The sequence below is a fragment of the Paenarthrobacter sp. NPDC090517 genome (assembly GCF_044769165.1).
Classification (GTDB): Bacteria; Actinomycetota; Actinomycetes; order Actinomycetales; family Micrococcaceae; genus Arthrobacter.
This window is the reverse complement of the sequence record NZ_JBIVXN010000001.1, coordinates 919,247-975,457: the sequence shown is the minus strand read 5'-3', so window position 1 is coordinate 975,457 and position 56,211 is coordinate 919,247. Positions and strand designations below refer to the sequence as shown.

Annotated in this window: 59 protein-coding genes and 1 tRNA gene (2 of these 60 only partly in view); 39 read left to right on the top strand and 21 right to left on the bottom strand. The window is 61.4% G+C overall.

Annotated elements, in window-relative coordinates:
- The 6 genes from ACIQTW_RS04515 to ACIQTW_RS04490 form a co-directional block, all read left to right on the top strand.
- Positions 1-859 carry the 3' portion of a glycerol-3-phosphate dehydrogenase/oxidase gene (locus ACIQTW_RS04515; RefSeq protein ID WP_402934174.1) on the top strand. Its footprint begins 896 nt before the window's first position, so the window shows 859 of its 1,755 coding nt (coding positions 897-1,755); its start codon lies off the left edge, out of view; the stop codon is at positions 857-859.
- 47 nt (positions 860-906) lie between these two features.
- Positions 907-1,395: a PTS sugar transporter subunit IIA gene (locus ACIQTW_RS04510; protein WP_309073172.1), complete on the top strand. Its 489-nt coding sequence runs from the start codon at positions 907-909 to the stop codon at positions 1,393-1,395.
- A gap of 112 nt (positions 1,396-1,507) precedes the next feature.
- The gene (locus ACIQTW_RS04505) at positions 1,508-2,365 is read left to right on the top strand and encodes an SURF1 family protein (protein ID WP_402934171.1); all 858 of its coding nucleotides are present in this window, start codon (positions 1,508-1,510) and stop codon (positions 2,363-2,365) included.
- The gene (locus tag ACIQTW_RS04500) at positions 2,362-2,862 is read left to right on the top strand and encodes a DUF3817 domain-containing protein (protein WP_017200326.1); all 501 of its coding nucleotides are present in this window, start codon (positions 2,362-2,364) and stop codon (positions 2,860-2,862) included. The genes ACIQTW_RS04505 and ACIQTW_RS04500 overlap by 4 nt, the downstream gene beginning before the upstream one ends.
- Positions 2,863-2,969: 107 nt before the next feature.
- Complete coding sequence (gene guaA / locus ACIQTW_RS04495; protein ID WP_017200327.1) at positions 2,970-4,559, top strand: glutamine-hydrolyzing GMP synthase; 1,590 nt, start codon at positions 2,970-2,972, stop codon at positions 4,557-4,559.
- Positions 4,560-4,735: 176 nt separating this feature from the next.
- Positions 4,736-8,917, top strand: coding sequence for an AAA family ATPase (locus tag ACIQTW_RS04490; protein WP_402934168.1), 4,182 nt, complete (start codon positions 4,736-4,738; stop codon positions 8,915-8,917).
- 25 nt (positions 8,918-8,942) lie between these two features.
- On the opposite strand, the gene ACIQTW_RS04485 is transcribed toward ACIQTW_RS04490, so the two are convergent.
- The 3 genes from ACIQTW_RS04485 to ACIQTW_RS04475 form a co-directional block, all read right to left on the bottom strand.
- Positions 8,943-9,749: a Flp pilus assembly protein CpaB gene (locus tag ACIQTW_RS04485; RefSeq protein ID WP_402934165.1), complete on the bottom strand. Its 807-nt coding sequence runs from the start codon at positions 9,747-9,749 to the stop codon at positions 8,943-8,945.
- Positions 9,750-9,813: 64 nt separating this feature from the next.
- A complete protein-coding gene (locus ACIQTW_RS04480) occupies positions 9,814-10,083 on the bottom strand; it encodes an FmdB family zinc ribbon protein (RefSeq protein ID WP_402934162.1) in 270 nt (89 codons plus the stop codon).
- 185 nt (positions 10,084-10,268) lie between these two features.
- Positions 10,269-10,868: a 5-formyltetrahydrofolate cyclo-ligase gene (locus ACIQTW_RS04475; RefSeq protein ID WP_402934160.1), complete on the bottom strand. Its 600-nt coding sequence runs from the start codon at positions 10,866-10,868 to the stop codon at positions 10,269-10,271.
- A 127-nt stretch (positions 10,869-10,995) separates the two neighbouring features.
- Between ACIQTW_RS04475 and galU the strand changes: the two genes are divergently transcribed.
- The 6 genes from galU to ACIQTW_RS04445 all read left to right on the top strand — a co-directional run bounded on the left by galU (position 10,996) and on the right by ACIQTW_RS04445 (position 14,796).
- On the top strand, positions 10,996-11,901 hold the full coding sequence (galU, locus tag ACIQTW_RS04470) for a UTP--glucose-1-phosphate uridylyltransferase GalU (protein WP_402934157.1): 906 nt from the start codon (positions 10,996-10,998) through the stop codon (positions 11,899-11,901).
- 11 nt (positions 11,902-11,912) lie between these two features.
- Positions 11,913-12,524 (top strand): GNAT family N-acetyltransferase, encoded by a 612-nt coding sequence (locus ACIQTW_RS04465; protein ID WP_402936232.1) that lies wholly within the window; start codon positions 11,913-11,915, stop codon positions 12,522-12,524.
- A 145-nt stretch (positions 12,525-12,669) separates the two neighbouring features.
- Complete coding sequence (locus ACIQTW_RS04460; RefSeq protein WP_402936230.1) at positions 12,670-13,560, top strand: hypothetical protein; 891 nt, start codon at positions 12,670-12,672, stop codon at positions 13,558-13,560.
- A 6-nt stretch (positions 13,561-13,566) separates the two neighbouring features.
- Positions 13,567-14,379, top strand: coding sequence for an SDR family oxidoreductase (locus tag ACIQTW_RS04455; RefSeq protein WP_402934154.1), 813 nt, complete (start codon positions 13,567-13,569; stop codon positions 14,377-14,379).
- A 36-nt stretch (positions 14,380-14,415) separates the two neighbouring features.
- Positions 14,416-14,488, top strand: a tRNA-Ala gene (locus ACIQTW_RS04450).
- Positions 14,452-14,796, top strand: coding sequence for a DUF1905 domain-containing protein (locus ACIQTW_RS04445; protein ID WP_402936228.1), 345 nt, complete (start codon positions 14,452-14,454; stop codon positions 14,794-14,796). The genes ACIQTW_RS04450 and ACIQTW_RS04445 overlap by 37 nt, the downstream gene beginning before the upstream one ends.
- A 34-nt stretch (positions 14,797-14,830) precedes the next feature.
- Here ACIQTW_RS04445 and ACIQTW_RS04440 read toward each other — a convergent pair whose 3' ends face one another.
- From ACIQTW_RS04440 to ACIQTW_RS04430, 3 genes are all read right to left on the bottom strand, one after another.
- Entirely contained in the window at positions 14,831-15,298 is a 468-nt protein-coding gene (locus tag ACIQTW_RS04440) for a hypothetical protein (RefSeq protein ID WP_402934151.1), read from the bottom strand.
- A 96-nt stretch (positions 15,299-15,394) separates the two neighbouring features.
- Positions 15,395-15,766 carry an Hpt domain-containing protein gene (locus tag ACIQTW_RS04435; protein ID WP_402934148.1) on the bottom strand — a complete coding sequence of 124 codons (372 nt, stop codon included), beginning with the start codon at positions 15,764-15,766 and terminating at the stop codon, positions 15,395-15,397.
- 35 nt (positions 15,767-15,801) lie between these two features.
- Positions 15,802-15,933: a hypothetical protein gene (locus ACIQTW_RS04430; protein WP_402934145.1), complete on the bottom strand. Its 132-nt coding sequence runs from the start codon at positions 15,931-15,933 to the stop codon at positions 15,802-15,804.
- Between the two features lie 342 nt (positions 15,934-16,275).
- On the opposite strand from ACIQTW_RS04430, the gene arr reads away from it, so the two are divergent.
- Positions 16,276-16,686, top strand: coding sequence for an NAD(+)--rifampin ADP-ribosyltransferase (gene arr, locus ACIQTW_RS04425; RefSeq protein WP_402934142.1), 411 nt, complete (start codon positions 16,276-16,278; stop codon positions 16,684-16,686).
- A gap of 50 nt (positions 16,687-16,736) precedes the next feature.
- On the opposite strand, the gene ACIQTW_RS04420 is transcribed toward arr, so the two are convergent.
- Positions 16,737-17,264: a hypothetical protein gene (locus ACIQTW_RS04420; RefSeq protein ID WP_402934139.1), complete on the bottom strand. Its 528-nt coding sequence runs from the start codon at positions 17,262-17,264 to the stop codon at positions 16,737-16,739.
- Positions 17,261-17,608: a PadR family transcriptional regulator gene (locus ACIQTW_RS04415; protein ID WP_402934136.1), complete on the bottom strand. Its 348-nt coding sequence runs from the start codon at positions 17,606-17,608 to the stop codon at positions 17,261-17,263. The genes ACIQTW_RS04420 and ACIQTW_RS04415 overlap by 4 nt, the downstream gene beginning before the upstream one ends.
- 195 nt (positions 17,609-17,803) lie before the next feature.
- On the opposite strand from ACIQTW_RS04415, the gene ACIQTW_RS04410 reads away from it, so the two are divergent.
- The 6 genes from ACIQTW_RS04410 to ACIQTW_RS04385 all read left to right on the top strand — a co-directional run bounded on the left by ACIQTW_RS04410 (position 17,804) and on the right by ACIQTW_RS04385 (position 22,000).
- Positions 17,804-18,340 carry a PadR family transcriptional regulator gene (locus ACIQTW_RS04410; RefSeq protein WP_309073161.1) on the top strand — a complete coding sequence of 179 codons (537 nt, stop codon included), beginning with the start codon at positions 17,804-17,806 and terminating at the stop codon, positions 18,338-18,340.
- 4 nt (positions 18,341-18,344) lie between these two features.
- Positions 18,345-20,048 (top strand): ABC1 kinase family protein, encoded by a 1,704-nt coding sequence (locus ACIQTW_RS04405; protein WP_402934133.1) that lies wholly within the window; start codon positions 18,345-18,347, stop codon positions 20,046-20,048.
- 29 nt (positions 20,049-20,077) lie between these two features.
- Positions 20,078-20,599, top strand: a complete 522-nt coding sequence (locus ACIQTW_RS04400) for a universal stress protein (RefSeq protein WP_402934130.1) — start codon at positions 20,078-20,080, stop codon at positions 20,597-20,599.
- Positions 20,586-21,029, top strand: a complete 444-nt coding sequence (locus tag ACIQTW_RS04395; protein ID WP_402934128.1) for a fluoride efflux transporter FluC — start codon at positions 20,586-20,588, stop codon at positions 21,027-21,029. Before ACIQTW_RS04400 ends, ACIQTW_RS04395 begins: the two co-directional genes overlap by 14 nt.
- A complete protein-coding gene (locus ACIQTW_RS04390; RefSeq protein ID WP_402934125.1) occupies positions 21,026-21,397 on the top strand; it encodes a fluoride efflux transporter FluC in 372 nt (123 codons plus the stop codon). Before ACIQTW_RS04395 ends, ACIQTW_RS04390 begins: the two co-directional genes overlap by 4 nt.
- Before the next feature lie 72 nt (positions 21,398-21,469).
- Positions 21,470-22,000, top strand: coding sequence for a ferritin (locus ACIQTW_RS04385; protein WP_091468845.1), 531 nt, complete (start codon positions 21,470-21,472; stop codon positions 21,998-22,000).
- Positions 22,001-22,040: 40 nt separating this feature from the next.
- On the opposite strand, the gene zapE is transcribed toward ACIQTW_RS04385, so the two are convergent.
- From zapE to ACIQTW_RS04365, 4 genes are read right to left on the bottom strand one after another with little or no spacing between them, the layout of a single operon-like run.
- A complete protein-coding gene (gene zapE / locus ACIQTW_RS04380; RefSeq protein ID WP_402934121.1) occupies positions 22,041-23,144 on the bottom strand; it encodes a cell division protein ZapE in 1,104 nt (367 codons plus the stop codon).
- Positions 23,145-23,185: 41 nt separating this feature from the next.
- Positions 23,186-24,181 (bottom strand): magnesium/cobalt transporter CorA, encoded by a 996-nt coding sequence (gene corA / locus ACIQTW_RS04375; RefSeq protein WP_091468841.1) that lies wholly within the window; start codon positions 24,179-24,181, stop codon positions 23,186-23,188.
- 10 nt (positions 24,182-24,191) lie between these two features.
- Positions 24,192-24,617 carry a DUF1761 domain-containing protein gene (locus ACIQTW_RS04370; RefSeq protein WP_402934117.1) on the bottom strand — a complete coding sequence of 142 codons (426 nt, stop codon included), beginning with the start codon at positions 24,615-24,617 and terminating at the stop codon, positions 24,192-24,194.
- A gap of 19 nt (positions 24,618-24,636) precedes the next feature.
- On the bottom strand, positions 24,637-25,152 hold the full coding sequence (locus tag ACIQTW_RS04365) for an Lrp/AsnC family transcriptional regulator (protein WP_402934114.1): 516 nt from the start codon (positions 25,150-25,152) through the stop codon (positions 24,637-24,639).
- Between the two features lie 174 nt (positions 25,153-25,326).
- On the opposite strand from ACIQTW_RS04365, the gene ACIQTW_RS04360 reads away from it, so the two are divergent.
- Positions 25,327-26,562 carry an MFS transporter gene (locus tag ACIQTW_RS04360; RefSeq protein WP_402934111.1) on the top strand — a complete coding sequence of 412 codons (1,236 nt, stop codon included), beginning with the start codon at positions 25,327-25,329 and terminating at the stop codon, positions 26,560-26,562.
- A 10-nt stretch (positions 26,563-26,572) separates the two neighbouring features.
- Here ACIQTW_RS04360 and ACIQTW_RS04355 read toward each other — a convergent pair whose 3' ends face one another.
- From ACIQTW_RS04355 to ACIQTW_RS04345, 3 genes are read right to left on the bottom strand one after another with little or no spacing between them, the layout of a single operon-like run.
- Positions 26,573-27,079: an Lrp/AsnC family transcriptional regulator gene (locus ACIQTW_RS04355; protein WP_026539896.1), complete on the bottom strand. Its 507-nt coding sequence runs from the start codon at positions 27,077-27,079 to the stop codon at positions 26,573-26,575.
- 54 nt (positions 27,080-27,133) lie between these two features.
- Entirely contained in the window at positions 27,134-27,775 is a 642-nt protein-coding gene (locus tag ACIQTW_RS04350; RefSeq protein WP_091468831.1) for a TMEM175 family protein, read from the bottom strand.
- Positions 27,776-27,806: 31 nt separating this feature from the next.
- Positions 27,807-29,036 carry an MFS transporter gene (locus ACIQTW_RS04345; protein ID WP_402934106.1) on the bottom strand — a complete coding sequence of 410 codons (1,230 nt, stop codon included), beginning with the start codon at positions 29,034-29,036 and terminating at the stop codon, positions 27,807-27,809.
- 100 nt (positions 29,037-29,136) lie between these two features.
- Here ACIQTW_RS04345 and ACIQTW_RS04340 point away from each other — a divergent pair, with 100 nt between their 5' ends.
- Positions 29,137-30,111 (top strand): LysR family transcriptional regulator, encoded by a 975-nt coding sequence (locus tag ACIQTW_RS04340; protein WP_402934103.1) that lies wholly within the window; start codon positions 29,137-29,139, stop codon positions 30,109-30,111.
- Here ACIQTW_RS04340 and ACIQTW_RS04335 read toward each other — a convergent pair.
- Entirely contained in the window at positions 30,086-31,117 is a 1,032-nt protein-coding gene (locus ACIQTW_RS04335; RefSeq protein ID WP_402934101.1) for a nitronate monooxygenase, read from the bottom strand. The two genes, ACIQTW_RS04340 and ACIQTW_RS04335, sit on opposite strands and share 26 nt — an antisense overlap.
- Positions 31,118-31,158: 41 nt before the next feature.
- Here ACIQTW_RS04335 and ACIQTW_RS04330 point away from each other — a divergent pair, with 41 nt between their 5' ends.
- Positions 31,159-32,094: an N-acetylglucosamine kinase gene (locus tag ACIQTW_RS04330; RefSeq protein ID WP_402934098.1), complete on the top strand. Its 936-nt coding sequence runs from the start codon at positions 31,159-31,161 to the stop codon at positions 32,092-32,094.
- Between the two features lie 11 nt (positions 32,095-32,105).
- Here ACIQTW_RS04330 and ACIQTW_RS04325 read toward each other — a convergent pair whose 3' ends face one another.
- On the bottom strand, positions 32,106-33,137 hold the full coding sequence (locus ACIQTW_RS04325) for a pirin family protein (protein WP_402934095.1): 1,032 nt from the start codon (positions 33,135-33,137) through the stop codon (positions 32,106-32,108).
- A gap of 50 nt (positions 33,138-33,187) precedes the next feature.
- Between ACIQTW_RS04325 and ACIQTW_RS04320 the strand changes: the two genes are divergently transcribed.
- From ACIQTW_RS04320 to ACIQTW_RS04280, 9 genes are all read left to right on the top strand, one after another.
- Positions 33,188-34,984, top strand: a complete 1,797-nt coding sequence (locus tag ACIQTW_RS04320; protein ID WP_402934092.1) for a beta-galactosidase family protein — start codon at positions 33,188-33,190, stop codon at positions 34,982-34,984.
- A 31-nt stretch (positions 34,985-35,015) separates the two neighbouring features.
- Positions 35,016-35,468 carry an NUDIX hydrolase gene (locus ACIQTW_RS04315; RefSeq protein ID WP_402934089.1) on the top strand — a complete coding sequence of 151 codons (453 nt, stop codon included), beginning with the start codon at positions 35,016-35,018 and terminating at the stop codon, positions 35,466-35,468.
- Positions 35,469-35,717: 249 nt separating this feature from the next.
- Positions 35,718-36,920: a ribosome small subunit-dependent GTPase A gene (gene rsgA / locus ACIQTW_RS04310; RefSeq protein WP_402934086.1), complete on the top strand. Its 1,203-nt coding sequence runs from the start codon at positions 35,718-35,720 to the stop codon at positions 36,918-36,920.
- Between the two features lie 154 nt (positions 36,921-37,074).
- Positions 37,075-38,169 carry an ABC transporter ATP-binding protein gene (locus ACIQTW_RS04305; protein WP_402934083.1) on the top strand — a complete coding sequence of 365 codons (1,095 nt, stop codon included), beginning with the start codon at positions 37,075-37,077 and terminating at the stop codon, positions 38,167-38,169.
- The gene (locus ACIQTW_RS04300; protein WP_402934080.1) at positions 38,169-38,909 is read left to right on the top strand and encodes an ABC transporter permease; all 741 of its coding nucleotides are present in this window, start codon (positions 38,169-38,171) and stop codon (positions 38,907-38,909) included. Before ACIQTW_RS04305 ends, ACIQTW_RS04300 begins: the two co-directional genes overlap by 1 nt.
- Positions 38,906-39,649: an ABC transporter permease gene (locus ACIQTW_RS04295; RefSeq protein WP_402934077.1), complete on the top strand. Its 744-nt coding sequence runs from the start codon at positions 38,906-38,908 to the stop codon at positions 39,647-39,649. The genes ACIQTW_RS04300 and ACIQTW_RS04295 overlap by 4 nt, the downstream gene beginning before the upstream one ends.
- Positions 39,646-40,602 carry an ABC transporter substrate-binding protein gene (locus ACIQTW_RS04290; protein WP_402934074.1) on the top strand — a complete coding sequence of 319 codons (957 nt, stop codon included), beginning with the start codon at positions 39,646-39,648 and terminating at the stop codon, positions 40,600-40,602. Before ACIQTW_RS04295 ends, ACIQTW_RS04290 begins: the two co-directional genes overlap by 4 nt.
- A gap of 120 nt (positions 40,603-40,722) precedes the next feature.
- A complete protein-coding gene (locus ACIQTW_RS04285) occupies positions 40,723-41,943 on the top strand; it encodes a pyridoxal phosphate-dependent aminotransferase (RefSeq protein ID WP_017200378.1) in 1,221 nt (406 codons plus the stop codon).
- 53 nt (positions 41,944-41,996) lie between these two features.
- Positions 41,997-42,851: a polyphosphate kinase 2 family protein gene (locus ACIQTW_RS04280; RefSeq protein WP_402934070.1), complete on the top strand. Its 855-nt coding sequence runs from the start codon at positions 41,997-41,999 to the stop codon at positions 42,849-42,851.
- A 19-nt stretch (positions 42,852-42,870) separates the two neighbouring features.
- Here the strand turns inward: ACIQTW_RS04280 and ACIQTW_RS04275 are convergent, their stop codons facing one another.
- Complete coding sequence (locus ACIQTW_RS04275; RefSeq protein WP_402934067.1) at positions 42,871-43,122, bottom strand: exodeoxyribonuclease VII small subunit; 252 nt, start codon at positions 43,120-43,122, stop codon at positions 42,871-42,873.
- Between the two features lie 40 nt (positions 43,123-43,162).
- Positions 43,163-44,440, bottom strand: coding sequence for an exodeoxyribonuclease VII large subunit (gene xseA, locus ACIQTW_RS04270; protein WP_402934064.1), 1,278 nt, complete (start codon positions 44,438-44,440; stop codon positions 43,163-43,165).
- A 183-nt stretch (positions 44,441-44,623) separates the two neighbouring features.
- Between xseA and ACIQTW_RS04265 the strand changes: the two genes are divergently transcribed.
- The gene (locus ACIQTW_RS04265) at positions 44,624-45,487 is read left to right on the top strand and encodes a hypothetical protein (RefSeq protein ID WP_402934061.1); all 864 of its coding nucleotides are present in this window, start codon (positions 44,624-44,626) and stop codon (positions 45,485-45,487) included.
- Positions 45,488-45,537: 50 nt separating this feature from the next.
- Positions 45,538-46,623 carry a 4-hydroxy-3-methylbut-2-enyl diphosphate reductase gene (locus tag ACIQTW_RS04260; RefSeq protein ID WP_402934058.1) on the top strand — a complete coding sequence of 362 codons (1,086 nt, stop codon included), beginning with the start codon at positions 45,538-45,540 and terminating at the stop codon, positions 46,621-46,623.
- Between the two features lie 89 nt (positions 46,624-46,712).
- Here the strand turns inward: ACIQTW_RS04260 and rmuC are convergent, their stop codons facing one another.
- Positions 46,713-47,987 carry a DNA recombination protein RmuC gene (rmuC, locus tag ACIQTW_RS04255; protein ID WP_402934055.1) on the bottom strand — a complete coding sequence of 425 codons (1,275 nt, stop codon included), beginning with the start codon at positions 47,985-47,987 and terminating at the stop codon, positions 46,713-46,715.
- Between the two features lie 111 nt (positions 47,988-48,098).
- On the opposite strand from rmuC, the gene ychF reads away from it, so the two are divergent.
- The 5 genes from ychF (at position 48,099) to ACIQTW_RS04230 (ending at position 54,879) form a co-directional block, all read left to right on the top strand.
- The gene (ychF, locus tag ACIQTW_RS04250; protein ID WP_026005753.1) at positions 48,099-49,184 is read left to right on the top strand and encodes a redox-regulated ATPase YchF; all 1,086 of its coding nucleotides are present in this window, start codon (positions 48,099-48,101) and stop codon (positions 49,182-49,184) included.
- Positions 49,185-49,488: 304 nt separating this feature from the next.
- Positions 49,489-51,171, top strand: a complete 1,683-nt coding sequence (locus tag ACIQTW_RS04245) for an ABC transporter substrate-binding protein (protein ID WP_402934051.1) — start codon at positions 49,489-49,491, stop codon at positions 51,169-51,171.
- Between the two features lie 124 nt (positions 51,172-51,295).
- The gene (locus ACIQTW_RS04240; RefSeq protein ID WP_402934048.1) at positions 51,296-52,225 is read left to right on the top strand and encodes an ABC transporter permease; all 930 of its coding nucleotides are present in this window, start codon (positions 51,296-51,298) and stop codon (positions 52,223-52,225) included.
- Complete coding sequence (locus ACIQTW_RS04235) at positions 52,215-53,159, top strand: ABC transporter permease (protein ID WP_017200387.1); 945 nt, start codon at positions 52,215-52,217, stop codon at positions 53,157-53,159. The genes ACIQTW_RS04240 and ACIQTW_RS04235 overlap by 11 nt, the downstream gene beginning before the upstream one ends.
- Positions 53,160-53,169: 10 nt before the next feature.
- Complete coding sequence (locus ACIQTW_RS04230; protein ID WP_402934044.1) at positions 53,170-54,879, top strand: dipeptide ABC transporter ATP-binding protein; 1,710 nt, start codon at positions 53,170-53,172, stop codon at positions 54,877-54,879.
- Between the two features lie 152 nt (positions 54,880-55,031).
- Here the strand turns inward: ACIQTW_RS04230 and ACIQTW_RS04225 are convergent, their stop codons facing one another.
- Positions 55,032-56,027 (bottom strand): SGNH/GDSL hydrolase family protein, encoded by a 996-nt coding sequence (locus ACIQTW_RS04225; protein WP_402936226.1) that lies wholly within the window; start codon positions 56,025-56,027, stop codon positions 55,032-55,034.
- A 160-nt stretch (positions 56,028-56,187) separates the two neighbouring features.
- Here ACIQTW_RS04225 and typA point away from each other — a divergent pair, with 160 nt between their 5' ends.
- On the top strand, positions 56,188-56,211 hold the start of the coding sequence (gene typA / locus ACIQTW_RS04220; protein WP_089595701.1) for a translational GTPase TypA. It continues 1,893 nt past the right edge of the window; only the first 24 of its 1,917 coding nucleotides appear in the window; the start codon lies at positions 56,188-56,190; its stop codon lies off the right edge, out of view.

Genomic DNA, 56,211 nt, shown 5'->3' with positions numbered 1-56,211 from the left:
GCTTTTTGTGATCCCTTGGGGCAGGCACTGGATCATCGGCACAACAGATACCGATTGGACGTTGGACAAGGCACACCCGGCGGCTTCCAGCAAGGACATCGATTATGTGCTGGAACATGTCAACAAGGTTCTCAAACGTCCCCTGACCCGCGAGGACGTGGAAGGTGTGTACGCAGGCCTCCGCCCCCTGCTCGCAGGGGACAACGACTCCACTGCAAAGCTGTCCCGGGAGCATGTAGTGGCGCACCCTGTGCCCGGACTCGTGGTGGTGGCCGGCGGCAAGTACACAACATACCGTGTCATGGCCAAAGACGCAGTAGACGAGGCAACCAGGGCCATGGACGAACGTGTTCCATCCAGCTGCACTGAAACAATTCCACTCCTGGGCGCCGAGGGATTCAAAGCAGCATGGAACCGGCGCGGCAAGTCCGCCGAGCAGGCCGGTGTGCATGTGGCACGCGTGGAGCATCTGCTCAACCGTTTCGGATCCATGACGCCTGAAGTCCTCGAGATCATCGCGGGACGGCCGGAACTGGGAGAGCCGCTTCCGGGAGCGGATGACTACCTGGCCGCCGAAGTTGTCTACGCAACAACCCACGAGGGCGCACGCCACGTTGACGACGTTCTGACCCGCCGCACCCGGATCTCCATCGAAGCATGGGACCGGGGTGTGTCTGCTGCGCCCGTAGTAGCTAAGCTGATGGGAGAAATCCTTGGCTGGAGCGAGACCCAGCGCGAGAGCGAAATCAAGCACTACCTGGCGCGCGTGGAAGCTGAACGACTTAGTCAGCAGCAACCCGATGACGAATCGGCGGATGCCGCGCGCATGGGAGTGGATGACATCGTTCCCCTTCGCTGACCAGCTCAAGGAATTGAGGCCGGGAGGCCACATGGAGGGAACACAACTTGGCTGAACCACTTGACCGTTACGACGCGGAACTGACCACCCCGGATACGGTCATCCTTGAACTCGTCGCCAAAGACAAGATCGATGCCGCAGCCCAACTGGCTCACAGGCTCCACGCAGCAGGCAGGATCTCCAATCTTGAGGGCTTCCTGGAGCAAGTGCATTCGCGCGAGCACCAGCTTGCCACCGGGCTTCCGGGTGGCATCGGTCTGCCGCATGCCCGAAGCGAATTCGTGGACAGGATCTCCATTGCGGTAGGCGTGACCAAGTTTGGGCATGCCCTGGACTTCGGTGCCACTGACGGTCCGGCAACGTTGGTTCTCCTTATCGCTACGCCGGCCAGTTCCTTCTCCGACCACCTGGAGGTTCTTGCCACGCTGGCGCGTTCCCTCTCCAAGGAGTCATTCCGGGAATCCCTGCGCCGGGCACACGATACCGAGGTCATCTCCGAACTCATCAACTCCAGCCTGGTGTTCTTCGACCACTAAAGATTGGGGCAGGCCCTTTCGTGTCGACTTCGTCGCCACGTAGGGACCCTGCTGCCCCACTCTAGCCAACCTCGTTTCGTTGTTCTACAGCCGGACGAAGTACGGTTAAGGGGTGTTGAAAACCGCGTTGAAACCCCGCTGGATCGCAGGACTGGTCTTTGCGCTTCTGTTGTCCGGGGTATTTGTGCTGCTCAGCCAATGGCAGCTCAGCCGGTCCGCCCAGCACGAGCCCCCTGCGCCGTCCAGCATCGAAGAAGTGAAACCGCTGGTGGACGTCCTCCAGCCGGGCCAGTTCTTCCCCGGCTCGGTCTCGGACCAGATGGTCACCGCCACAGGAACATACGATCCCGGCAAGCAGGTCCTCGTTGAAGGCCGGCTTTACAACAACCAAAAAGGCTTCTGGATCGTCTCAGCCTTTGCCGTCAACAACGCTCCCACAATCAAGGGCGCTGGCGCCTCGCCCCAGACCTGGATCCCGGTGGCCCGCGGCTGGGTGGCGGACGCCGCCCAAGCCAGCCCGCCGCCGTCGGGAACCATCACCTTGACCGGTCGCCTCATCCCATCCGAGGCGCCCCTTCCAAACGTCGACGCCGGTCCAGGCCGGGCGTCTGCAGTCTCAACGGCGGAGCTCATCAACAAGTGGGAAGTCTCCAGCTACCAAGGTTTCATCGCCGCAACTTCGGAAGTCTCAGGCGGAGTGGCCATTCCCCTTGACGGTGACGTCAAAGCACTCAATATCCCGCCGCAGCCCCCTGCAGAGCAAGTCAACTGGCTGAACCTCTTCTACGCAGTGGAATGGGTTGTCTTCGCCGGATTCTCGATCTTCATTTGGTGGCGCCTGGTGAAGGACGACTACCGGCGGGACCTCGAAGAGGATGACGACGAAGATGACGACTTCGACGAAGTGGGCCATCCAGAGGCAACCACAGAACCTACAAGCCCAGAGCCAGAACAAAAGGTGCAGCAATGATCGAGCCAAAACCGGCTATCCAACCCGAACAATCCGGACCCAAGCCCAAGAAGCGTCGCTTCGGCGGCACGGAGGCACAAATCCGTTCGGCGTTGAAGTTCTACAAAGTCATGGCTTACCTCACAGGCGCCATGCTGCTCCTGCTGTGCGCCGAGTTGATTGCCCGCTATGGCTTTGGTGTCTCGCTCTTCGCGGGCGGCACGAATGCAGTTACCGGCCAGCCGTTTGGCTTTGGCTTTGCTGAATCCGAACCCAAGGGCGTCATTGGGGGCTTCAACATCTCCACCTCCGTGCTGATCGTTCACGGTTGGATGTACGTGGTGTATCTGGTTTCAAACTTCCGTCTGTGGTCGCTCATGCGCTGGCCTTTCTCCAAAATGGTCCTTTTGGCGCTCGGCGGCGTGATCCCGCTGCTGTCCTTCATTGTGGAGAAGAAATTCCACGCCCAGGTGGAAGCGGAACTCGCAGCCAACCCGCAGGCGTCCAAGCGCTACTAGGACTCCACGGCGTCCCGGTGTGAGATGCCTAACGGCAAGGCCTGTTTTCGGCCTGGGCCGCCCTTGCCAACGTGCACCGGGGCGGCCCGGCAAAGTAGTCTTGTCTGGTGACTACTCCCACCGCACCCCAAACTTCCCAGAAGCCGGTGCTGGTTGTTGACTACGGTGCCCAGTACGCGCAGCTGATTGCCCGCCGCGTCCGCGAAGCGAATGTGTATTCGGAAATCGTTCCGCATACCTTCACCACCGAGCAGCTTCTGGCCAAGAACCCGGCAGCCATCATTCTCTCCGGAGGGCCTTCCAGCGTCTACGCCGAGGGCGCCCCGTTCGTGGGTGCTGACCTCTTCGAGGCCGGCGTTCCCGTTTTCGGCATCTGCTACGGCTTCCAAGCCATGGCCAATGCCCTGGGCGGTAAGGTGGCCCAAACCGGTTTGCGGGAGTACGGTGCCACCGAAGCACTGCTGGTAGGTGACGCACGCTCCATCCTCGACGGAGTCCCGTCGTCCCAGAACACCTGGATGAGCCACGGCGACTCCGTTCACGAAGCCCCCGAGGGCTTCGAGGTGCTGGCGACTACGGCCGGAGCCCCGGTGGCTGCCTTCGCCAACGATGAGAAGCGCCTTTACGGTGTGCAGTGGCACCCGGAAGTGAAGCACTCCGTCCTTGGACAGCACGTCCTGGAAAACTTCCTGTTCAAGGGTGCGGGCCTGAGCCCGAACTGGACGACGGGTAACATCCTCGAAGAGCAGGTGGACCGTATCCGCCAGCAGATCGGCGACTCGAAGGTTATCTGCGGCCTCTCCGGTGGTGTCGACTCTGCAGTAGCTGCCGCTCTCGTCCAGCGTGCTGTCGGCGACCAGTTGACCTGTGTATTCGTTGACCACGGCCTGCTGCGTGAAGGCGAAGCCGAGCAGGTTGAACGCGACTTCGTGGCAGCGACGGGTGTCAACCTGTACGTTGCGAACGAGCAGGAGCGCTTCCAGTCAGCATTGGCCGGTGTCAGTGATCCCGAGACCAAGCGCAAGATCATTGGCCGGGAGTTCATTCGCGCCTTCGAGGAAGCGGAACGGGCCATCATCGCGCAGGCTGCTGCCGAGGGTGAAAAGATCAAGTTCCTCGTCCAAGGCACGCTGTACCCGGACGTCGTCGAATCCGGCGGTGGCGAGGGTGCTGCCAACATCAAGAGCCACCACAACGTTGGTGGCCTTCCGGAGGACCTGCAGTTTGAGCTCGTCGAGCCACTGCGGGCCCTGTTCAAGGACGAAGTCCGCGCCGTTGGTGCCCAGCTTGGCCTCCCGCAGGAAATCGTCGGCCGCCAGCCCTTCCCCGGTCCCGGCTTGGGAATCCGCATTGTGGGTGAAGTAACCAAGGAACGTCTGGACCTGCTGCGCAAGGCTGATGCCATTGCCCGCGCTGAACTGACAGCTGCCGGTTTGGACAACGACGTGTGGCAGATGCCGGTGGTCCTCCTTGCTGATGTCCGCAGCGTTGGAGTTCAAGGAGACGGCCGGACCTACGGCCACCCGATCGTGCTGCGTCCGGTGTCTTCCGAGGACGCCATGACGGCAGACTGGTCGCGCTTGCCGTACGACCTGCTTGCCCGTATCTCCAACAGGATCACCAACGAGGTGGACGGCGTTAACCGCGTGGTACTGGACGTCACCAGCAAGCCACCGGGAACCATCGAGTGGGAATAGCATTCTGAGTGGCCGGCTTCCTCTGGGAGGCCGGCCACTGTGCTTGAGCCGGGCTACGTCATGCGGGACACGTCTTTGCCCCAAGAAATGCTGCCAGCTTTGAAATGACGGCGAATTTCACGTTGGAACAGCGTTGCGGAGCGGGCTGACCGAGGATTCCCGCTACCCTCGAAAGTATGCCGGTATGGTCCAAGGCGTCTAAAGCTAGTACAGAAAAGAAGGCAGAAGTCGTGTCAGTAGGTCTAGGCCAGGAAGAGGGCTCCGAAGAGCTCCGTAAATGGCTGTCTGGTCTCAAACCCGTCACCGGGGCAGATACGATGCTGCGTTTCGTCAAGACGCCTGAAGGCGCGATCGATCTCAGCAACGCGCACCCTTCCGGGTTGGCGCAATTGCTCGCCGGCCGCAGAACACGGCTGTCCACGCTCATCAGGGATCGCCAACAGTACTTGGTGGCGGCCAGGGCGGCCCGCAACATCCGGTCCAAGATCTTCGAGCTCAGCAACGACCGCGGCATCGAGGCCGGTTACTTGTCCGCCGGGACCGTGGTGTGGACCTCGGCCGTTGGTGGCAAGCCGCAGCGCGTCTCCGCGCCTGTGATGCTCACGTCCATCGTCCTTACGGTCAGGCCGGGCGAAGACGACTTCGAACTTCAGCTCACTGAACAAGCACGCATGAACCCCGCGTTGGTACGTCACCTGAAGACAGTCCATGGCATCGTCTTCGACGTCAACGCTGTGGCGCGCATGGCGTACAACACGGCCCGATTGGATCCCCAGCCGGTTCTGGACCGGTTGTCCACGCTCATTCAGCCTATCCACGGTGCTGAGGTGGAGTTCAACCTACTGGTCACTACTCTGGCCGACCTTTCGGGTAACTTGGATGATCCTTGGATCAACATGAACAACCCCACGGTTGCGGCCCTCTCGACTGCAGCCAATGGCGGCGACATTGAGCCGGAGCCTATTAAAGCGGGCAGGTTCCCCAGCTTGGATCTTCGGGATCCGGCCGACGAACTTCTTTTGCTCGACGCCGACACGGACCAGCAGTACGTTGTGGACGCCGTTCGCGCGGGAGATTCCCTGGTTGTCTCCACTCCACCTGGAAGTGGGCAGACGCAGACGGCAATTAACGCCATCGGTGCCTTGGTTAGCGAGGGCAAGTCCGTGTTGGTGGTAGGAGACAGGCAAGCAAGCCTCGCGGGTCTCTCCGCCCACCTTGAGTCACTGGGCCTCGAGTCGATGCTCTTCAAGCCTGGTAACGGGACCACTCCGCAACAACTCAAGGGCCAGTTGGTCCGGGCAATCATGCGCAACGAGAAAGCGCTTGAACCACAGCTTGGCAACCTTCACCAGACACTGATTGGCCACCGTCATGCCCTGATGGACCATGTTGCCTCGCTGCACAACGTCCGTGAGCGCTGGGGCTGCTCGCCCTATCAGGCGATGCAATCGCTCGCCGAGCTGACGTCCATCCATCCGGCCCCCTCCACTACGGTGCGCTTGAAGCGAAGCGTCTTGGACAACATCAAGGACCGTGAAGAGCTCGCCGGCCGCCTTCGTCGCGCTGCCGAACTAGGTAGCTTCAGCCGGTCCTCCACTTCAAGTCCTTGGTATGGTGCCCGTTTGGTTACCCGCAAGGAGACCGAGGAAGCACAGCAGCTCGCCCGCTTGGCCGAGGAGAAGCTCCCCGTCCTGCGGGATCGCATGAAGCAGGTTTCCGATCACGCCGAGATTCGCCTAGGCGAAACCTTTACCGAGTGGGGTGCCCAGCTTGAACTCCTGATCGCCGTCCGCGAGAGCCTGGATAAGTTCACACCGGACATCTTCGACCGTCCGGTGCACGACCTCATCTCTGCCACTGCCAGCTCCGCCTGGCGCCGTGAGCGCAATCTTGAGATGCCTTCCATGCAGCGCTCCCGCCTGCGCCGGGTCGCCAAGGAGTATGTACGCCCGGGCGTCCACATCGCTGACCTCCACAGCTCCTTGGTCCTCGTCCAGGAGCAGCGCGCCCTGTGGGCAGGCTACGCAACAACCCAACGACACCCGGCGGTGCCATCCGGCCTGGCCGATCTCGGAGCCCTCTACCGCGAACTCGATGCCGAGCTGCGCCGCCTTGGCGATGCGCTCAAGCACACGTCCGTTGGCGGTTCATTGCACGAGACGCCGTATCTACAACTGATGGAACGCCTCGAGCGACTCGTTGCGGATACGGCCACACTGGAAACCCTTCCTGAGCGAACACTCCTCATTGAGGAAATGCGGGAGCATGGGCTTGGCGAGCTGCTGGCGGACCTTGCCGCCCGGGAGGTCCCGGCTTCATCCGTAGCGGCCGAACTGGACCTTGCCTGGTGGCAGTCCGCTTTGGAAGCCATGATCAGTGGTGATGATTACCTCGCCATGTCCGACGGCGATTCGTTGCGACGCCTCGAAGCTGAATATCGGTTGGCCGACCAAGCACACATCGCCAGTGGCGCCGCCCGCCTTCGTTGGCAGCTGGCCGGGAAATGGCGTCAAGGCCTTCTTGAGCACCCGCGGCAAGCGGAGCTGCTCCGTGCCCTGTTGAAGGACGGTCGGGTGACGCTGCCCGCCTTGAGCGCCCAGGCGCCGGATCTTGTGCCGTTGTTGGTTCCTGTATGGTCCGTCAGCCCATATTTGCTCACGGGCGTTCTCCCGGCCGAGCAAAAGTTCGACGCCGTGGTGATCATCGACGCCGAGTCCACATCTCTGCAGGCGGTTCTTCCCGCGATCGCCCGAGCACGTCAGGTAGTTGCCTTCGGTGATGCGAAAATCGCCAATGCGCGTACTTTCAGCGTGGCCGTGGAACCTCCGGTTGCCGGGGTTGCCAGTCATGAGAACGTGGACAGTGCTTTCAAGGCGTTGGCCCGGGTCCTGCCCACCTGGCAATTGAACTGGGTCTACCGCGCGGTGGACGAGGACTTGATCCTTCAGTTGAGCAAGAACTACTACGACGGCGGTCTGCGGCGCTTGCCGGACGGCAATTCGGTCACTGGCCTGGATCGATCGATTCACGTGGAGTACATACCCGACGGTACGGGGCTGCCCGGAGCCGACCACGAGGGCGTTGAGTCCGTCACTGCAGAAGTGAACCGCGTGGTGGATCTTGTCTTCGAACACGCCAGGCTCCGGCCCCGCACCTCCTTGGCAGTGGTGACCGCGAGCTTGCGCCATGCTGCCAGGATCGGTGAGGCCATCAGGCTCCAATTGCCTAACCACCCGCTCTTGTCCAGCTTCTTCGGAGCGGGCCCCGAGTCTTTCCGGGTGGTGGACCTTGAGCGCGCCCAAGGGCTGGTGCGAGACCACGTGATCTTCTCGCTGGGCTATGGCCGCACTCCACACGGCCGTGCGCTCCACTCCTTCGGCCCTTTGTCCACCGAGGGCGGGCGAAACCGCTTCGCCCTGGCGATGACGCGGGCTCGACGCTCCATGCATGTCCTGACGTGCTTCCGGCCCGAGGATCTCGACCTTGATCGCCTGGCTCATGGCGCGGTGGACTTCTATGAACTGCTGGACCGGGAACTTTCCGGTAACAGTAACCTCGGAACACCTGCCTCCCGCGCTGTAGCCAGTGAGCAGGCGCTGGGTGAGGATCCGTTGGTGGCCGATCTTGGCGAACGCCTGCGTGCACGTGGAGCCCGGGTCTGGCATCTTTACGATGGCGTGCTGGATATCGCTGCGGCAGCGGACCCCGTTCACACCATAGGCCGGGAGGGTGCGGAAATCCCTACCCCCGTCGCCATCGAATCCGATGGCACCGAACGGTACCGGCGGATGAGTGTCCGTGAACGGAGCCGGTTACGGCCACAATTGCTGGAGCGTATGGGGTGGCGCTACATGTCGCTTTGGACCATCGAAGTCTTCACGGATCCTTCGTCCTGCGCGGATCGGATTGGTTCGTACCTGGGGCTTGAGAACCACATCGCCCAGTCGGCATCGGCCCACCATGGCTTCCTGCATTCGGATGGTGAACAATTGAACCCGGGCAATGAACAGCCAACGGTGGATCCAGGTTCTGCCGGCCATGCCAAGGGCGAATCTCAGACCGCGGCTGCTGAGGAACATGGCGTCGTCGAGACCAAAGACTATGCGGAGAACGGGAAAGAAGCACCACTGATGGATCAGGAAACAGGCGCAGAAGACCGCGCCACGCAGGACTCCGGCGAGCCAGTCAAGAATGCCACTGAAGCGGCTGCGGATATCAAGGCCACTGCAGCTAAGACAGCCTCCGACGGAATTCTTCCTACCAAAGCTGCAGAGGATGATCCCCGGCGGTGGGGCGATGAATCAGGCTACGACCATGAGCAGTGGCTGAAGGAACAGAAGCCCCCGCACTGGGGCTGAGTCCGCCCGGCAGCTGCCTTGGCCACTAGGGGCTGACCAACACGAAGAAAAGCTTGCCTTGCGTTGATGCGCCGGCAAGCTTTTCTGCTTGTTGGGGATCGGCTGCCACCACCACCAAGCCATCGGTTTCGCCCGTCCCTAACCATTCCCCTGGCTTGCCGCCTTGGGCCGATGTCCAGAGAACGGGCACCGGGCCTGCAAGAACCTGGCTTGGCCGTGACTCGTCATGGGAGCTAGCGGCCGTAAGCACTACTGTCACCAGCTGGCCGGGGGAGAGAAGCTGGATGGATGAGGGATCAGCCATCCGGAGGGGGACCGCTGCCGAGCCCACGGGTGCGCCCGTCAGGAGTCCAGGACCCAGCAGGCTGGCCTCTGAGGGTATCTGCCCTCTGCGGAGGGGCGAGGCAAGCTGGCGGCCAACAAGGGTGCCGACATTATCCACGGATCCGGTAATTGCGAGATCGGATGGCACTCCAACGCTGGTGAAATCAGATTCTGTGAGGCTGCTGCCTGTCGGCAGGTCGCGGGCTGCTACGACGACGCGCACGTGCTGCTCTGACGCAGGTGTAAGTTGCTGGACTGCGATGCCGGCAGCCACGCACAGCAGAAGGGCAACTGCCAGGCGGCGATTGCGTGAAATCCAGGATCCAAAGCCCACCCGCCGCCATCGGTGACCAACATGATCCCTGGGATGATGTCGGCTGAACGGTGATGTGTTTCCGGCTCGGGAATTGAGTGGTGGGGCCGGAAAGCGGTTCAGCGGCGGCCGTTCACCGGTGGCTGCTGAACGCTCGGCGCGGGCGAGGAGGGCTCTGCGGGATGTGGATGGCATCCTGCCACGTTAGCCAGCGTCCCCGGGCCACAGACAGTGGTCCGGTGCCCTATGTGGAAAACCTCTAGCTGGCTGCAGCTGCGGTTGCTGGTGCTGCTGCAGGAGCAGCCGGGGCGGCTTGTGAAGCTGGTGCGGCCGAAACCGTGCTGCCCTTGGCATCGCGGGAATCAGTCCGGTAGAACCCGGAGCCCTTGAAGACGACGCCGACGCTGTTGAACTTCTTGCGAAGCGCGCCCTTGCACTCGGGGCACTCCGTCAAGGAGTTGTCAGAAAAGGACTGGACGATGTCAAAGGCATGGTCACAGTCTTTGCAGGCGTATGCGTATGTGGGCACTGAGTTCCTCCTTTAGGACAAAGTTCAGGTCCTGTGCAACACCGGCGGAGAATTTCCGCCTTAGCAGTCGCAGGGCCTGAGTGCTAATTCTATCATCGGTCCCTGTGGGCTGTACCAGCCGATGTGCCGGACCTCACTTGCCGGGCCAGGAGCCGTCAGCCGGGCAGCAGCCACTAGGGCATCGCTCAGTCATGGAGTTGGACGACACCCGAGGGGGTCAGGACCTGACGCACCGGGCGATCAAACGCCTCGGCGGGAATGGCGCCTGAAGGCAACAAATCGTCGTCGTACACCACTGCGATGGTCGGCGGCCGCAGACCGGCCGCATCGAGGCCTTGGAGAAGTCGGTCATAGTAGCCGCCGCCTTGGCCAATGCGGTTTCCGCCCCGGTCCACTGCGGTGGCGGGCATGAAGATCCCTGCAGCTTTGGCGATCACCGAGCTTTCCAGGCGTTCACCCTCCGGTTCGTCTATGGGCGCAAAGGCGGACCTGACAAAGGCCGTGGAAGGTGTCCAGTACACCCAGCTCAGCAGTCGGCCAGGCTCGCACACAGGCAACAGCACTTGATGCCCGGCCTCGTGCAGTGACTTGATGAGGGGGATTGTGGGCGGTTCGAAGGCCACGCCGAGGTACACAGCGAAAGTAGCGGCGCCGTTGGGGGAGACCTGCGCTGCCCAGGCTGTCCCGTACAGGGCAAGCGACTCGCCTGCTGCTGCTATGTGCTCCGGAGTGAGAGTTCGCCTGTGTAGACGCCGACTGCTGCGGATGTCTTCCTTGGATGCCATATGTGTCCGATCTGAGGTTCTCCCTGCGCGCTAACGAGCAGAGGCTGTCCGCTCCCAGGACGAAAACTGCGTCCCGGCGCGGCGAGGGGTTTAGCCGATATTGTGTTCCTTCCGTTACATTAGTCCGGTGACTCTAGAAAACAACGCTGTCCGTAAGGCCGTCATCCCCGCAGCGGGCCTCGGCACCCGGTTCCTTCCCGCCACTAAGGCCATGCCGAAGGAAATGCTGCCCGTAGTAGACAAGCCGGCCATCCAGTATGTTGTCGAAGAAGCGGTCAAGGTGGGCCTGCACGACGTCCTGATGATCACGGGGCGCAGCAAGCGTGCACTGGAAGACCATTTTGACCGTGTGCCCGCTCTGGAAGCGACCCTGGCTGAAAAGGGCGATACAGCCAAGCTTGAGGCCATTCAATCCGCCACCAACCTCGGCGACATTCACTACGTCCGTCAGGGTGACCCGAACGGTCTGGGCCACGCAGTTCTCCGTGCAAAGCAGCACGTTGGCTACGAGCCCTTTGCCGTCTTGCTGGGCGATGACCTGATCGATGCCCGCGAAGACCTGCTGAGCGAAATGATCGCGGTTCAGCAGAAGACCGGCGGTTCCGTGGTTGCCCTCATCGAGGTGGAGCCTTCCAAGATCAGCTCCTACGGTTGCGCCGACGTTGAGGACAACGGCGAGGATGGCTACGTGCGCATCAAGCAGCTCGTCGAGAAGCCTTCTCCGGAAGAGGCCCCGTCCAACCTTGCCGTGATCGGGCGCTACGTGCTCCACCCGGCTGTGTTCGATGTCCTGGAGAAGACTGCACCCGGACGCGGCGGTGAGATTCAGCTGACAGACGCCCTGGAAGTTCTTGCTGCTGGTGAGGGCGAAGGCTACGGCGTCTATGGCGTTGTCTTCCGCGGCCGTCGCTACGATACCGGTGACAAGCTCAGCTATCTCAAGGCGTGCATCGAGCTTGCTTGCGAACGTGAAGACCTGGGTCCTGAGCTTCGCGAGTGGCTGCCCAACTTCACAGCCGCACTTCCCAAATAAACAAACTCATGATGTACGGCTCTGCGATCTGGCCGGTGACGCTGGAAAGCGGAGACCTGTTGCTTCGGCCAATCCGTTACCGCGATAAGCGGGAATGGTCCGAAGTGCGTTCGCGGAACAGCGAGTGGCTCGCGCCATGGGAGGCGTCCAATCCGGCCCCGGGTGGGCGCCTCCCCAGCTACCGCCAAATGGTGGGTTCCTTGAATGAACAAGCCCGGCAGTCCACCGCTCTGCCCTTCCTCATTGTTGAGCGAACCGATGGCTTTGGTGAACCAAAAATCATCGGGCAATTGACGGTTTCATCCATCGTTTGGGGATCGGCCATGATGGCTACCCTCGGATATTGGGTTGATAAGGACCGTGCCGGCCACGGCATTGCTCCAACAGCGGTTGCGATGGCTACGGACCACTGCTTCAGGGTGCTGGGACTGCATCGCATGGAAATCAACATCCGCCCGGAGAACTCAGCGAGTTTGCGGGTGGTGGAGAAGCTTGGATTCCGGGACGAGGGCTATAGGGAGCGGTACCTGCACATCAACGGTGAATGGGCTGACCACCGCTCTTTCGCACTGACCTCCGAGGAAGTCCCGGAAGGCCTTCTGCGTCGGTGGCTCAGGGGATAAATGGGCAGGTCATCGGCCTTTTTGCCCGTATCTCCAATCATTTGCGGACTCGCCGACGACACACCGGCCGCAATGCCGCCGCACCCGTCGATTTGCTTCTACGGTTTTGAATGTGGACTTCCCTCTCAGCAGCTCAGTGATACTCGTGGTCACTGTCGCGCTGTGGATGGTCTGGGTGGCGCCCTACGTTCTGCGGAACAGGCGGCAACAAGTCCAAACGGCCGCTGTTCCAGCAGAGGCTTTTGACGACGAACCAGACGAAACGCAGGCAGGGGTGGTACTGACTTTGGCACCTCAGCAGGAGAAACCGATGGAGACCATGCACAGCAAAGCACCGGCGTCGCCCCAGGAATCCCGCGCGGCCGAGCCCTCCCTTGGGAAGGTACCCACCACTCCGTTCACTATTCGCTATGCCCGGCTAACGCTGGCCTTGGCAGCCCTTGCCCTGCTGGTGACAGCTGCGGTCTCCGGAGTCCTCAGAATTCTGGGGATCGGATCTGTCTGGTTGCCGCTGGTCTCGCTCATCGGTGCGGTGCTCGCCGTCGTAACGTTGCGGAAGCTAGCACTAAGGGATCTTCGCGAACGCCGGGCCCGACGTGCTGCCCAAGCCTCGCCCATCCCGACACCTGCGCGATACCTGCCGAAGGAACCGGCTGTGGAGGCGAAGGAAACCACGGTTTTCGACGCCGAAGCCACCAGCCGTGAGGCTGCCCGCCTATCTGCGGTGGAACTGCGGCAGGCGGCGTTGGCCGTTGCTATTGCCGCGGGAGACAAATCTGCTGAGGATGCCAAGGATTCGGAGGGCGCGACGTGGCAGCCAGTCGAGGTCCCGAAGCCTACGTACGTGGCTGCGGCTAAAGCACCGCGTCCAGCTCCGGAGCCCTTGGACCTACCCGAGGCACCAAAGCCTGTGGGCAAGCCTGTCCTGAAGCAGAATGTTGAACAATCTGAGGTTGCCGCTGCTTCAGTCGCATCTGCCAAGGGCAATAGCGCATTGAGCAACTTGGACGATGTCCTGCAGCGTCGCCGCGCCTAACCTCACATGACCACGCTGTGCGTTGCGGGTGGCACTGGCCAGGTAGGTCGTGAACTGGTCCGACTCGCCCTTTCGAAGGGGCACCAGGTTTCGGTCCTGAGCCGCCACGTGCCGCCTGTGGGCTCAGCGAAGTACCACGACGGCGCCACATACTTCGCCGGCGACGTCACCTCCGGGGATGGCTTGGCAGCTGCGGTGGCGGGTGCCGACGTCGTTATTGACTGCCTTGAAGGGCAGCTTGGTAAAGCCCAAAAGCAGTTTGCCGACGGCGGCGCCAGACTTCTTGCTGCGGCGCATCTGGCTGGTGTCCCCAAGGCTGTGGCGCTGTCCATCATCAACTGCGATCTGAGCTCGTTTCCCTACTACGCTTCCAAAGCCGCGAAGGAACGGAATTACGCCGAGTCGCCCTTGCAGACCGTGGTGGTCCGGGCGACTCAGTTTCATGGCTTGGTGGCAAAGACTTTCGCGGCTGGTGCAAAGGTACGGCTTATTCCCACTTTCAAAGCCGCCAGGTTCCAGTCGATCGCGCCGGTGGATGTTGCAGCCGCGTTGCTTGAGGCTGCTGTGGGTGATTGGCAGGGTAAGTCGCATTCTGAGCGGCATCATTTGTGGACAGTTGCGGGTCCGGAAACCCTCACAATGCGGCAGATGGCAGAATCCTGGAAGTCAGTAATGGGCTCGAGGGGCAAGATTATTGAGCTGCCTTTGCCCGGGCCGATGGGTGACTTCCTTCGCGCTGGCCACAACCTGACTTCAGAGCGGCCGTATGGCAGGGAGACATTCGTGTCGTGGTTGGAAAAGCACGAGGAAAGTTTGTAGCCTAAGGAAACTGGCCGGGCAGTTTAGCTTGGTTCAGGGGCTATAGCTCAGTCGGTAGAGCGCTTCGTTCGCATCGAAGAGGTCAGGAGTTCGAATCTCCTTAGCTCCACAGTTGCAACAGGCACCCGTTCGTGTACGAACAACGCCCCCGGAAGTTCAGGCAAAGTAGTCCCACTGGGCAAAGTCCGACCAGGTGACGCTTGGACCTGTGTTCAGTTACCCGACTCAGCGACAATCTTTGGAACCCGTGGATTGGTCAAAGTGGCCGGAACAGTAGACGGGCACCCGTTTACTGGAGCCTTCATGGCATTGGGAGACGGCACACACAAACGGCCAGTTGCTGCTCCTATTCGCAAAGCCATTGGGAAGGACGACGGTGACGCCGTGGAAGTTCACCTCACTCAGCGCCTGAACTGACTGGATTATCCCGTTTCAGCCCGGGTAGTTGCCGCTAGGGGCAATTCAGTGTGCCGCTGAGGGGCTGCCCGACCCAGAGATTGGTGGAGTTGGGGACCTTGTAGTAACCACGGATCTGGTAGGTCCACGTCCCTGACAAACTGCCAATGCTCTGGACCCCCGAGCTGTAGGAACGTCCGGAGCTTTTGCTCATATCGCCACTGAACTGCACGACGCCATCCGGGTCGATGACCTTGAGCTCGTGGTAGTTGGCGAACGGAACAGCCGGGAAACTGGTGACACTTATCCTGGCTTGGGCGAACCAGAGGAAGGAATCGCAGCTTTTGGCTACAGCCACAGTATTGGCTGCCGGGGCCGGAATACGAGCGGCCGTGACCGCCATCGCCCCGGTATCGGTGTCACTGAACCGCGCGTGCGCGGGTGAAACCTGGGCACCCATCAGGAGGAGTATCGCGGCCATGATGATGGCCGGTACTTGCCAGATGATGCCCTTGCCCTGCATGCGCGTGCTCCTCGTTCCCGTAGCGTGGTCCTTTGTTCTGCTCCAAGTGTGCCCATTCGGTCTCAGGAATGGCCCCGGTGAACACTCAAGGTCCGCTCAAGAATGAAAGAATTTACGGCGCCGGCCCAATGAAACTTGGGCTGCCCGGAGGAGGTCGGATCGTGACGCCAAGCAGCGATCCGCTGTCTGTCGCAGGGCCGGGAGTGCTTGGGTTGCGTCGTCGAAGTGGTTGTCCCGGATCATCGATTCGATGGCCCGGCATTGGTGCTCTGTTTCCAGGGCACCGACCATTGCCGAGCTGATCTTCAGGCTGAGCAAGGCTGTCGTGGTCTCGGACTCGTCATGTTCCTCAAATGCGTGAACGATTCTTTCCACCCGCTCCGGGAGCATCGAGAGGTACTTCGCCAAGAACCTCAGGGCGGGTCCCGGGTCACCAAGTTCATCGGCGAGGGATTGGATTCTGCTCACGTCCCATTCACTCGGGCCGGGGTTACGTGGTGGCTTCATCCTGGGCCCCTGACGTGCTTGCCGCTGCGGGCTGCTCCGCAGCGGGGGTCTGGGTGGCTCGCGTATATCTCGCGGCGGAACGCCGACCGTAAACGGGCGGGAGTGGAGATGGTGCTCAGTGCGCTCATGCCCGCGTTCCTTTCGAGTGTTCGTTGTGCTCTGAGTGTGTGCGGTCTGGCTCAAGGCAGGGCGCACTATGGGGTCAAGACTGGCTCAGGAAATCGTCCGCATGATCAAGACAATGGACCGGGGACCGGCCTGAAGGGCAAACAGTCCGGCCCCCGGGGCCTTGGGTGGAACCGTTAGGCTCCATGTGTTGCTGTGAACTACTGTGCCGGGCACGGATCAAGAACAAATCCTGCTATTCCTCAGGAAATCATCAAGACTCCCAAGGGGAGTGCTGACTACAACCCATGCGGGCACAGGTCCCGGTTGGAAGTGGCCCCTGCGCTTGCAAGTAGGCTGTAGCTGTGAGTCAACCGCTGGACGAGGGTCCCTTCTATCACGGGACGAAGGCCGATCTTAGGGAGGGGGATCTCCTGCGACCAGGCTTCAGGTCGAACTACCGGCCTGAAGTGGTGATGAACCATATCTACTTCACGGCTCTCCGGGATGGTGCGGGTCTGGCTGCCGAGCTCGCGGCCGGTGACGGGGAGCCGCGCGTCTATGCCGTTGAACCCACCGGAGCGTTCGAGGACGACCCGAACGTGACCGACAAGAAATTTCCGGGCAACCCCACCCGATCATTCCGCAGCAGCGCCCCGCTCAAGGTCATTGAAGAAGTGACTGACTGGACCCGCCTGACTCCCCAAGCGCTGCAGGAGTGGCGAGAGCGACTCGCGGCAATCGCTGCGGATGACCGCGGCGACATCATCAACTGACAAATTCGCTTGGACCACTCTACGGACGCGGCACCTGGGACCCGATCGGATTATCGAGGACTGATGATGCGCCATGAGCGGGCACCCAGGAGAAGCCCTGCGAAAGCGATGATGGCAGGGACAAAAAGCCAAGCCCAACTGCTCGTCCATCCCATGCCCACGGCTTCGGTAGATGCGAAAGCGGTGACGTTTACGAACAGGAATGAGGCGTGGGCTTCCATAGGCGCGTTCGCATCGACGGCGGCGACCATGCCGAAGCTGAACGCCAGGAACAGGGCCCAGTAGACGAGCAGCGCCAGCCCTGCGGTGATGATACCGATGGACCACAGCGGCTGGCGGTCATCGTCGATGGCGTACTGTCGGGCGAGCGCTTTAGGTGACCCGAGATCTCGAAGGCCTAATGTTGTTTCCCGCGGGTCGCTGGCTAATGCCTGCCGCAGTTCTTTGACTACGGCCCGGCGTTCTTTGCCTGCCAAAACTGCTTCGAGGTGCCAGTCAAGGCGGGTGAGGTAAATATCTGTCTGTATCCGGTCGCGGAGTGACCTCCGGGGCGGGTCGGCCGCTTCTAAACTGCTCATGTTTTGGAGATACCCTTCTCAGTTGCTTTCTGGATAGCGGAGTTTACGAGCCGCCACTGATCCATGGCGGATGCTTGGGCTGTTTCTCCCAACGTAGTAAGGGCGAAGTACTTCCTCGGAGGACCATAGGTCGAAGCGACCATCCGCGTGCTGACCAAGCCGTCGCGTTCAAGGCGGCTGAGGACCGGGTAGACCAAACCGGTTGTGACATTCAGTCCAAGGTTGGCCAGCCGCTCTATCAATTGGTACCCGTAGGATTCCTCCTCAGCGATCAAGGTAAGCGCAAGTAGTGGCAGGGCTGATCGAACCATCTGGGCGTCCTGCTGCGCCTGAATTCTGGACATAGTATTACTGAAACATGAATAGTAGTCTTCGACAAGCCCGAGTCTTGCCCAAGGATCCGCGGCAGGGGCCGGACGGCATCACCCAGAAGTGCTGTCCGGCCCTGCGCAAAGTGCCCTGCCATTGTTTTCAGGGACTCGGCATGTATATCGTTAGCTATCGTTCAGTATCGTTCGCGACATACCGAGGTGAGCCTGATGCATAATTCATTCCCCGCAAACGGATTTATGGGAAACAACCTGGACGGCATGTGGCAAGCCGTGGAGGAGTTCCGGTCACGCTTCGAGAAGCGTTCAGGCACCCGGGCTGGGCGGGGCGAGCTGAGGACAGCCATTCTGGCCCTCCTCGCCGAGCGTCCAATGCACGGCTATCAGATCATCCGTGAAATCGAAGAGCGGAGCGGTGGAAGCTGGAAGCCAAGCGCCGGCTCCGTTTATCCCACCCTTCAGTTGCTGGCAGACGAGGGTTTCGTCAGCACCGAGGAATCGAATGGCCGCAAGATCTACTCCCTCACTGAAGCCGGCCGCGAGGACGTTGCAAGTGCCGAAACAGCAGCGCCTTGGGAATCCGCTGGTAACGCTCCCGGTTTTGGTGCACTGCCCAAGGCTGGGGTTGAGCTTGCTCAGGCAGCGGCCCAGGTGGGTCGTACGGGAACGCCGAAGCAGGTGCAGGAAGCTGTGACGGTGTTGGAAGACGCACGCCGTCGGCTGTACTCGATCCTCGCCCAGGACTGAAGGGGTGACATCGGTTCGACTCGATCGGACGGATCCCTTGGCCGGTGAGGCCCGAACCCGATATCGTCGAATACTGCGATTTGCCGCATGGCATTTGCTGGTCACGTGGTGGTTCGAGTTGTTCCTGCCTCGAGTCGGGCTCCGCCGGCTGACTGAACGCAACCGGGCGCAAAGGATGCGGCGCTTCGCGCAACGCTTCCATGGTCTTGCGGTGGAACTTGGCGGCTTGATGATCAAGGTGGGCCAGTTCATGTCTTCCAGGCTAGATGTTCTCCCGCCCGAGATCACTGCCGAGCTGGAGGGCCTTCAGGACGAAGTCCCTCCGGTCCCCTTTCCGGCCATTCGCGCACTTGCTGAGGCCGAACTGGGTGCGCCTTTGGAAGCAGTGTTCGCTTCGATCGAGGAAACTCCCATCGCAGCCGCGTCACTCGGGCAGGCCCACCGGGCGAAATTGCTCCCCGGCAACGCTGAAGACACTGGCCTCAGCAGTGTGGTTTTCAAAGTGCAGAGACCGGGCATCGATACCATTGTGGACGTCGATCTCGCTGCCCTGAGGAGAGTGGGTGGCTGGCTTAGCCGCATTCGTATCGTCTCAAACCGGGCTGATGTGCCCGCCCTCATCAAAGAGTTCGCCCAGACCAGTCTCGAGGAAATCGACTACCTGAACGAGGCAGCAAATTCAGAGCGCTTTGCTGCTGACTTCGTCGACGACGCCCGGGTAACGGTGCCGGGGGTGGTCTGGGAACGGACCACACGCCGCGTGCTGACCTTGGAAGATGTCACAGCCATCAAGATCACGGACGCGGAGTCGCTGCGCATGGCGGGGATCGACCCCGCCTCCGTTGCCCCTGTTTTCGCTTCAGTGATGTTTGATCAGTTGTTCACCAAAGGCTTCTTCCACGCCGATCCGCACCCCGGCAATATCTTTGTCACACCCAATGCCGGATCCGCGGCACATCCATGGAAACTGACGTTCATTGATTTCGGGATGATGGGTGAGGTTCCTGCGCAGACCAGGACCGGTCTGCGTAAACTCCTGATCGCGGCTGCCTCGCGGGATGGAAAGGGCCTTGTCGCCGCTATCAGTGACGTCGGCGTCTTGATGCCCTCGGCTGATACTGCCGAGTTGGAGCGGGCCATGACGCAGCTGTTCGCGCGTTTTGGCGGGATGGGTTTCGCTGAACTTCGCGACGTGGATCCGCGGGAATTCCGTGATTTTGGTGCGGAGTTCGGCACTGTGATCAGGTCGCTTCCGTTTCAGCTGCCGGAGAATTTCCTGCTCATCATCCGGGCGATGTCGCTGACGTCGGGGGTGTGCAGTTCGTTGGATGCCCGTTTCAATTTGTGGGATTCCGTGGAACCGTATGCGGCGCAGTTGCTGCGCGATGAGCGCGGTAATCTCGTCAACGACGTCGCTGCACAGGCGTTCGACGCCGCCGCGGTCGCCTTACGCCTGCCGAAAAGGCTCGACGGACTGGTCAGCAAGCTCGAGGACGGATCACTTCAGGTAACCAACCGGCGACTGGAACGACAAATGGCCCGCATTATCGCCTTACTAAAGCGAGCCGTGGGTGCGCTGATCTTCGGAGCGATGCTGGTAGCTGGATCCGTGATTCGGGCAGACGACTTAGTGCTCGGCGACGTGCTGATGATCGGGTCGGTGGTTCCGCTGCTCTATGGCTTGTGGTCCGGCCGGGGTCATCTGTGAGCCAACCTTCGTCGTCGTAGAATTGCCCTGTGACTGAGACTCCCGCCCCACGCCCCGAGGCCTCCGGCAGCATGTCCGGCCCCATCCTGGTGGGGGTGATGCCCGGGCAACATGCCATCGTCGTGGAGCGGGCAGCGCAGGTGGCCGCCAGCGCGGGTGTTCCACTGGTCTGCGCCTATGCGGATGTCACCGTGTATCCCGTGGACGGAACAACGGGCGGGCGCGCCGCCCCGATTGATCCTGATGGGGTTGCCGCGGCCCAAGGAATCCCGGAATCACTGAAAGCGACCATTGCCCACCAACTGGCCGGCCGGGACGTCGAATGGTCCATCGTGCCGCTCGCGGGGGAGCCCGCGCGTGCTTTGGGCCGCGAGGCCGGGGATATCGGCGCCTCCATGATCGTGGTAGGTACGCGGGAGCATAAACTAACGGCTGCACTCAAGGAGCTGACGGCGGGTTCCGTTGCCCGGCATCTGTTCCATCGCCAGGACTTGCCAGTGCTCGTTGTCCCCGTGAACCCCAGGGTCCCGGACGACGATGACGACGACTGAAGCAACAAAACCAGTCCATCTCCAGTGGGGATTCATCGGCATAGTGGCAGCCGGCGGAGTGCTCGGAGCGCTCGCCCGGTACGGACTTGGCCTGGTGATACCGGCGCCAAATGCTTGGCCGCTTCCCATCCTGGTCATCAACCTTTCCGGTGCGTTGGCACTGGGCGCCCTTCTTGAAGGGCTCTCCCGCAGAGGGCCCGACGTCGGAAGTCGCCGGGTTTTGCGGCTCGCCTTGGGGACGGGGTTCCTGGGGGCATACACCACCTACAGCACCCTCGCCTTGGACGCAGTCCACTTGTTTACGGTGGGCGAGGCATTTGGAGCTGCCGGATACTTGGCTGCGAGCATGCTCGGTGGGGCCGCGGCCACTACTGCGGGCATATGGTTGGGTGCCTGGCATCATCGACGTGCAACCGAACGTCAAAAGTGACTGTCATAGTTCTTGCGCTCGCGGGCGGAATCGGCGCAGCTGTCAGGTTCATGGTTGATGGTTTCATCAGGCAGCGACTCAAGACGGCCCTCCCGTGGGGAACCATCCTGATCAATGTCTCGGGTTCCTTGGCGCTCGGGTTCCTTGCCGGACTGCTGATGCGGGGCCAAGCACTAGAGTCCCTGTTCTTGGTGGTGGGAACAGGATTTCTGGGTGGATACACAACGTTCAGCACGGCAAGCCTGGAGACCATCCGGCTGATCCAGAGCGGCAGGACGGGCTTGGCGCTCATAAACGGCTTGGGATCCATGGCGGCAAGCGTTCTTGCTGCAGCGGCAGGAGTGGGGTTCGGCCTGATGCTCGCTTGAGCCAAGTTTATGGCTTCAGCAGTGGCGAAGCTCACCCACAAAAGTGTCATGGCCCGGCTGTAGGATCGAGCCATGGCTAAGAAGACTTTCAATGAGCTGTTGTCCGCCCAGGTCGCCAATGAATTTGCGGCCTCCCAGCAATACATCGCAGTAGCTGTGTATTTTGATGGCGAAGACTTGCCGCAGCTGGCCCGTCACTTCTATCGCCAGTCCCTCGAAGAGCGCAATCACGCCATGATGATGGTCCAATACATGCTGGACCGCAACGTGCACGTGGAGATCCCGGGTATCGCACCGGTGCGCAACAACTTCAGTAACGCCAAGGAGCCCATCGCACTCGCCTTGGAGCAGGAAAAGGAAGTCACCCGGAGCATTGAGGAGATGTTCCGCGTTGCCCGTGCAGAGGGCGATGCTTTGGGTGAGCAGTTCATGCTGTGGTTCCTCAAGGAACAGGTCGAGGAAGTTGCCTCAATGACCACGTTGCTGAACATCACGGAACGTGCCGAGAACCTCTTCGACATCGAGAACTACGTCGCGCGCGAAACCGTAGGCGACGGCGGACACGACACCAGCGCGCCATCGGCCGCCGGCGGGGTCATCTAGTACCCGCCTCGGATAATTACCTCAAGGGGCCGCTGGATGCTTAGCTTCCGGCGGCCTCTTCGCTGTCCATGTCCTTGTCAGGATGGGAGCGGCTCAACAAGGACAAACGGCTGGCGATGCGCGCAAGGTCTACGGGCAGGGCAGTGCCGCTTGGCTCAACGTCCCAGTCGAGAGGTCCATAGCCCACCAGGAACAGCGTGATGTCCTGGTCGTAAAGGACATCCACCACGTTGCTGAACCGCTGCCAGGCTGGTGCGGACGCAGCGGCATCCGCCGGCGAGGGAACGTCGTCAATGACCCATGTCTTGAATGTTTCAGCCAAGGCGAGAAAGTCCGATGTTGAGGTCAATCCGCCGCACAGGTCCTCAAATCCAACCCACAGCAGATCCGGATCGGAGTTTTTGACCACGATCGGTTGGGTGGTGGGGGTCAAAACGCGGCTTTGCGGGGGCATTGGCCGGAACAGGCCCAGGCGTCCCAGTTGTCGGGGTGTGCCGGGCGAAACGATGCGGCCTGAGCGGAACGCACCAACACCGGTAGCGTGGTCGGTTCCAGCAACCGGATAGCGACGAAAATCCGAGGCGCCACTGATTTCCACGGTATCCATCATCTCCTTGATCGCCTCGATGGTGGGCAGGAAATGGTCATGCCATAGGGGATTGGGCAGTAAGTCGTCCGGGGCGTAGTTGGATGTCACCACAAGGGGAACCCGACGCAGCGCCGCAGCCCGGAGCAAGCGGGAAATGAACATGCCGTCGCCGATGTCATGGACGTGGAACTCGTCAAAGAACAGAACCTCAACGCCGTCCAGCAACGCGTCCACTGACCGCTGGATTGCTGGTCCATTGCCGGACTCCAAGCCATGCGCGCCGCTATGGAGCTTTCTAAAAAAATCGTGGAAGTGGATACGCCGCTTCCGCACATCAAGCCGTCCGTAGAAGCTGTCCATCAGCCACGTTTTACCGCGGCCGACAGGTCCGTGGAGGTAGAGGCTTCGAGGCGGCGTCCTAGGGAGCGCCCGACGGCGGCGGGTTACCTGGGCGCCGAAGGCTGCCAATCGCTCGGCTGCTTGCCGCTGGCTGGATTCAAGCTCAAAACCAGACCGCGCGGCGTCGTGCTCCATGCCCTCAACCAAAGTCCTCATGACGTCCCGCGAAGTGCGCGGATTATGCCTCAACGGCGGCGTCACAACCAGCCTTTGCGTTTGAAGATGACATACATGAGCAACGCGGCGCCGAACATGAGCCCAACTGCCAGGGGATAGCCGAAGTCCCAATGCAGCTCAGGCATATGGTCGAAGTTCATTCCGTAGACGCCCGCCACGAAGGATGGAGCGAAGAGGATTGCCGCCCAAGAGGAGATCTTCTTGACCTGCTCGTTTTGGGCAGCGCTGGCCTCGTTCTGGCGGTTGGCGGTCAGCGTTCCGTCGAGGGTGAGGGCGTTCTGAAGGAGATCCCGGAATGAGTTGGCCCTGGAGATCACCCGTTGGACGTGGTCCTCGACGTCCCGGAGAGAGCGCTGCAGCTCGATGTCCACGCCGTACTTTTCGAAGCCCTTCTCCAGGAGCACCATCATGTCCGGCAGGGGATGAATGGCACGCTGGAACTGGATGACTTCGCGGGCGAGCTCATAGATACGGCGAGATACGGCGCTGTCGCCGCTGAAGAGCTGGTCCTCAATCTCGTCAATGTCGTTTTCAAGACCTGCAACCACAGGGGCGTAGTCGTCCACTACTTGGTCCAGGAGGGCGTACAGCACTGCCTCAGGGCCGTGGCGGAGGAGATCCGGGCGTTCCTCCAGCCGCTTGCGCACCCGGGCCACGCCACCGGTTTCGGCATGCCGGATGGTCACCACAAAGTTCGGTCCCGTGAAGACGTGGAGCTCGCCGAACTCCACAGTTTCGGTTTCGTCCAGATACCGCGCCGGACGGAGGACCGTAAACAGGTTGTGGTCGTAGCGCTCCAGCTTGGGTCGCTGGTGAGCGGAGACGGCATCTTCCACGGCGAGTTCGTGAAGCCCGAACTCTTCGGCGACGGCGGCCATTTCGTCTTTGGTGGGACGGTAGAGGCCGATCCAAGCCATGCCGCCGTGTTCCGCGAGTGTCTCAAATGTCTGTTCGAGGTTTTGCGGGGTGGCAGTGCGTACGCCGTCTACATATACGGCGTTGTCGATAATGGTCACTGGTTGAACGCTACTGCATGGCCCCGATGATGGCGCCCGCGACGGTCATTGCCACGATGTCGTGGCCGGAGTCGATGAGGGTCACTGCCCATGGGCGCCCGGCGAAGCCGTTATGAATGACATGGCCGCCGGCGCGGAATACGAAGGCAAGGATCAGCGCGAAGACACCGCCGGCAAGGAAAGTGTTGAGGTCCAGGGCGCTGATGAGGAGAGCGAGGAGAATACTGGTCACGGCAGCTGCCACCATCATGGGAACCCAGATGCCTGCGCCGCCTTCAATGTTCTTGAGGTCGTCTTCGGTTTTGCCGATTGCCTGCATCCACTTCCGACCAAGTACAGCCGGCATGTACCAGACGAAGCCGATCACCATGCTTGAAACGAAGGCCAGCAGTACGGCGAGCCAGTTGATCTGGGAGATGTGTGAGAGCCAATCCATGCCTAAAAGCCTAGTGCGTTCAGCCCTCCGGGCTTGCGCTCCGGCCTTCTTGCCTGGACCGTGTTGGTGTTGCAGCCATTCTCCCGATGAGTGGCTCAGTGCGGTACGGGATATGGGTGTGCAGGGCAAGTACGGTTTCGGTCCTGATAACTCCCTTGGTGCGAAGCACTGACCGCAAAGCTGACTGAAGGTTGTGCGTATCCGTTGCCACCACGCGGCACCACAGATCGCCGCGGCCGGAGATTTCATGGACCTCCAAGACTTGGGGGATCAGGCGCAAGGCGCCGATGACACCATCGAGTTCCCGGTGGGTGACCTCAATCGTGACAAAAGCGACGACGTCGTAGCCCACCTTTTCGAGGTCCACTTCCCGCCCAGCGGCTTGTAGCACGCCTGAACGGAGAAGGCGCTTGACCCTGCTTTGCGCCGTATTGCGGGCTATGCCCAGTTCGTCGCTTAACTCCGCGATCTGGATGCGGGGGTCTTTGATCAGTTCCAAGAGGATCTTCAGGTCCAGGGGGTCAAGGGTGTTCAAATGGTCACTCCAGCTCACTTGGCTCGTACTACTTTGAGTATTTTGCTCAATTCTTGCATTCTGATAGTCCTCAAAGATCAGTGCTACTGCATTCTATTGCCATTACTACATAGCTGGGCTGCAATTCTCACAAGGAAACAAACAGTCCGGCCACCGAGTCCGAAGGCATGGAAAATGACTGTCTTGAGCGAACTCCGCATGCGTCCGGTTACCGCCGAACGTTGGGGATGGGATGCCTCCACCACTGCACGGTTGGTCCTGGCCGGGGTTGTAATCTTTACGCTGCTGGTTGGCGCCAACCTGGCTACGCCCTTGTACCCGTTGCTGCAAGCCAGGATCGGCATGTCTTCGCTCGGCGTGACGGTTGCGTTCTCCAGCTACGTCCTCGCACTCGTAGCCGTTCTTATGGTGGCGGGCCATTGGTCGGACCACATCGGGCGGAGGGCAGCGCTGGTGCTCGCTGTCCTCGTCGGTTTGGCCGGAGGCGTCATCTTCGCTAACGCGGACACTCTCATCACTTTGTCCCTTGGCCGGGCGCTGCAAGGCGTGGCGGTTGGACTAGCCACGGGAGCCAGTTCCGCTGCACTGCGCGAATTACTGCCCCAGCGGCCCGACTGGGCGTCCCGCTTTACGTTGCTTTCCTCTGCCGGCGGCGTGGCCGCGGGCCCTGCAATCGGTGGTCTATTGTCGCTCCTGCCGGACGCGACGCGCACTCCGTACTATGTGCACTCCGCGGTATTGGTAGCTGCCCTCATTCCCTTGTGGCTGCTGAAAGCCAGGCCAGCCATCGCACCGGCGGAAGGACCGAAGCCACTGAAGGTCCTTGCCCCCCGGAAACCGTCCATATCGCATGATGCGCGCGGAGCATTCTGGATGGCTTCGACTACCGGGTTCCTGAGTTTCGCGGTGTTCGGCTTCTGCTTGTCCTTGGCGCCCGGGTATTTCGCCAGCGTTGTCCACGCCGATTCCAGGCCGCTGATCGGACTGCTTGCCGGCGTCACTTTGGGAGCTTCAGCCCTGAGCCAACTGCTGGGTGCACGCGGACGTTTCGTTGTCCCCGTGGCGCTTGCCGTACTGGGGGTCTCGGTTGTTTTGGTGGGAGCCGCCGCAGCATGGTCCAGCCCCTGGTTGCTGGTGGCAGCAAGCATCACCGCCGGAGTGGGACAAGGGATTGCTTTTCGACAGGTATTCAACGAAGTGGCCGGGAAAGTGGAAGCCGCCCGCCACGCCCAGGTCATCAGCACCGTCTACGTCATCACGTATCTGGGGAGCGCTGTTCCGGTGATTGGCCTGGGGCTGGCTGTCTCGGCGCTCGGCCTGCAGCCCGCCGTCCTGGGTTTCACTGCCTTGTGCGGCCTGGCTGCCTTGTCGCTTGCGGCGGTGTCCCTTCGAAGCGCCTTGCGTTCCTGAGCCGCTCCGTTTATTCGGGCAGCGGTCCCCGGTTGCCGGGAATGTGCTGGAACACCATGGTGGTTTCCGTGTGACCCACCACGGGATCGGTGGCGAGGTTGTCCAGGAGCCAGTTGCGGAGGTCGTCCGTATTGGCGACGGCGATGTGCAGCAGGTAGTCCACTGAACCGGTGGTGTGGAAAGTGGAAATGACGGCCGGGAGTTTGGGAACCCGCGCCGTAAAGCGGTCGATTTGGTCACGGTCATGGGCGCGGAGGCGAACCGCAATGAGGGCCTGAACAGAACGGCCGATGGCCGGCAGGCTCAATACCGCTTCAAATCCCTCAATGATTCCCCGTTCGGAGAGCGCCCTGGTGCGCATCAGGGCAGTGGAGGGGGCGATTCCTACAAGTTCAGCCAGCTGCTTGTTGGAGATCCGGGCGTCGTCCACCAACGCGGCGAGGATTCGTTCGTCGATCGCGTCGAGCGGCTCTGCGCTGCCCGGGCTTGACCGAACATTCTTCGTGGGGTTGCTCACGGATCCTCCTGAAATTGCCTTTTGTCCATCCTAATCCGTGAAATCTTCAGGTGACTATCGTTTGGCGGGGCGTCGGCGGGCCCATCTCCGATCAAGCCGTTGGAGAGGCTCACTAAGCAGCATCACCAGCAGCGGCCAGTTTCCTGCGCCCGGAATGACAAGGGCCAAAACAAGCGCCAACAGGAAAAGTCCGGAAACGATGCCGCTCGCTCGAATTCCTGACACCGCATCAGCGTCATCCATGGTGTGGAGATCGGGGTGGGTCCGCAAATAGGCACGGGCCAGAAGGAGCATGAGGCTGGTGGCGAACAGGGTTCCAATGTAGACAAGGGGCTGCGCCCAGTCAGACTGCATCTGGGTGGACAGTGATGTGGCCACGGGCATCACCACAATGGTGAACATCCATGCCACCGTCAGCCACAACAAGCCCGGGTCCACGCGCTTGACGCTGCGGAACAGCTTGTGGTGGTGCACCCAAAAAACGGCAATCAGGATGAAGCTTAGGACAAACCCGAGCAGGGCGTACTGTTCTTCCGCCAACCACTCGGCCGTTGTGCCATCGTGGTCCGCCAGTTCACCCACACTCTCCATGAGGGGCAGGATCAACAACGTCAAAGCAATCGCCACCACGGCATCCGTAAACGCCTGCAAACGCTCCGGCGACGACAGTTCCCGGCTTTTCGTGACCTGTGTCATGCCTCCGATTGTAGGGGCAGCCCGGCTGAAATCAGCGGGAGTCTAGCCGTGGGCGGTGCACTATCAAGGTGACTGCCGCCGTCGTACATGACAGTGCGATGACGCTGAACGCCAAAGCCGGCCACCCAAACGCCTGAAAGGCAAGCCCGCCGGCCCAACCGATGACGCTGGAACCCAGGTAGTAGGACAGGTTGTACAGGGACGCTGCCTGCGCCCGGCCAGTGGTGGCAATAGCTCCCGTCCATCCGGACCCAACGCTATGGGCGGCGAAGAAGCCGCCAGTGAAGATCACCAGCCCGGCAAGGGTGGCTGCGAGGTTCTCCACCAACGTCATTGCCAAGCCCGCCGACATGATGGCAATACCTGCCACCAGGACGTTCCGCCGACCGAACCTGGTGGTCAGCCCCGCGGCCCATCGTGAGCTGATGGTCCCGGATAGGTACGCAAGGAAAATAAGGCTGACTACGGTGGCAGGAAGTCCAAAAGGTTCGGCATGCAATCGGAATCCGAGGTAGTTGTAAACGGCAACAAAGCCACCCATGAGCAGGAAGGCCTGCAGGTACAGCGACAGCAACTTGGGATTACTCGAGTGCCGGCCGAGGGTTCGAAGGGCGCCACGAAATCCCATGGGCGGGGCGGGACTGAACCGGCGTTGCTTGGGAACAAGAACCAGGAACAAGACTGCTGAAACGGTGGCCAGCAGGGAAACAGCCAGCGCCGCGGCGCGCCACCCCCAAAGTTCTCCAACAGGTCCGGCGACCAGACGCCCGGCCAAACCACCCAAGGTAGTTCCGGCAACGTAGGTTCCAGCGGCGAGGGCCGTATGGATCTTAGTAACTTCCTCATTGAGGTAAGCGATGGCGATGGCCGGGATTCCGCCCAGGGCCATACCTTCCAGAGTTCGGAGCCCCAGCAGCCAGGGCACAGTGGGCGCCAGAGGCACCAGCAACCCCAACAGCGTGGCGACGGCGATGCCGATGGCCATGGCGCGGACCCGGCCAATCCTGTCAGCCACAAAGGACCACGGCAGCACAGTGGATGCCAAGCCCACAGTGGCGAGGGAAATGCTCAACGCCGCTTCGGCCGCCGTGATCCGGAGGTCCGCGGCCATGAGTGGAAGTACGGCCTGCGTGGAGTACAACTGCGCGAAGGTCGCAACCCCGGCAAGCGCCAAAGCGGCTAGGACGCGACTATAGCCGCGGGAACCTTTGACGTGTCCGTCCCAGGAGTCGGTGCTGGGCTTGGAGGCTGCTTTGCTCACCGAGCCAGATTAGGGCTGGGTGGACACCATGTTCCAATGCATAGGTCACTTAGGATTGATGCAATGGTGCATGAATTGATCCTGCCAATAATGGAGCTTTATGGAACCCGATCACCAACAGCTCGTTCAACTGCTCCCTCTGCTGCCTGTCTTGGCGGAACTCGGCCGGACGGAACACATGACCGAAACAGCCGAGATCCTCGGCGTTCCACAGTCGACAGTGAGCAGGGCCGTTGCACGGGCCAGCGCCATCGTGGGGATGGACCTGCTGATCCGCGAGGGTCGTGGCATTCGCCTGACACCGGCCGCGCGGACGCTGCTGCCCTACATCGAAGCAGCGCTGGAGGACTTCCAAGCCGGGCTGGACAGGGTGCGGCACGAATCTGACGTTGTGAGGGGCAGGATCGGGGTTTCGTTCCAACACACCTTCGGTGAAGCCACCCTTCCCTTGCTCATCAGCGCCTTCCGCGCCCACCACCCGCACACGGTGTTCGAACTCTGGCAGGGTCCACGCGACGATTGCCTGAGGCAGCTGGCTAACGGGGACATGGATTTCGCGTTGACGGCACCCATCGCGCCGGAGGGCCGGGGCATTCATGCTCTGCCCTTGTACCGCGAGCCATTGCGCGCGGTGCTGCACTACCGGCACCCTCTGGCCGGAAAGTCCAGCGTCCGCCTCTCCGAACTCCGGCACGAACCGTACATCACACTCCCGGAGGGGGTGGGCCTTCGGGCGTTGGGTGAAGCGCTCCTGCGCGAAGCCGGATTCAGGCCGCGGATCGCTTTTGAAGTCCAGGAGTCCACCTCTGCCCGTGGATTGGTCTCGGCCGGGCTGGGCTTTAGCATTCTTCCGCCAGCGGGACCCGGTTCAGGGACCGGCCAGTTCCTTCCCGAGGCCGAACTTGGGCTCGTTGAAGTGGCTATCGAATCGGATCTGGCATTCCGGCAGATCGGTATCGCCTGGAGGGAGCGGAGTTTCGAACCGGACGCGGTCAGGCTATTCCGGGAACTGGTGGTCACCGATGGCGGGGACCTGCTGGCCGAACTTGTCAGAGCCCGCTCAGGAACTCCCTGACCACGTCCTTCGCAGATCCTTCCCTGGCCTGCTGCCAGCCGGTCCCTGCCCACAGGTTGAGGCGATGGGGATCACCTGCCGCGGATGATGCAGCCCGGACGGGGCTGGTGAGGTGGTGGATGGCCGGATAACCCTCCGGCGCGTCCTGATGGTCGCGGACGAATTCATTGACCAGCGAACGTGCCCAGCGCCCCGTGAATGCCCGGGTCATTGCTGTCTCCGTAAATCCGGGGTCGCCCAGCGCGTCCTTGTGCGGTTTCCGTGCACCGCTCTCGTCAGTCCGAACCAGGGCGGTCCCGACTTGCGCTGCTACCGCGCCAGCGGCCAGCACGTCGCGCAGCACTGCGGTATTCATGATGGCTCCGGCAGCGATGAGGGGAAGTCCGACGGCGGCACGCACCTGGGCCACCAGCTCCGCCGTCGTACGGGCTGCTTGTCCCCGCTGGCCAGGCAGGAAGGCTGCCGTGTGTCCGCCTGCGGAGCTGTGCTGCACTGCGATGGCATCGGGGCCCTCCTCTGCAGCCGCAAGAGCTTCGTCAACACTGGTAACACTCGAAATGACCCGGCTGCCTGCTTTTTGCAGGGCCTGGACCACCGGCTTTCCCGGCAGGCCGAAAGCGAAGCTCACAAACTCCACGGGGTCGGCCAGCAGGGCATCGATCTTGTCCTGCCAGGCGTCGTCGTCATCGAGCCGGAGGGGAGGTAGCGTCACGCCGTAACGGGCCGCCTCGGGTTCCAGTTCCGCCCGGTATGCCTCAAGTTCCGCCCGTGCTTCAGGACCGGGCGGGAGCTGGCGTGGGTCCGGTACGAATACGTTCATACCAAACGGAATATTGAGTTCCCGCGTGGCAGCAATTTCAGCCGTCATGGCTGCGGGGCTCTTGTAGCCGGCAGCAATGAAACCCAGGCCACCGCCCTCATGAACTGCTTCCAGCAGTGCCGGCGTGGAGGTTCCCCCGGCCATGGGAGCTGCAACGAACGGTGTACCAAACAGGGATTCAGGCATGTGCGGTTTCTCCTCCGGACGCTCCAAGCTAGTCTTTCACGGTGAACAATCCTGACTCTGCCACGCATTCCCACGCCGCCCCGGAAGCCGTGAGCGGCACTGTCATCGGCCTCGACATCGGCGGCACGAAAACCCGCGGCGTGCGGTTCCTCAACGGATCGCCGGTCCGGGATGAGAGCGCAGGCAGCTCCAACGTCCAAAACGTTAGCCGGGAAGTAGCCGCAGCGAACCTCGCTGAGTTGTTCGGGAAAATCGGTGGCGGCCACATTGACCAGGTGTACGCCGGTGCAGGGGGGATCGATACGGACGAAGACGCCCAGGCGCTCGCCGACCTCATCGCACCGCACGCCCCAGGTGCCCGCATCACGGTGGTTCACGATTCACGGCTGTTGCTGGCGGCCGGGGGAGCGGGCACGGGCGTCGCGGTCATTGCCGGGACCGGCTCGGCCGCGTGGGGAAAGAACGACGCCGGCGAGGAAGCCCGGGCAGGTGGCTGGGGCTATCTCCTGGGCGACGAAGGAAGCGGCTACTGGCTGGGGCGCGAGGCCGTTCGGCACAGCCTGCGCCGGATGAACCAGGGCCTGGAGCCTGACCGGCTCAGCCGTGCACTGTTGGACTCCGTCGGTGTGGAGGAACCCGGCAAGCTGATCGCACTGTTCCACTCCCCGGACACCGGCCGCCGCTACTGGGCGCAGCAGGCCCGGTTGGTAGTGGAAGCCGCCGACGCCGGTGACGACATGAGTCGGGCACTAGTGGAGCAAGCAGGCCGCGACTTGGCTGAACTCGCCGAACAGGCCGTCCGTCAACTGGGCCTGGACGGTCCAGTGATCCTCGGCAGCGGACTTGGCATGAACGTCCCGCGGCTCCAGGAAGCGTTCAAGGCCAGGCTGGCCCAAAATGGCATTACTGATGTGCGCATTCTTCAACAGGATCCCGTGTTCGGCGTCCCGCGGCTCGTAGCGGAGCAGCGGGACTAGCCGTACAAAACTTAGCCGCGGGTTCGTGGCCGTAGCTTGACGCCTGGGAGCGGCGGGGCGGGAATACGGCCAGCCTCCGGTCCTGCATCAGGACCATGCCCGGGGACGAAGCCGAAGCGTGAGCTGGCGGCAGCTTCGTCGTCGAGCGATCCTTCGGCTTCCCACTCCTCACGGGCCTTTTCCACTTCCTCATGCGTCCTTCCCACGAAGTTCCACCACATAAGCAGGTCTTCGCCGAACGGTTCGCCGCCGAGAAGCATGAAGCGGGTGTCTGGTTGCGCTTGGACGGCAAGGCTGGATCTACCGGCCCCCAAGTAGGCCAGGGGACCAGCTTCGATGTCCTGGCCATCGATCACGACGTGGCCATCCAGGACCAGTACGGCGTGCTCAAAATCGGGCCGCAACGGCAATTCGAGGGACCCTGTGCCTGTGATGTCGGCTCCAACAATCGGGCTGAACATCGTGGCGGGGGAGCGCTGTCCGGCGAATTCGCCCACCATCACGGTGGCCGTAAAGCCTTCGCCCACAGCTACCGGCAGGTCCCTCACCTGTTCAAACGACGGCGCACGGTGCCTGTGCTCGTCCGGAAGGGCAACCCACAGCTGGAGTCCTCGGGACATCGGAATTTCTTCCACCAGCGGACTGGACCCGGTCTCGGTCGTGGCCGGAAGGACGGAGAACTCGGAATGGGAGATGCCATGGCCCGCCGTCATGATGTTCAGCTCGCCGGGCCGGACCACTACATCGCTGCCTACGCTGTCGCGGTGCCGTACGGCGCCTTCCATGGGCCAAGTGACCGTTTGAAGTCCGCAATGAGGGTGGGGGAGTACGCTCATAGCCACGCGGTCAGGCCCGAAACTATCCAGGAAACACCAAGCACCCACAGTTGGCAGCCCCCGCTGGGGCAGAGTCCTCATGACGTTCATGGCGCGCACGCCGCCCAAAGGAACCTCGCGCTCGGGCCACAGCTGAACGCAGGGACCTTGACCTTCCGGTGCCGCGGGGCAGACTTCCTGTGCGGGGGAAGTATCAAGATTGGTCATGTGATCATCACCTGTGCATAAATGTTGGAAATTGAGCTAATCTGTTCCACGTGAACAACGCCCTCTTGAGGTACCACGACGCCGTCCTTTACCGTTCGGGTGAACCGTATCGCATCCTCGCCGGAGCCATCCACTACTTCCGTGTTCACCCGGATCTGTGGCAGGACCGGCTGCGTCGACTTAAGGCGATGGGCGCCAACACGGTGGATACATATGTTGCCTGGAACTTCCACCAGCCTAAGCGCGAGGAGGCGCCGGACTTCAGTGGTTGGCGGGACTTGGGCGGTTTCATTGACCTCGCGGCCGAGGAGGGGCTCGACGTCATTGTCCGCCCGGGACCGTATATCTGCGCCGAGTGGGACAACGGCGGCTTCCCGGCCTGGCTGACCGGCACTCCCGGCATCGGCCTGCGCTGCATGGACCCGATGTTCACCGGTGCCATCGAGGAGTGGTTCGATCAGCTCCTCCCGATCATCGCTTCACGGCAGGCGTCCGCGGGTGGTCCGGTGGTGGCCGTGCAGATTGAAAACGAATACGGCAGCTACGGCGATGATCACGAGTACATCCGCTGGAATCGACGCGTCCTGGAAGAGGGAGGCATCACGGAGCTCCTGTTCACGGCCGACGGCGGTACGGACTATTTCCTCGACGGCGGTTCCATCGAGGGAACCTGGGCGACCGCAACACTGGGGAGCCGGGGCGACGAAGCGGTGGCCACCTGGCGGCGACGCCGGCCCGGCGAGCCGTTCTTCAACGTTGAGTTCTGGGGCGGTTGGTTCGATCATTGGGGTGAACACCATCACCGCCGGGACGCCGAGGATGCAGCGCTGGAAGCACGGAAGATGCTCGATCTCGGTGGCTCACTCTGCGCCTACATGGCCCACGGCGGGAGCAACTTCGGCCTGACTTCCGGCAGCAATCACGACGGCGTCATGCTGCAGCCAACGGTTACCAGCTACGACTCAGACGCGCCCATCGCAGAGAACGGCGCCCTGACGCCCAAGTTCCATGCTTTCCGCAGGGAGTTCTTCCGGGCACAGGGCGTAGAAGAGCTACCCGACCTCCCTCTGGAGTTGTTGGCTGACGCACCGGTACTTCCGGCGCAGTCCTTGCCTTTGACCGCGGGCCCGGACCTGCTGGAGCTTGTGCGGGAAGCCGGCAAACCTGTCAGCAGCGTGAGGCCACTGAGCTTCGAACAGCTGGGACTCGACGCCGGCATGGTCCTCTACGCCGCGGAAGCCATCCTTCCTGGCCGTTCCGGTGCTCCCTCTGAGAGCCGGCTAAAGATCACTGGCCTCAATGACCGCGCCTACGTGTGGGTGGATGGCACCTTTGCCGGTGTCCTGGATGATGTCAACGGTGCCGAAGGTTTGCCCGTAAGGGGCGCGGGCACCCCCGCCAAGCTTGAAATTCTGGTGGAGAACCTCGGCCGCATCAACTACGGACCCCTGACGGGTCATGGGAAGGGAATCTTAGGCGGCGTCCTCGTCAACCAGCGCTACACCTTCCACTGGACGCAGACACCTGTTGCCCTCGCGGACTGGACGCAGGAAGACCTCGCGGGGTTGGCAGGCGTTGACTTCGAGGTCGGGCAACCGGCCGACACTTACATTGCCTTGCCCGACTCCGGGAAGGGCTTCGTCTGGCTCAATGGCTTCCTCCTGGGCAGGTACTGGGAGAAGGGTCCACAGGTGACGCTCTACGCACCCGCTCCTCTGCTTAAAACCGGCCGAAACAGCATTAAGGTGCTGGAACTGGGGAACGCGGGGACCGTCGTCGAACTTCGCGAAGCGCCTGACCTGGGTCCCGTAGAAGCGGGCCCGATCGCGGCGGCCGACCTTCCGTAGAGTCTGGCGCCCCAGCATTTATGCTGACTTCATGACGCTGCAGTTCGATACCCGCCCAGCCGCTTACGCCGTGATTGTCCAGGAGGACAAGATCCTTCTGGCGTATTGGAAGCAGGACGGCAAGGAAGGATGGACGCTACCGGGCGGAGGCCTGGATCTGGCAGAACATCCGGTGGACGGCTGCAGGCGTGAAGTCTTCGAGGAAACCGGATATGAAGCGCGCATTGACCGCATGCTGGGTATCGACGTCGGCCATTGGCCTGCTGACATCCGCCCCGATGGTTCGGTAAAGGACTTTCAGGCCCTCCGACTGGTCTACGAGGCAACGGTGGTAGGCGGGGAACTGACCCACGAGGTGGACGGCAGCACCACGCACGCCGCCTGGATACCCCTCAAGGACATCGGGAAACTTAACAGGGTGTCGTTGGTGGACACGGCACTGCGCCTGCAGCGGGAGCGGCCCGCCGACGGGAAGCTGAGCTAAGCCAAACGGAAGCTGAGCCAAACGGAAGCTGAGCGATACGGCCTAGCCAAAAGGGCACGATGTTGGCTACGCTGAACATCGTTGCCGGCCCACCAGCTGCCGGCCTGGATGCCGAGGAGGTGGATTTGATGATTGCCACGATCTTGCGCGCCCCGCACTCAGTTGCGGCGCGCCGTCATCAGCCCACCATTCCTGCCCCGGCATTAGCCTGCCAAAACTAGGCGGCCGGGCCTCCTCAGAGGCTTTTCATTGAACACTTACGCTTCTTCAAGCGACCCTTCTTTTAGTTCCACCGAGTCTTTTAGTTCCACAGAGCAGCTGTCCACTGACCAATTTTACGGACCAGTGCAATACGGCTTTACCGACAAAACCGCAGAGCTTTTCCGCGTCCACGGCGTCCCGGAGAACCAGGAAACAGCCACCCCCGGACGCGTAGTGCGCCTGGACAGGAACCGGGTGCTCGTCGCCTCGGCCGAAAGTCTCCTGCATTTGCCCTATCCCACCCATGGGCTTGTTCCGGCCACCGGGGACTGGGTATGGCTCGGCCACAACAACGCTGGCGAGCCTGCCGTCGTCGAGGTCCTTCCCCGCCATTCAGCGTTGAGCCGCAAACGAGCCTTCGAAGCCTCGTCGGAGGAACAGATACTGGGCAGCAACATCGACATTGTTGCGGTGGTGGTCCCTGTGGACCGTCCGCTGACCCACAACCGACTTGAACGAACGTTGGTGGCTGCGTGGGATTCCGGTGCCACACCGCTCGTGGTTATCACCAAGGCTGACCTGGCCCACCTCGCGGACGATGTCGTGGGGGAGGTCATCCTTCAGGCCGCGGGCGTTGACGTCGTTACCACCTCCGCGGAGCAGGGCGATGGCCTCGACGAATTGATGCAGCGAATTCCTCAAGGCGCCACCTTGGTTCTCCTGGGTCCTTCCGGTGCCGGGAAATCGACGCTTATCAACGCCCTCGCGGGGCGTGAGCTCCAGCAGACAGGCGAGGTCCGGGCAGGCGACGGCAAGGGCAAACACACCACCACCTCAAGGGAGTTGGTACCTCTGGCGGGCGGCTCCGTGCTTATGGATACGCCGGGAGTCCGAGGGTTCGGGCTCTTCGACGCCGACGAGGGCATGGACGAGATGTTCGGCGACCTGGAGGAACTTTTCTCCCGGTGCCGCTTCACGGACTGCGCCCACCAAGCAGAGCCGGGATGCGCTGTCCAGGAAGCGCTCGCGGAGGAAATCCTTGATCCCAGGCGCTGGGCCAGCTACTTGAAGCTGCAACGCGAGCTGGCGGCCTTGGCCAGGAAACATGATGCGGCGGCCCGTCGTGCGTATCAGCGGGAATGGCACCAGAAGGTGATGTCAGCGGATCGAGGCCAGCGTGCAGCGGAACGTTACAAGCACGACCAGGCTGAGGAACGGGGCGGGAAGGGAAGCAAGCGACGTAAACGCTGAACATTGCCGATTCATTACGGAACTCGTGGCGACGCTGACATCGTCGGTGGTGCTGGCTACGCTGGGTGAAGATTGCTTTGCAGCCAAGTAATAAGAGTGCATATGATCATCTGGCTCTACCGATGTTCTCTACCACAGATAGGTAAGTCCGGGTATGGCCGAAGCCATGATTGAGTTCAAGAGCGTCACCAAGAAATACCAGGGCGGGCAACCGGCGGTGGACGCCCTCACCATGTCCATCGACAAGGGCGCCATAACCGTGTTTGTTGGCCCTTCGGGCTGCGGTAAAACGACTTCCCTGCGCATGATCAACCGGATGGTGGAGCCCACCAGCGGAACCATCACTGTTGCAGGGGAAGATGTCTCGCAGGTTCCCGCGGCCAAGCTCCGGCGTTCCATGGGCTACGTCATGCAGTCATCGGGCCTTCTTCCGCACCGCTCTGTACTGGACAACATCGCCACCGTTCCACGGCTCAACGGCGTGCCCAAGGCAGCGGCGCGGAAGCGCGCTGCGGAACTGCTCGACGTCGTCGGGCTGGCTTCCGTCCTCGGCAAGCGGTACCCGTCACAACTCTCGGGTGGTCAGCAGCAGCGCGTCGGAGTTGCCCGGGCGCTCGCTGCTGACCCGCCGGTCCTGCTGATGGACGAACCCTTCAGCGCAGTGGATCCGGTGGTCCGTGACGAACTGCAGCAGGAACTTTTGCGTCTGCAGCGTGAACTTGCCAAGACCATTGTGTTTGTCACGCACGACATCGATGAAGCCACTGTTCTTGGCGACAAAGTGGCTGTCTTCGCCGTGGGGGGCAAACTGGCGCAGTACGCGGCTCCGGAAGAGATTCTTCGGGCGCCTGCGAATGACTTCGTGGCCTCCTTCGTGGGACGGGACCGGGGCTTCCGGCACCTTGCCTTCAACGCCGCAGACGCCGTGACCTTGCACCCTGTCACCATGGTGAGTCCCTCCGACGGCCACCACGCGGGCCGCCAATCGGGGGAGTGGGCGCTGGTTGTCGACGACGATTCGCGGCCGCTCGGGTGGTCTTCACCGCGGGATGGTGCCGGGTTGATTCCGGGAGGTTCGCTGTTCCGCAAGGGAGATACTCTGCGTCGCGCGCTGGATGCGGCGTTGTCGTCGCCGTCGGGCCTTGGCGTTGCGGTGGACGACGACGGGCGGGTGGCCGGAGTCCTGAAGGCGCCGGAAGTGCTGGCACTTATCGAAGAAGTCCGCCACCACAGGGAGGACGCCACCTGATGGAGTGGTTCCTTGCCAACAGTGGCATGGTCCTGGGGCTGGCCGGTCAGCACATGGTGCTCGCCATCATTCCCATGATCCTTGGACTGCTGATTTCGGTTCCCCTGGCCCAGCTGGCCAGGCGCAACAGCACACTCAGGTCGGTGGTGGCAACAGCCACCTCCTTGCTGTACACCATTCCCTCACTGGCCCTTTTCATCATTCTTCCCACCATTCTTGGCACGCGCATCCTGGATCCACTGAACGTGGTGGTCGCACTGACCATTTATGCAGTGGCACTGCTGGTCCGTGCCGCGATGGACGCCTTCGACTCCGTGGATGACGACCTCCGAAATGCTGCCGTTGCCATGGGTTTCAAGCCACTGGCCCGCTTCTTCCAAGTGGACCTTCCGTTGTCATTGCCTGTGCTGTTCGCAGGACTTCGGGTGGTGTCAGTCAGCAATATCTCCCTGGTGAGCGTTGCTGCCCTCCTGGGAGTAGGCAACCTAGGCGTCCTGTTTACTGACGGCCTGCAGCGTACGTTCATTACTGAAGTTGTGGTGGGCATCATCGCGATTCTGGTGCTGGCCCTCCTGATGGACGCAGTTCTGGTGGTCTTGGAGCGGCTCTTGACGCCGTGGACCCGTGCGGCAGGTGGAAGCTCATCGCGTCCGGACGCCAACGCCATGCTCACCGAGCCCAAAGCGGGACCTGTCAAGCCGCACGCGAGCCTCCGCCCCGACCCGGGAGCCTCCGCATGAACATCTTTGCTGAAACCATCGCCTGGCTGACAAACCCCAAGAACTGGACCGGCAGCGGTGGGATCCCCACCCGCTTGTTGGAGCACCTGCAGTACAGCGCGCTGGTGCTGCTCATCGCTGCCGCCATTGCAGTGCCAATCGGTCTCTACATCGGGCACACCGGCCGCGGCCGCGTTGTGGCAGTGGCCGTTGCCGGAGCATTGCGTGCCCTTCCGACACTCGGGTTGCTGGTCCTCTTCGCGTTGCTCGCCGGTAGTGGCCTGATGCCTCCCGTGTGGGCGCTGGTCATCCTCACGGTGCCGCCGCTGCTGGCCGGGACCTATGCCGGCATTTCCAGCGTTGATGCCACCGTTGTGGACGCTGCCCGGGCAATGGGCATGAGCGAACTTCAGATCCTCTTCCGGGTGGAAGTGCCCAACGGACTGCAGGTGATGTTCGGTGGTATCCGCACCGCGGTTCTACAAGTCATCGCAACAGTCTCCGTGGTTGCCTACCTTCCCTTAGGTGGGCTTGGCCGGTACTTGTTCGACGGCCTCGTCCTGCAGGATTTCCCTAGGATGCTCGGAGGCTCCCTGCTTATCGCCGGGTTGGCCATCGCTGTGGACCTGATCCTCGCCGGCGTGCAGAGGCTTGTCATCTCTCCCGGCCTGACCCTCGAATCAAGCGGCCGCCAGAAGGCAGCCGACGATCTCACAGCCACGGTTCCTGCCGGGGCTGCCGTTCAAGGAGGTACACCATGAAAAACCCCGTCCCCATGACCCTTACGCGCCGTGGTCTCGGAGGCCTCGCCGCTGGACTGGGTGTGGCTCTCGCGTTGAGCGCCTGTGGCGGCAGTCCCTTGGCCACGCCTTCCACCGCGGCACCCAGCGGTTCCGCCGCGGCTGGGCCACTGGTGGTTGGTTCGGCAGACTTCCCGGAGAGCCAGGTCATCGCAGAGATCTATGTTGGCGCCCTCAACGCAGCTGGTCTCACAGCCACGTCCAAGCCGAACATCGGCTCGCGCGAGATCTACTTCAAGGCCGTCCAGGACGGTTCCGTGGACCTCGTCCCGGATTACTCCGGCAACCTTCTCTCCTACGTGGACACCGAGGCTACTGAGGTTTCTGCCGAGGACGTCTACAAGGCGCTCCCGGGCAAGCTTCCTGATGGCCTCGCAGTCTTGGAGCCGGCCAAAGCCGAGTCCAAGGACGCCATGGTGGTCACCAAGGCCACGGCGGAGAAGTATCAGCTGAAGTCCATCGAGGACCTGGCCAAAGTCTGCAAGGACTTCACCATGGCTGCGCCCGCCACGTTTGAGACCCGCGCCTACGGCTTCCCGGGGCTGAAGGCCAACTATGGTTGCGAGCTCAAGGGCCTGCAGCCCTTCAACGACGGCGGTGGCAACCTGACCCTCCAGGCTCTCCTGGAGGACAAGGTTCAGGTGGCGGACATCTACACCACCACGCCGTCCATTGCAGACAACGACCTCGTTGTACTGGAAGACCCGAAGAACAACTTCAAGGCACAGCAGGTCCTGCCGTTGGTCAAGGAAGCCAAGATGACTGACAAGGCCAAGGAAGCACTCAACAACGTCTCCAAGATCCTCACCACGGACGACCTGATCAACCTGAACCGCGCAGTCAGCGGCGACCAGAAGCAGTCACCCAAGGATGCCGCAGCCGCATGGCTGAAGGACAAAGGCATCGTCAAGTAATACCTAAACAAAACCGCGTACGACGGCGGTGACGGACCCGCGTGGGACCGTCACCGCCGTCGTCGTATGTGTGAGTCAAGTCTCAGCTGAACTCCATCACCCGTGTGGCATATTTGAGGGATGGCGAATTTCAAGCAGTCCACCAAGCTTCATAATGTCCTCTACGACATCCGTGGACCGATCCTTCAGGCCGCCCAGCAAATGGAAGCGGAGGGTCACCGGATCCTCAAACTGAATATCGGAAACCCGGCCCCTTTTGGTTTTGAAGCGCCTGACGCCATCTTGGTGGACATGATCCGCCACCTGCCCAACGCTCAGGGCTACAGCGATTCCCGTGGCATTTTCTCGGCCAGGACTGCCGTCTCCCAGTACTACCAGACGCGCGGTATCCAGAACATCCATGTTGACGATATCTACCTCGGCAACGGTGTCAGCGAGCTCATCACCATGTCCCTGATGGCACTTCTGGACGACGGTGACGAAGTGCTGATTCCCACGCCGGACTACCCGCTGTGGACGGCATCGGTGGCACTTGCCGGCGGCCGTCCCGTGCACTACCTCTGCGACGAAGAGTCCGGATGGCAGCCCGATCTTGAGGACATGGAATCCAAGATCACGCCGCGGACCAAGGGCATTGTGGTGATCAACCCCAACAACCCCACAGGCGCCGTCTATCCCGAGGAAACCCTCAAGAAAATCGTTGCGTTGGCAGAGAAACACGGACTGGTTCTCTTCGCGGACGAAATCTACGAAAAAATCCTTTACGAAGATGCAGTTCACGTTAACCTCGCCGGGCTTACCGGTGATGACGTTCTGTGCCTGACATTCAGTGGCCTGTCCAAGGCTTACCGCGTCTGCGGCTACCGCGCAGGCTGGATGGCGATTTCCGGGCCTAAGAAGGATGCTGCTGACTATCTTGAGGGCATCAACCTGCTGGCCAACATGCGCTTGTGTGCCAACGTACCTGCACAGCACGCCATCCAAACCGCCCTCGGCGGTTACCAGAGCATCAACGATCTCATCCTTCCCGGCGGCAGGCTCCTGGAGCAGCGCAACAAGGCCTACGACCTCCTGAACGCGATCCCCGGTGTCAGCACCCAGCAGGCCAGGGGTGCCCTTTATCTGTTCCCGAAGTTGGACCCCGAGGTGTATCACATCAGGGACGACGAGAAGTTCGTGCTGGACCTGTTGAAAGAACAGAAAATTCTGGTCTCCCACGGGCGCGCGTTCAACTGGGTTCGTCCGGATCACTTCCGAATGGTCACCTTGCCCAACGTCAAGGACATCGAAGAAGCCATTGGTCGCATGGCGGACTTCCTGTCGAGGTACCCGGGCAACTAGCCTGAGGTCCATAGCCGCGCCACGGGGGCGCGGCCCGGCAGAAAGGCATGCCGATGGCTGCTGCAGTTGAGTTCGCCAAAAGTCCGGCCGAAGTACTGAGGGTGGGGTCGGGGTTTTCGCTGGCAGGCGTGGACCCTGAGTCCACTCCGGGCTACACCGGCGTGAAAGCTGACGGCAAGGCGCTGCTGGCCGCCCAGGATGATCGGCTTGCGGAACTGCAGGAAAAGCTCTTTGCCGAAGGGAAATTCGGTAGCCTCAAGCGGCTCCTGCTCATTCTTCAGGCCATGGATACCGCGGGCAAAGGCGGCATTGTCAGCCACGTGGTGGGAGCCATGGACCCTCAAGGTGTGCAGCTGACCGCTTTCAAGGCGCCGACGGACGAAGAAAAATCGCACGACTTCCTCTGGCGGATCGAAAAACAAGCCCCTGCCGCCGGAATGGTGGGTGTTTTTGATCGTTCACAGTATGAGGATGTCCTGATCCACCGCGTCCATGGGTGGGCTGATGCCAGCGAACTGGAGCGTCGGTACGCAGCGATCAACGACTTCGAGTCACGTCTGCACGAGCAGGGAACCACCATTGTCAAGGTCATGCTCAACATCAGCAAGGACGAGCAGAAAAAGCGTCTTATCGCCCGCTTGGACGATCCTGGTAAGCACTGGAAATACAGTCGCGGCGACCTCGCGGAACGTGCGTACTGGGATGACTACATGGACGCGTACAGCACTGCGTTTGAGAAGACGTCAACCGACATCGCACCCTGGCACGTGGTGCCCGCCAACAAGAAGTGGTACGCGCGCATCGCCGTCCAGCAACTGCTGTTGGATGCCCTGGGCGGTCTGCAACTGGATTGGCCCAAGGCTGACTTTGATGTCGCCGCTGAGCGTGCCCTCGTGGTGGAGTCCTAAGCCGCGTTTGTCAGGGATATCACGCGGAGCCGGCGGCAGCTCCGCCGTCGCTGTTTGCATCACGGGCCGTGGCCAGACGCTTACGTGCGCCTTCAAGCCAGTCTTCGCAGCGTTTGGCCAGTTCCTCGCCACGCTCCCAAAGCGCCAGCGATTCTTCCAAGCTGGCTCCGCCGGCCTCCAAGCGCCCTACGACGGCCACGAGTTGTTCGCGGGCTTCCTCATAGCTCAAACTGTCCAAGGAATCCGGTGCCGTTGGATTGTTCTCAGTCATGGTGTCCTTTGATGTGGTGGTGAAGGTGGTTTCAGCAGTCTTAGTGTTCGACGAGTTGTCCTTGGCCGGCGGAGATAGCCCTGAAACGGCCCTCAGCTACGCGGACGCTTAGTGGCGTCCCCTCCGGTGCTTCCTCCGGGCTGCTCACCACGTGGTGCCCCGTCTGGTCCTCGCCGAGGAGCTGGACAACGGCATAACCGCGGTCCAGTGTTTTTTGGGGTGAGAGGGCACGGACCTGCGCACGCAAGTGGTGGACTTGGTCCAATGCCCTGAGTACCGCGGTGCTGACCGCAGAATGGGTCCTGCGCTGCAAGCGGTGGATGTCTTCGGAGCGGGCATCCACCATCGAAGCAGGAGTGGCCAATACGGGCCGGGACCTCAGTGCATGGAGTCGATCAGTCTCGCGGTCCACCATGCGGCTGATACTTCGCCGTAGGTGTTCTCTGGCCTGTCGAACCATGGCCAGTTCCTCGGCCACATCCGGGACTATTCGCTTGGCGGCATCCGTAGGCGTTGACGCTCGGAGGTCCGCGACGTCGTCCAGGATGGGACGGTCCGCTTCGTGGCCGATTGCACTAACAATCGGAGTGGTCGCGGCCGAAACGGCTCGAATGAGTTCCTCATTGCTGAACGGCAGGAGATCCTCCAGCGCGCCACCACCGCGGGCGAGGACAATGACGTCAACGTGCGGGTCGGCGTCCAGTTTCTTCAACGCCGCGATGATCTGGGACACGGCGGTGTTGCCTTGGACAGCCACTTCGCGGACGTCAAACTCAACTGCTGGCCAGCGTAACGCAGCATTGCGCATGACGTCCTTCTTGGCGTCGGAATCCCGACCGGTGATGAGGCCGATGCGGTGGGGGAGCAAGGGAAGTTTGCGCTTCCGCGAATCCGCGAACAGTCCCTCGGCTGCCAAAGCTTGGCGAAGCCGTTCGATCCTCGCCAGTAGATCGCCCAGGCCTACCGGACGAATGTCCTTGACGGACATGTTCAAGCGCCCGGTCTTCACCCAGAAGTCCGCCTTGACCAAGGCAACCACCCGGGAACCCCGTTCCAGGGGTATCTTCTGGCGGTCAAGCACCGTTGACCAGACCGATGCGGGAAGTGAAATTTCGGCGTCAACATCACGCAGGGTCAGGAAAGCATTACCGCCCCGGCGGTTCAGTTCGATGACCTGGCCTTCGATCCAGGCGGCCGGAGCCCGCTCTATGTGGGCCTTGAGCTTGCGGGACAGCAACTGCAGGGGCCAGGGGTTGTCAGGGCTGGTTTCAGCGGCAGTCCCCGGCAGCGTGGATTCCGGTGTCGCTTCAGCGGACATGGTGGGTCCATGGCTGGTTCAGTCGCCGTGTTGTTTCCTGCATTGTCATAGTCCTCGCTCAGGGGTGCCGGCTGTGGTTGCCAACCAGCCTTCCAACTCTATCCATAGCTTGGGCGACGCCTCCGACATTTTTGCTGCCATGTGGACAGACCTAGGATGGTGCCATAGCCCCCGAGCCTGAGGATGACCTTGCGTACTTTTGTTTCAGCATTGGGAGTGATCCTCGCCTTAGTCCTTACAGCTGTCGCCTTTCCAACGGCGTGGGTTGACCGGAACATCGTCAAAGAAGAGGGCTTTGTCCGCATAGCAGGTGAACTGGGCAACGATCCGGAATTCCAAAACCGCCTGATTACGTCCGCTCTTGGAACCTTCGAGTCCTCGGTGGATCTTCCGGGACCCATTCAGTCCTTGGCGGCCGATGCACTCCGCAGCGCTGCGTCGGGCATGCAATCGTGGAGCGACTACCCTCAAGCGTGGGAAGAGACAGTACGCAACAGCCACAGGTTGAACTTCGGCGCGGCGAACCAACCTGAGGAGGCCGTCACCACCACTGCCCTGGTCCTTGATATCAGCCCTCTGGTTCGGCTCATTCGTGATCATTTCGCCGAGGCCACCCGGATCCGTGTTGATGTTCCTGCGGAAAGTTTGGTCTCCCTGGGGGAGCCCTCCCACCGCCAACTGGTGGAGCGGGTGGCGGCATTCGCACCCTTGTGGTGGGTAGCCGCGCTCGGTGCCGTGATATCCGTGCTCCTGGCGCTTGTAGCGGCGCGCCGGCGATCCCTGGTATTGGTTTTCCTCGGATTGGGGGGCTTGGCCCTTGCAGCTCTCTGGACAGCCGGGGCGGACCTCGGCGGGGGAGTGATTGGCAATCTGTCCAGCGCAAACGGCGTGGCTGAGCTGTTCAAGCAGGAGTTCCTCACGGCAGCCAGGACAGGCTTCGGGGAATGGATCTTCATAGCAGCGGTGGCGTCCGGTGGAGTCTTTGTGGCCGGCGTCATAGCTTCCGTTGTGTCAGGGCGACGAGGGTCACGTTCGGCCAGCAGCTAAAGTCCGGCCCGATAGCAAGGAGGCAAAGTCCGGCCCGGTAGCATGGAGGAATGACCAGCACAGCAGTTTCCATTCCTATGCCCGCGGTGCCCCGTAGACGCCGGTCTCCGGAAGAGGTGCAGGCGGCGGCGCCCATCACGGGTCCCAAGAAGGTTCTGTTGGCGGCTCCTCGGGGCTATTGCGCCGGCGTGGACCGGGCTGTTATCGCTGTGGAGAAGGCCTTGGAGCACTACGGCCCTCCCGTTTATGTGCGGAAGCAGATCGTTCATAATGTGCATGTGGTCAGCTCCCTGGAGGAACAAGGAGCCATCTTCGTCGAGGAGACCGACGAGGTCCCCGAAGGTGCCCTGGTCATCTTCTCGGCACACGGTGTTTCTCCTGCAGTGGTCCAATCGGCCGAGGACCGTGGATTGCGAACCATCGACGCAACGTGCCCTCTGGTGACTAAGGTCCACAAGGAAGCTGTGCGCTTCGCCAAGGAAGACTACGACATCCTGCTCATCGGCCACGAGGGCCATGAGGAAGTCGAAGGAACCGCCGGTGAGGCCCCGGAGCATATCCAGATCATCAACGGCCCGCACGAGGTAGATAAGGTCACCGTCCGGGATCCGGAGAAGACCATTTGGCTTTCGCAGACCACGCTCAGTGTGGACGAAACGATGGAGACGGTTCGCCTCCTCAAGGACCGGTTCCCCACGCTGCAGGATCCGCCCAGCGATGACATCTGCTATGCCACCACCAACCGTCAGGTGGCCATCAAGAAGATCGCCCCACAGGCTGACCTCGTGATCGTTGTGGGCTCGGCCAACTCTTCGAACTCCGTGCGCCTGGTTGAGGTAGCCCTCGAATATGGTGCCAAGAGTTCGTACCGTGTGGACTTCGCCAACGAAGTGGACGAGTCCTGGTTCGAGGGCGTCGCCACTGTAGGTGTGACATCGGGAGCTTCTGTTCCCGAGGTGCTCGTCAAGGATGTTCTGCGACTCCTGGCCGATTACGGCTACGGCGAAGTTCAGGAAGTGGTGACAGCAGAGGAAGACCTGCTCTTCTCACTTCCCAAGGAACTGCGGGCTACCTTGAAGAAGGCCGGCGACGTGACACGTGCACTTGGCGGCCGCGGAAATCGCTCCACCTCCTAGCTCTGACTTCTTACAAAACTGGCCCGCCGTGGTCGCCTTCCTTCGGAAGGCTTCCACGGCGGGCCAGTTCGTTAAGCGAGCACTTACGCCTACGCAGCTGACTCTTGATCGTCGCTGACCTCGTTGTGACTCGTTGAGGCCTGGTGCCCTGGGGTGTCGACGGCCAGCAGTTCCGGGGCTGCCAAGGCGCGGGGGACAGCCTCCACGGACATGGGAGCGGCAAGACCAGCATCGTCCATGGTGTTGAGCTTGCGTGCGGTCGGAAGTACCCGAGCCTCCAACGTCCCCACCATGGCGTTGTAGCGATCCACGGATGTCTTCAGTGAGCTTCCCAGCTTGCCGACGTTCTCGCCCAGTGTGCCCATTCGCTCGTACAGTTGCTTGGCGAGCTCGAAGAGTTCGTGGGCACTGTCCGTGAGGACGTCCTGTCGCCACGTGAAGGCAACCGACTTGAGGACAGCCAGCAATGTCCCGGGCGACGCCAGAACCACGTTCCTGGACAAGGCATGTTCAAGCAAGGCCGGATCGGCTTCAAGGGCTGACGCCAGAATGGATTCCGCCGGAAGGAAGCAGATCACCAGCTCGGGCGAGTTCCCCGGGATATCCCAGTATTTCTTGGCTGCCAAAGCGTCGATGTGGGCCTTGAGCGCCTTTGCATGCTGAGCCAGCAGTGTCTTGGAATCATGGTTGACAGTTGGTCCCACCGACTCGCCGAATGAGCCGTCGCCATGGAGCTGTTCCTGCGCGGCGAGGTAGGAAGCCAGTGGCACCTTGGCATCCACCACCAGTTGCTTACCGCCGGGAAGCTGAACCACCAGGTCGGGCCGAAGCGTGTTGTCGCTACGTCCGGAATGAACCTGCTCATGGAAATCCACGTGTCGGAGCATCCCCGAGGCCTCCACCACTCTGCGCAGCTGAACCTCGCCCCACTGGCCGCGGGCGCTGTTGGAACGGAGCGCTGAGGCCAAGGCATGGGTTGACCGCAAGAGCTGCTCATCGGACGAACGCGCATCCTGTAATTGTTGGGCGAGTTGCCCGTACTGCTCCACCCTGTCCCGTTCGAGAAGCGAAACCTGTTGCTGGACCGCCGTCAGCTTCTCCGCCACGGGAGCGAGCGCACGCAGGACGCTGCCATCAGAATTCCTTGCTGCGTTCAGCTCACGGTTCTGTGTAAACAAAAGCCGGCGTTCGGCGTCGGCCGCTGCCAGCTGTGCCGTCACCTCCGAAAGCCGTGACGAAACGGCGTCGAAGTCTTCTTCCAGGCCAGCGCCCCGGCGTCGGAAGACGACATAGCCGGCCGCGAGGCCGACCGCAGCGCCAATCAGCAGCATGAGCAGGGCCAATACCAATCCAAATCCATCCATGTGGCAACCCTGTCATAGGGGTACGACAGTTTTAGCGAAGCTGCAGCTGCAGGCACGGATTGGGGGAGTGAACAACCGCGGACACGGCTCCAACGGGTAGAATCAATGCTCGTGGCTCTTACTATTGGCATCGTCGGACTGCCCAACGTCGGCAAATCAACTCTTTTCAACGCACTGACCCGTAATCAGGTGCTCGCTGCGAACTATCCGTTCGCAACGATTGAACCGAACGTCGGAGTGGTCAACCTCCCTGACCCCCGACTGGCGAAGCTGGCGGAGATCTTCGGTTCGCAGAAGTTGCTTCCCGCTCCTGTGTCCTTCGTGGACATCGCCGGCATCGTGAAGGGTGCCTCCGAGGGCGAAGGCCTGGGCAACAAGTTCCTTGCCAATATCCGCGAGGCAGAGGCCATCGCGCAGGTCGTTCGTGTGTTTGACGATCCCGACGTCATCCACGTCGACGGCAAGGTTGATCCGCGCTCCGACATGGAGACCATCAACACCGAGCTGATCCTGGCAGACCTTCAGACCATCGAAAACGCGATCCCGCGTATCGAAAAAGAAGTCAAGATCAAGAAGCGCGAAGCAGCCGAACTCGCCGCCATCAAGGCTGCCCAGGCGGTTCTGGAACGCGGCGACACCATCTTCTCCTCGATCAAGAGCGACAAGCTGGAGATGGGGCACCTCAAGGAGCTCGGACTTCTCACTGCCAAGCCGTTCATCTACGTCTTCAACGCCGATGAAGGCATTCTTGGCGACCAGGAAAAGCAGGACGAGTTGCGTGCCCTGGTTGCTCCAGCAGATGCCGTATTCCTTGACGCCAAGCTCGAAGCCGACCTCGTTGAGCTGGATGAGGAAGAAGCCCGCGAAATGCTGGAAATGAACGGCCAGAGCGAATCCGGCCTGGATCAGCTGGCGCGCGTTGGTTTCCACACCCTTGGCCTGCAGACCTACCTCACGGCCGGTCCCAAGGAAACCCGCGCCTGGACCATTCGGCAGGGCGATACCGCACCGCAGGCTGCCGGCGTGATCCACTCTGATTTCCAGCGCGGCTTCATCAAGGCCGAGGTTGTCTCCTTCGACGACCTCATCGACGCCGGGTCCATGGCCGAGGCAAAGTCCCGCGGCAAGGTCCGCATCGAAGGCAAAGAGTACGTGATGGCCGACGGCGACGTGGTGGAGTTCCGCTTCAACGTCTAGAGCACGAATTTTGAAGGGCCTTGGTTCAACAGAACCGGGGCCCTTTTCTGCGCCAAAATTACTCCTGTCCTGCTGTCAGACAGCGAATGCTACCACTGAGTAACGTTTGACTTGAAATCCGCGCCAGTTTAGGCATGTGGAGGTTGCGGAACGGTTACAGTTTGGCCAGCATGTCCCAACATCCGGACGCAATGTGGGTAGGCTTACACACACATGTAGGCAACGTCACAGTAGGAAACTGTGCCTGTGCCTGGGGGAAATCACGAATTTCCCCTGCTCAACTCCACGACTCATAGGAGGCGGAATGCGTTTCTCGCGCACTTCCAAAGCTCTAGGCGTAGCGGCGATCATCGCCCTCGCAGTGACCGGTTGCGGCGGCGGTGGCGGCAGCAATACGAACAGCTCAGCCGCAACTGACCCGAACAAGGTCATTTCCGCATACAGCAACGAACCGCAGAACCCGCTGCTCCCTGCCAACACCAATGAGGTGTACGGTGGCCGCGTCGTCGAGCTGCTGTTTGAAGGCCTTCGTGCCTACGACTCGGACGGCAAGCCCGTCAACGCGCTGGCGGAGTCGATCGAAACCACCGATTCACAGAACTGGACTATCAAGGTCAAGCCCGGCGCCAAGTTCACCAACGGTGAGGCCATCACGGCCAAGACGTTCGTTGATTCCTGGAACTTCGCCGCACTGAGCACCAACCTCCAGAACAATGGCTTCTTCTTCGAATCCATCGAAGGATACGCCGACGTCAGCGCCGTCACTGAGACCACCAGCGCCGACGGCAAGAAGACCTCGACGCCGGCTCCTACGGCCCAGACCATGTCCGGCCTGGCCGCGACTGACGACCAGACCATCACGGTCAAGCTTGCTCAGCCTGAAGCTGACTGGTCGCTGCGCCTTGGTTACTCCGCCTTCTACCCGCTGCCTTCCGAAGCTCTGAAGGACCCGAAGAAGTTCGGCGAGAACCCGATCGGCAACGGCCCGTACAAGTTCGAGAAGGAAGGTGCCTGGGTACACGACCAGTCCATCTCCCTGGTCAAGAACGCTGACTACACCGGCCCGCGTGCTGCCAAGAACGGTGGCGTGACCTTCAAGTTCTACACGGATCCGGGCCCCGCATACACGGATCTCCAGGCCGACAACCTCGACATCACTGACGTTGTTCCCTCGAACGCTTTGAAGACTTACACCACGGACTTCCAGGACCGTAACTCCACGCGTCCGAACGCCAACAACGCAACGCTGAACATCCCCGGCTACAACCCGAACTTCCAGGGTGAAGCCGGTCTGCTGCGTCGCCAGGCTCTGTCCCACGCCATCAACCGCGAAGAGATCACCAAGGTCATCTTCAACGGCACGCGTACCCCGGCCACCGAGTTCACGGCTCCCGTGCTCGACGGCTACAACGACGCCATCCCCGGTAGCGAAGTTTTGAAGTTCGACGCCCAGAAGGCTAAGGATCTCTGGGCCCAGGCTGAGAAGATCAAGCCTTACGACGGTTCCAAGCCGCTCCTCATCGCCTCCAACACCGATGGTGGCAACAAGGAATGGATCGACGCCGTTGCCAACGGTTTCAAGAACAACCTCGGCATCCAGGCTGAAATCCAGCCGTTCGCGAAGTTCGCTGAAGTCCTGGACCTGCGCAAGTCCCAGTCCCTCCCGGGCCTGACCCGCGCCGGCTGGCAGGGTGACTACCCGTCGCTCTACAACTTCCTCGGACCTGTATGGGCAACCAATGCATCGTCCAACTACGAGAAGTACTCGAACCCCGACTTCGACAAGCTCCTCAAGGAAGGCCTTGCAGCCAAGACTCCGGAAGACGCCAACAAGAAGTTCAACGAGGCACAAGAGGTCCTGTTCAAGGACCTCCCCGGCCTGCCCTTGTGGTACCGGGCAACCCCGATCGTTTGGAGCAACAACGTTGTCTCAGCTGAAACCGGCTGGAACGGCGGCATCCGTTACTTCGACATCGAGGCCAAGTAGTCCTCAGGATCTGAACTTGCCTTAGGGCAGCGGGGGTCCGGCCAAAGCGCCGGGCCCCCCTTGCTTGCTGGGCAGGAAGGCACACATGACACACCAACGCCCGACCACCGGAGAGGGGTGACCCGTGGTTCGCTTTATTTTCCGTAGGCTCCTCCAGGTCATCCCGGTATTCCTGGGGACCACGCTCCTCGTTTATTACATGGTCTTCGCACTACCCGGCGACCCGATTGCGGCCCTCTTCGGAGATCGCCAGCCGCCGCAGAGCGTCATCGACGCCCTGCGGGCCCAGTACAACCTGGACCAGCCCTTCTGGGTCCAATACGGGCTCTTCATCAAGAACCTTTTCACCTTCAATCTTGGCGTTGACTTCACCCAGCAGCCCATTGCGGACTCCTTGGCGAGGGCTTTCCCTGTCACAGCAATGCTTGCCATTGAAGCCCTCATCATTCAGGCCGTGTTCGGTATTGCTTTCGGTGTCTTCGCCGGTCTGAAGAAGGGAAAACTTTTCGACTCCACCGTTCTGGTTGTTTCCCTCCTGGTGATCGCAGTTCCCACCTTCGTGTTGGGCTTCGTCTTCCAGCTTGTGTTCGGTGTCCAGCTTGGCTGGGCCAAACCTACCGTGGGCGCCAACGCCGACTGGGGCAACCTGATCCTCCCTGCCGTCGTGCTGGGACTCGTGTCCTTCGCCTACGTACTCCGCCTGACTCGTGCCTCTGTCAGCGAGAACATGAACGCGGACTACGTACGCACCGCGACAGCAAAGGGACTCTCCCGGCCGCGAGTCGTGATGGCCCACATCCTCAGGAACTCGTTGATCCCGGTGGTGACCTACCTGGGCGCCAACCTTGGCGGTCTCATGGGTGGCGCCATCGTCACCGAAGGTATCTTCAACGTCCCCGGAGTGGGTAACAAACTCTTCCAGGCCATCGCGCGCAGCGAAGGACCTACCATCGTCGCCATTGTGAGCGTCTTGGTCCTGGTTTTTGTTATCACCAACCTCTTGGTTGACCTCCTGTACGCCTGGCTTGACCCGAGGATCCGCTATGACCAGTAATAATGAACACTTTGTGGCTCCCGTCGAGGAGACACCGCTTCTGGCCACTGACGCTGTCAAAACAGATCAGGCGCCCCTGAGCCTCTGGGCTGATGCGTGGCGTAAGCTTCGCCGCCGCCCCCTGTTCATCGTCTCCTCGCTGCTGATCCTGCTCCTGGTTATTGTTGCCGTGTTCCCGGGGCTGTTCACCAGCGTCGAACCTAACAACGACTGCCAGTTGGCCAACTCCGAGGGCGCGCCCACAGCTGGCCACCCGCTGGGATTCACCCTGCAGGGTTGCGACGTCTATTCCCGCGTCATCCACGGTACGCAGGCTTCGCTTTCCGTCGGTGTCCTGTCCGTACTTGCCGTCGTCATCATTGGTGTCACGTTGGGTGCGCTGGCCGGATACTACGGCGGCTGGTTGGATTCCGTCCTGGCTCGCCTGGGCGATATCTTCTTCGCGTTGCCGATCATCCTCGGTGCCCTTGTTATCACGCAGCTCCCGTTGTTCCGTGAGAACAGAAGCGTCTGGACCGTGGTCCTGACAATATCCCTGCTTGCGTGGCCCCAAATGGCACGCATCACCAGAGGCGCGGTCATCGAAGTGCGAAACGCGGACTTCGTGACCGCGGCCCGATCACTGGGTGTTTCCAAGTTTGGCGCCTTGGTTAAGCATGCGCTGCCGAACGCCCTGGCGCCGGTGATCGTCCTTGCCACCCTGGAATTGGGCGTCTTCATCGTCCTCGAAGCCACCCTGTCCTTCCTGGGTGTTGGTTTGCCCGGCAGCGTCATGTCGTGGGGTAACGACATCTCCGCGGCCAATGCATCCATTCGTACCAACCCGGGAATCCTGCTTTACCCGGCAGCCGCCCTGTCCATCACCGTCCTGAGCTTCATCATGCTTGGCGACGCCGTCCGCGATGCTCTTGATCCCAAGAGCCGTCAGCGCTAAGGAGGCGAACATGACTTCTGCCAACATCAGAATTGATGAAGCCACAGCACCGGTACGGCCCATCTTGGAAATCAAGGATCTGGCCATCACCTTCAAGACCGGATCCGGGGAGGTCAAGGCGGTAAAGAACGCGCACTTGTCCATCATGCCGGGCGAAACGGTCGCCATCGTGGGTGAGTCTGGTTCAGGAAAGTCGACGACGGCGCTAGCCGCCATCGGCTTGCTGCCCAACAACGGACGCGTCTCGGCCGGGCAGATACTGCTCGACGGCGAAGACATCGCCCACGCTTCGGAGAAGCGCATGATCGAGCTCCGTGGCAGCCATATCGGCATGGTTCCGCAGGACCCGATGTCCAACCTGAACCCGGTGTGGAAGATCGGCTACCAGGTTCGTGAAACGCTCAAAGCCAACGGCCGGCCGGATGGCCCGGACGACGTCGCAAGGGTGCTTGCCGAAGCCGGCCTCCCGGACGCTGCCCGACGTGCCAAGCAGTATCCTCACGAGTTCTCAGGCGGCATGCGTCAGCGCGCCCTGATCGCCATCGGCCTGAGCTGCCAGCCCAAGCTCCTGATTGCTGACGAACCCACGTCGGCGCTGGACGTGACTGTGCAGCGCCGGATCCTGGACCACTTGGACAAGATGACCACTGAGCTTGGCACTTCCGTGCTGCTCATCACGCACGACCTCGGCTTGGCTGCCGAGCGGGCTGACAAAGTCATTGTCATGTACCAAGGCAATGTTGTTGAGGCGGGTCCTTCCTTGGAGCTCCTCCGCAATCCCCAGCATCCGTACACCCGCCGCCTGGTGGAATCGGCACCGTCACTCGCTTCGCGCCGCATTCAAGTGGCTAAGGAGCAGGGCGTGGATGCCGGTGACCTGCTGGCACCTGTGGCAGCAGCGCAAAGCCGCGTCCAGGACGAGGTTCTCCAGATCAAGAACCTGCGCAAAATCTACAAACTGCGCCAGGGGCTGGGTCAGACCTCCGATTTCGCTGCTGTTGACGATGTCAGCTTCTCCGTTAAGCGCGGCACTACAACAGCGATCGTGGGGGAGTCCGGATCGGGCAAGTCCACTGTCGCCAAAATGGTTCTCCAGCTGGAAAAGCCGACTGAGGGCCAGATCATTTTCGATGGCGTGGATACCGCAGGGCTAAAGGGCAAGGAACTCTTCAAGTTCCGTCGCCGCGTGCAGCCCATCTTCCAGGACCCGTATGGCTCGCTTGATCCGATGTACAACATCTTCAGGACCATTGAAGAGCCACTGCGCGTGCACAAGATCGGCAATGCGGCCAGCCGTGAAAAGAAGGTCCGGGAGCTGCTGGACCAGGTAGCCCTGCCACAGTCCATGATGCAGCGGTACCCGAACGAGCTTTCGGGTGGCCAGCGGCAGCGCATCGCCATTGCCCGAGCTCTGGCCTTGGATCCGGAAGTCATCATCTGCGATGAGGCGGTCTCGGCTTTGGACGTCCTTGTCCAAGCTCAGGTGCTGAACCTGCTGGCTGACCTTCAGGACAACCTCGGCTTGACGTACCTGTTCATCACGCACGACCTCGCGGTGGTCCGTCAGATCGCGGATCACGTCTGCGTCATGGAAAAGGGCAAGCTCGTGGAGACGGGCAGCACGGATGACGTCTTCGACAACCCGCGCGAGACCTACACCCAAGCACTCCTGGATGCCATTCCGGGCGGTTCGCTTCTGTTGCCACCCGCGGTGGCCTGACCGGCGTCGAGCGTTTGACGGTTGGTTAGCAGAAGAGCCGGTGGTTCCCCGGGAAGGGAACCACCGGCTCTTGCCGTTAACTTCGTGTTGTGAGGCCTGCTGTGCACGTCATAAAGCTCGCGAAGCGCGCAGAGCGGGCCTCGCAACGCGCTCTACTGCTCAGGTGCAGCTTCCGGTACAGCTTCCGGTGTGGAGCCAGCGCTGTCCGGGCGGGCCGTGAGGCCGAGCGAAGTGAATTCGCGAGCCAGTGCGGCGCCTAACTTTGCATGCCCGGCCGGCTTCAAATGCACGCCATCCTGGAGATCCCCGATTGCGTTATAGCGGGTGAGCCAGTCGCCCGCGCTGACGAACGGTATGCCGTGCTTGGCGGCGATACGTCCTAGAAGGGCATCGATTTCAGTTCGGCGTCCGCCTCCGTGGCTCACGCCCCTGGCGAGCGTTCCAATCATGGCCATGGTGGTGCCCGGGTAGCGTTTCTTCAGGGCTGCGATTAGTCGCTCGGCGTTGCTGGTGATCTGGGCGTCCGTGGCTCGCTGGGTGGCATCGTTGCCGCCACCCTGGATCACGATCAGCGGTGGGTCGCCGAAGGGCAGCACCCAGTCGCCGCGCTGTAACGCATCGATGTAGTTGCCGGTCTTCCCGTTGGTGGCCACATACCCGGTACCGCCCATGCCCACTACGTGCAGTTTGTAGCCCATGGCTGCGATGCCCTGTTGCGGCCAGGAATCCTTCGGCATTGACTGGGAATCACCAATGAGTACCGCGGTGTGGCGCACGTCGGCGAGAACCAGTTCGCTGCGGTTGTTCGCGGGGTTCTTATATAGCGAGCCCACGGGTAAGTTGAGTGAGCTGGGGGCAGGCGCAATCCTGAGCGGTTTGTCTGCGGCCGCTGTCTGCGCGGGCCCGGGCGCGGTTGATCCAGAGGGGGCGGTCATTGGTGCTGGGCTTGGTCCGCAGCCCACCGATAGAACGCCTATGGCGATCAAAGGTGCGAGCATGCGGAACACTGCCGGAGCTTGTCGCATCGTTGTTCTCCACGTGGCACTGGTTCTGCAGCCCATCATGGTGCACAGCGCAGGGAAAATCCAGCATCTGGACTTGCGTTTATGTAACAACACGGCGGTGTGAGCGGGGCCACATTGCGCCAGTGAATAGCTTGCTTTTTAGGCTCATAAATGCAACTGCGTTTAGACTGGATGCAGGTGCCCTGTGTCCCGGGGTCTTTTCGCTGTGTGTTCCGATCAAGTCGATCAGGTATGCGCGCGGATACAAACAGCTGACTTCACCACTGAAACGAGTCATTAACGCATGTCTGAAACCATCACCAACACT

Coding starts and splice junctions, on each gene's coding strand:
- ACIQTW_RS04500 (WP_017200326.1), top strand. CDS start 2,362: ATGATCGAGCCAAAACCGGCTATCCAACCCGAACAATCCGGACCCAAG.
- ACIQTW_RS04490 (WP_402934168.1), top strand. CDS start 4,736: ATGCCGGTATGGTCCAAGGCGTCTAAAGCTAGTACAGAAAAGAAGGCA.
- ACIQTW_RS04485 (WP_402934165.1), bottom strand. CDS start 9,749: ATGCCATCCACATCCCGCAGAGCCCTCCTCGCCCGCGCCGAGCGTTCA.
- ACIQTW_RS04475 (WP_402934160.1), bottom strand. CDS start 10,868: ATGGCATCCAAGGAAGACATCCGCAGCAGTCGGCGTCTACACAGGCGA.
- ACIQTW_RS04465 (WP_402936232.1), top strand. CDS start 11,913: ATGTACGGCTCTGCGATCTGGCCGGTGACGCTGGAAAGCGGAGACCTG.
- ACIQTW_RS04455 (WP_402934154.1), top strand. CDS start 13,567: ATGACCACGCTGTGCGTTGCGGGTGGCACTGGCCAGGTAGGTCGTGAA.
- ACIQTW_RS04440 (WP_402934151.1), bottom strand. CDS start 15,298: ATGCAGGGCAAGGGCATCATCTGGCAAGTACCGGCCATCATCATGGCC.
- ACIQTW_RS04430 (WP_402934145.1), bottom strand. CDS start 15,933: ATGAGCGCACTGAGCACCATCTCCACTCCCGCCCGTTTACGGTCGGCG.
- ACIQTW_RS04420 (WP_402934139.1), bottom strand. CDS start 17,264: ATGAGCAGTTTAGAAGCGGCCGACCCGCCCCGGAGGTCACTCCGCGAC.
- ACIQTW_RS04415 (WP_402934136.1), bottom strand. CDS start 17,608: ATGTCCAGAATTCAGGCGCAGCAGGACGCCCAGATGGTTCGATCAGCC.
- ACIQTW_RS04410 (WP_309073161.1), top strand. CDS start 17,804: ATGCATAATTCATTCCCCGCAAACGGATTTATGGGAAACAACCTGGAC.
- ACIQTW_RS04395 (WP_402934128.1), top strand. CDS start 20,586: ATGACGACGACTGAAGCAACAAAACCAGTCCATCTCCAGTGGGGATTC.
- ACIQTW_RS04385 (WP_091468845.1), top strand. CDS start 21,470: ATGGCTAAGAAGACTTTCAATGAGCTGTTGTCCGCCCAGGTCGCCAAT.
- zapE (WP_402934121.1), bottom strand. CDS start 23,144: ATGAGGACTTTGGTTGAGGGCATGGAGCACGACGCCGCGCGGTCTGGT.
- ACIQTW_RS04370 (WP_402934117.1), bottom strand. CDS start 24,617: ATGGATTGGCTCTCACACATCTCCCAGATCAACTGGCTCGCCGTACTG.
- ACIQTW_RS04360 (WP_402934111.1), top strand. CDS start 25,327: ATGACTGTCTTGAGCGAACTCCGCATGCGTCCGGTTACCGCCGAACGT.
- ACIQTW_RS04350 (WP_091468831.1), bottom strand. CDS start 27,775: ATGACACAGGTCACGAAAAGCCGGGAACTGTCGTCGCCGGAGCGTTTG.
- ACIQTW_RS04340 (WP_402934103.1), top strand. CDS start 29,137: ATGGAACCCGATCACCAACAGCTCGTTCAACTGCTCCCTCTGCTGCCT.
- ACIQTW_RS04335 (WP_402934101.1), bottom strand. CDS start 31,117: ATGCCTGAATCCCTGTTTGGTACACCGTTCGTTGCAGCTCCCATGGCC.
- ACIQTW_RS04325 (WP_402934095.1), bottom strand. CDS start 33,137: ATGACCAATCTTGATACTTCCCCCGCACAGGAAGTCTGCCCCGCGGCA.
- ACIQTW_RS04315 (WP_402934089.1), top strand. CDS start 35,016: ATGACGCTGCAGTTCGATACCCGCCCAGCCGCTTACGCCGTGATTGTC.
- ACIQTW_RS04305 (WP_402934083.1), top strand. CDS start 37,075: ATGGCCGAAGCCATGATTGAGTTCAAGAGCGTCACCAAGAAATACCAG.
- ACIQTW_RS04300 (WP_402934080.1), top strand. CDS start 38,169: ATGGAGTGGTTCCTTGCCAACAGTGGCATGGTCCTGGGGCTGGCCGGT.
- ACIQTW_RS04295 (WP_402934077.1), top strand. CDS start 38,906: ATGAACATCTTTGCTGAAACCATCGCCTGGCTGACAAACCCCAAGAAC.
- ACIQTW_RS04290 (WP_402934074.1), top strand. CDS start 39,646: ATGAAAAACCCCGTCCCCATGACCCTTACGCGCCGTGGTCTCGGAGGC.
- ACIQTW_RS04285 (WP_017200378.1), top strand. CDS start 40,723: ATGGCGAATTTCAAGCAGTCCACCAAGCTTCATAATGTCCTCTACGAC.
- ACIQTW_RS04280 (WP_402934070.1), top strand. CDS start 41,997: ATGGCTGCTGCAGTTGAGTTCGCCAAAAGTCCGGCCGAAGTACTGAGG.
- ACIQTW_RS04275 (WP_402934067.1), bottom strand. CDS start 43,122: ATGACTGAGAACAATCCAACGGCACCGGATTCCTTGGACAGTTTGAGC.
- xseA (WP_402934064.1), bottom strand. CDS start 44,440: ATGTCCGCTGAAGCGACACCGGAATCCACGCTGCCGGGGACTGCCGCT.
- ACIQTW_RS04265 (WP_402934061.1), top strand. CDS start 44,624: ATGACCTTGCGTACTTTTGTTTCAGCATTGGGAGTGATCCTCGCCTTA.
- ACIQTW_RS04260 (WP_402934058.1), top strand. CDS start 45,538: ATGACCAGCACAGCAGTTTCCATTCCTATGCCCGCGGTGCCCCGTAGA.
- rmuC (WP_402934055.1), bottom strand. CDS start 47,987: ATGGATGGATTTGGATTGGTATTGGCCCTGCTCATGCTGCTGATTGGC.
- ACIQTW_RS04245 (WP_402934051.1), top strand. CDS start 49,489: ATGCGTTTCTCGCGCACTTCCAAAGCTCTAGGCGTAGCGGCGATCATC.
- ACIQTW_RS04235 (WP_017200387.1), top strand. CDS start 52,215: ATGACCAGTAATAATGAACACTTTGTGGCTCCCGTCGAGGAGACACCG.
- ACIQTW_RS04230 (WP_402934044.1), top strand. CDS start 53,170: ATGACTTCTGCCAACATCAGAATTGATGAAGCCACAGCACCGGTACGG.